The organism is Stenotrophomonas sp. P5_A8 (assembly GCF_056400545.1).
In genome coordinates, this window is the sequence record NZ_JBFULB010000001.1 from 1 (window position 1) to 54,925 (window position 54,925).

The 54,925-nt window shown below is 68.4% G+C and carries 30 protein-coding genes; 13 read left to right on the forward strand and 17 right to left on the reverse strand.

The features are described 5' to 3' along the window. Positions 1-97 precede the first annotated feature (97 nt). Together AC1DQP_RS00005 and AC1DQP_RS00010 are read right to left on the reverse strand one after the other, a co-directional pair. Positions 98-1,753 carry an MFS transporter gene (locus AC1DQP_RS00005; RefSeq protein ID WP_457317801.1) on the reverse strand — a complete coding sequence of 552 codons (1,656 nt, stop codon included), beginning with the start codon at positions 1,751-1,753 and terminating at the stop codon, positions 98-100. A 99-nt stretch (positions 1,754-1,852) separates the two neighbouring features. After that, a complete protein-coding gene (locus tag AC1DQP_RS00010; RefSeq protein WP_256776317.1) occupies positions 1,853-3,280 on the reverse strand; it encodes a DcaP family trimeric outer membrane transporter in 1,428 nt (475 codons plus the stop codon). Between the two features lie 437 nt (positions 3,281-3,717). Between AC1DQP_RS00010 and acs the strand changes: the two genes are divergently transcribed. The 3 genes from acs (at position 3,718) to mntP (ending at position 7,565) form a co-directional block, all read left to right on the forward strand. After that, positions 3,718-5,661: an acetate--CoA ligase gene (gene acs / locus AC1DQP_RS00015; protein WP_478050902.1), complete on the forward strand. Its 1,944-nt coding sequence runs from the start codon at positions 3,718-3,720 to the stop codon at positions 5,659-5,661. Positions 5,662-5,859: 198 nt separating this feature from the next. Then, on the forward strand, positions 5,860-6,525 hold the full coding sequence (locus AC1DQP_RS00020; protein WP_478050903.1) for a response regulator transcription factor: 666 nt from the start codon (positions 5,860-5,862) through the stop codon (positions 6,523-6,525). Positions 6,526-6,980: 455 nt separating this feature from the next. Continuing rightward, the gene (gene mntP, locus AC1DQP_RS00025; protein ID WP_256776320.1) at positions 6,981-7,565 is read left to right on the forward strand and encodes a manganese efflux pump MntP; all 585 of its coding nucleotides are present in this window, start codon (positions 6,981-6,983) and stop codon (positions 7,563-7,565) included. Between the two features lie 24 nt (positions 7,566-7,589). Here mntP and AC1DQP_RS00030 read toward each other — a convergent pair whose 3' ends face one another. Both AC1DQP_RS00030 and AC1DQP_RS00035 read right to left on the reverse strand, forming a co-directional pair. After that, positions 7,590-11,039, reverse strand: a complete 3,450-nt coding sequence (locus AC1DQP_RS00030; protein WP_457317803.1) for a hybrid sensor histidine kinase/response regulator — start codon at positions 11,037-11,039, stop codon at positions 7,590-7,592. 68 nt (positions 11,040-11,107) lie between these two features. Further along, positions 11,108-12,442, reverse strand: a complete 1,335-nt coding sequence (locus AC1DQP_RS00035) for a sensor histidine kinase (RefSeq protein ID WP_457317804.1) — start codon at positions 12,440-12,442, stop codon at positions 11,108-11,110. A 180-nt stretch (positions 12,443-12,622) separates the two neighbouring features. Here AC1DQP_RS00035 and AC1DQP_RS00040 point away from each other — a divergent pair, with 180 nt between their 5' ends. Further along, positions 12,623-14,554 carry a GGDEF domain-containing protein gene (locus AC1DQP_RS00040; RefSeq protein ID WP_457317805.1) on the forward strand — a complete coding sequence of 644 codons (1,932 nt, stop codon included), beginning with the start codon at positions 12,623-12,625 and terminating at the stop codon, positions 14,552-14,554. Between the two features lie 12 nt (positions 14,555-14,566). Here AC1DQP_RS00040 and AC1DQP_RS00045 read toward each other — a convergent pair whose 3' ends face one another. The 5 genes from AC1DQP_RS00045 to AC1DQP_RS00065 form a co-directional block, all read right to left on the reverse strand. Further along, entirely contained in the window at positions 14,567-15,577 is a 1,011-nt protein-coding gene (locus tag AC1DQP_RS00045; RefSeq protein ID WP_457317806.1) for an OmpA family protein, read from the reverse strand. A 10-nt stretch (positions 15,578-15,587) separates the two neighbouring features. After that, a complete protein-coding gene (locus AC1DQP_RS00050) occupies positions 15,588-18,944 on the reverse strand; it encodes a hypothetical protein (protein WP_478050904.1) in 3,357 nt (1,118 codons plus the stop codon). Further along, the gene (locus tag AC1DQP_RS00055; protein WP_478050905.1) at positions 18,941-26,827 is read right to left on the reverse strand and encodes an SdrD B-like domain-containing protein; all 7,887 of its coding nucleotides are present in this window, start codon (positions 26,825-26,827) and stop codon (positions 18,941-18,943) included. The genes AC1DQP_RS00050 and AC1DQP_RS00055 overlap by 4 nt, the downstream gene beginning before the upstream one ends. Before the next feature lie 208 nt (positions 26,828-27,035). Beyond that, on the reverse strand, positions 27,036-27,782 hold the full coding sequence (locus tag AC1DQP_RS00060; protein WP_457317809.1) for a response regulator transcription factor: 747 nt from the start codon (positions 27,780-27,782) through the stop codon (positions 27,036-27,038). 78 nt (positions 27,783-27,860) lie between these two features. Next, the gene (locus tag AC1DQP_RS00065) at positions 27,861-30,008 is read right to left on the reverse strand and encodes a S46 family peptidase (protein WP_457317810.1); all 2,148 of its coding nucleotides are present in this window, start codon (positions 30,006-30,008) and stop codon (positions 27,861-27,863) included. Positions 30,009-30,134: 126 nt separating this feature from the next. Here AC1DQP_RS00065 and AC1DQP_RS00070 point away from each other — a divergent pair, with 126 nt between their 5' ends. From AC1DQP_RS00070 to AC1DQP_RS00080, 3 genes are all read left to right on the forward strand, one after another. Beyond that, positions 30,135-31,823 carry an Hsp70 family protein gene (locus tag AC1DQP_RS00070; protein WP_457317811.1) on the forward strand — a complete coding sequence of 563 codons (1,689 nt, stop codon included), beginning with the start codon at positions 30,135-30,137 and terminating at the stop codon, positions 31,821-31,823. Next, positions 31,820-33,388, forward strand: a complete 1,569-nt coding sequence (locus tag AC1DQP_RS00075) for a hypothetical protein (RefSeq protein WP_478050906.1) — start codon at positions 31,820-31,822, stop codon at positions 33,386-33,388. The genes AC1DQP_RS00070 and AC1DQP_RS00075 overlap by 4 nt, the downstream gene beginning before the upstream one ends. Positions 33,389-33,458: 70 nt before the next feature. Continuing rightward, positions 33,459-34,733, forward strand: coding sequence for a hypothetical protein (locus AC1DQP_RS00080; protein WP_457317813.1), 1,275 nt, complete (start codon positions 33,459-33,461; stop codon positions 34,731-34,733). A gap of 168 nt (positions 34,734-34,901) precedes the next feature. Here the strand turns inward: AC1DQP_RS00080 and AC1DQP_RS00085 are convergent, their stop codons facing one another. From AC1DQP_RS00085 to glyQ, 4 genes are all read right to left on the reverse strand, one after another. Next, on the reverse strand, positions 34,902-38,747 hold the full coding sequence (locus AC1DQP_RS00085; RefSeq protein WP_478050907.1) for a translocation/assembly module TamB domain-containing protein: 3,846 nt from the start codon (positions 38,745-38,747) through the stop codon (positions 34,902-34,904). After that, positions 38,744-40,549, reverse strand: coding sequence for an autotransporter assembly complex protein TamA (locus AC1DQP_RS00090; RefSeq protein WP_256776335.1), 1,806 nt, complete (start codon positions 40,547-40,549; stop codon positions 38,744-38,746). The genes AC1DQP_RS00085 and AC1DQP_RS00090 overlap by 4 nt, the downstream gene beginning before the upstream one ends. 247 nt (positions 40,550-40,796) lie before the next feature. Continuing rightward, on the reverse strand, positions 40,797-42,893 hold the full coding sequence (gene glyS, locus AC1DQP_RS00095) for a glycine--tRNA ligase subunit beta (protein WP_478050908.1): 2,097 nt from the start codon (positions 42,891-42,893) through the stop codon (positions 40,797-40,799). Then, positions 42,890-43,801 (reverse strand): glycine--tRNA ligase subunit alpha, encoded by a 912-nt coding sequence (gene glyQ / locus AC1DQP_RS00100; protein ID WP_256776337.1) that lies wholly within the window; start codon positions 43,799-43,801, stop codon positions 42,890-42,892. The genes glyS and glyQ overlap by 4 nt, the downstream gene beginning before the upstream one ends. 116 nt (positions 43,802-43,917) lie before the next feature. On the opposite strand from glyQ, the gene AC1DQP_RS00105 reads away from it, so the two are divergent. The 3 genes from AC1DQP_RS00105 (at position 43,918) to AC1DQP_RS00115 (ending at position 47,489) form a co-directional block, all read left to right on the forward strand. Next, a complete protein-coding gene (locus tag AC1DQP_RS00105; protein ID WP_256776338.1) occupies positions 43,918-45,768 on the forward strand; it encodes a GspE/PulE family protein in 1,851 nt (616 codons plus the stop codon). Further along, entirely contained in the window at positions 45,740-46,459 is a 720-nt protein-coding gene (locus tag AC1DQP_RS00110) for a glutamine amidotransferase (RefSeq protein ID WP_478050909.1), read from the forward strand. The genes AC1DQP_RS00105 and AC1DQP_RS00110 overlap by 29 nt, the downstream gene beginning before the upstream one ends. Positions 46,460-46,586: 127 nt before the next feature. Continuing rightward, the gene (locus AC1DQP_RS00115) at positions 46,587-47,489 is read left to right on the forward strand and encodes a BPSS1780 family membrane protein (RefSeq protein ID WP_256776340.1); all 903 of its coding nucleotides are present in this window, start codon (positions 46,587-46,589) and stop codon (positions 47,487-47,489) included. A gap of 145 nt (positions 47,490-47,634) precedes the next feature. On the opposite strand, the gene tatC is transcribed toward AC1DQP_RS00115, so the two are convergent. The 4 genes from tatC to AC1DQP_RS00135 all read right to left on the reverse strand — a co-directional run bounded on the left by tatC (position 47,635) and on the right by AC1DQP_RS00135 (position 50,169). Further along, positions 47,635-48,381, reverse strand: coding sequence for a twin-arginine translocase subunit TatC (gene tatC, locus AC1DQP_RS00120; protein ID WP_478050910.1), 747 nt, complete (start codon positions 48,379-48,381; stop codon positions 47,635-47,637). Continuing rightward, the gene (tatB, locus tag AC1DQP_RS00125; protein ID WP_457321441.1) at positions 48,378-48,950 is read right to left on the reverse strand and encodes a Sec-independent protein translocase protein TatB; all 573 of its coding nucleotides are present in this window, start codon (positions 48,948-48,950) and stop codon (positions 48,378-48,380) included. Before tatB ends, tatC begins: the two co-directional genes overlap by 4 nt. Positions 48,951-48,965: 15 nt before the next feature. Then, positions 48,966-49,193, reverse strand: coding sequence for a Sec-independent protein translocase subunit TatA (gene tatA, locus AC1DQP_RS00130; RefSeq protein WP_256776343.1), 228 nt, complete (start codon positions 49,191-49,193; stop codon positions 48,966-48,968). Positions 49,194-49,266: 73 nt separating this feature from the next. Continuing rightward, the gene (locus tag AC1DQP_RS00135) at positions 49,267-50,169 is read right to left on the reverse strand and encodes a lipid-binding SYLF domain-containing protein (RefSeq protein WP_457321438.1); all 903 of its coding nucleotides are present in this window, start codon (positions 50,167-50,169) and stop codon (positions 49,267-49,269) included. 165 nt (positions 50,170-50,334) lie between these two features. On the opposite strand from AC1DQP_RS00135, the gene hemH reads away from it, so the two are divergent. From hemH to AC1DQP_RS00150, 3 genes are all read left to right on the forward strand, one after another. Then, entirely contained in the window at positions 50,335-51,297 is a 963-nt protein-coding gene (gene hemH, locus AC1DQP_RS00140) for a ferrochelatase (protein ID WP_478050911.1), read from the forward strand. Next, on the forward strand, positions 51,294-52,142 hold the full coding sequence (locus AC1DQP_RS00145; protein ID WP_478050912.1) for an alpha/beta fold hydrolase: 849 nt from the start codon (positions 51,294-51,296) through the stop codon (positions 52,140-52,142). The genes hemH and AC1DQP_RS00145 overlap by 4 nt, the downstream gene beginning before the upstream one ends. Positions 52,143-52,826: 684 nt before the next feature. Next, positions 52,827-54,596, forward strand: coding sequence for a methyl-accepting chemotaxis protein (locus AC1DQP_RS00150; RefSeq protein WP_457320574.1), 1,770 nt, complete (start codon positions 52,827-52,829; stop codon positions 54,594-54,596). Positions 54,597-54,925 lie beyond the last annotated feature (329 nt).

Consider the following 54,925-nt stretch of genomic DNA (forward strand, 5'->3'; position numbering starts at 1 on the left):
GGGTATGCGTGGTTGCCGGCCAGCGGCCGGCACTACCGGGAACGAAAAGGGCCGCGATCTGCATCGCGGCCCCGTCTTCATTCTGTGCGGCTCACCGTTATTTGGTGATGTCCACCCCGCGGGTTTCCTTCAGGAACAAGCCACCGACCACGACCGTCATCAACGCGATGATGATCGGGTACCACAGGCCGTAGTAGAGGTTGCCGGTGCCGGCCACCAGCGCGAAGGAGATCGCCGGCAGGAAGCCACCGAACCAGCCGTTGCCGATGTGGTACGGCAGCGACATCGAGGTGTAGCGGATGCGGGTCGGGAACAGCTCGACCAGGTAGGCGGCGATCGGGCCGTAGACCATGGTCACGTACAGCACCAGCAGCCACAGCATGAAGATCGTGCCGGGGATGTTGATGCGCGCGTTGTCGGCCTTGGCCGGATAGCCGGCGGCGGTCAGCGCGGTCTTCAACTCGGCACCGAACGCATCGGCCTTGGCCTTGCCGTCTTCCTTGGTCAGCCCGGCCGACTCGTAGGAGGCGACGCTGGCGCTGCCCACGTTGACGATCGCCAGGGTACCGGCGGCGGCCGGCTTGACCTCATACGGCACGCCGGCCTTGGTCAGTGCCGCGGTGGCCACGTCGCAGGAGCTGGTGAACTTGCGCATGCCGACCGGATCGAACTGGAACGAGCAGGTGTTCGGATCGGCCACGACCAGGGCCGGCGAATTGGTGCGCGCTTCTTCGATGGCCGGGTTGGCGAAGTGGGTCAGGCCCTTGAAGATCGGGATGTAGGTGATGGCGGCCAACAGGCAGCCGGCCAGGATGATCTTCTTGCGGCCGATGCGATCGGACAGCCAGCCGAAGAAGATGAAGAACGGCACGCCCAGCGCGAGCGCACCGGCGATCAGCAGGTAGGAGGTGGTGGCATCGACCTTGAGCATGCTGCTCAGGAAGAACAGCGCGTAGAACTGACCGCCGTACCAGACCACGGCCTGGCCGGCGGCGGCACCCAGCAGCACCAGCAGCATCAGCTTGAGGTTACCGTCCTTGAGGCTGTCACGGAACGGGGTCTTGGAGCCCTTGCCTTCGGCCTTCATCTGCTGGAACAGCGGCGATTCGCTCAGCTGCAGGCGGATCCACACCGACACGCCCAGCAGCACGATGGAGACCAGGAACGGGATGCGCCAGCCCCAGGCTTCGAAGGCCTCGTTGCCGAGGAAGTAGCGGCAGGCCAGGATGATCAGCAGCGACATGAACAGGCCCAGCGTCGCGGTGCACTGGATGAAGCTGGTGTACAGGCCACGCTTGTCGGCCGGCGCATGCTCGGCGACATAGGTGGCCGCGCCACCGTACTCACCGCCCATCGCCAGGCCTTGGGCCAGGCGCAGGATGATCAGGATCACCGGGGCGGCGAAGCCGATCGACGCATAGTTGGGCAGCACGCCGACCAGGAAGGTCGAGATGCCCATGATCAGGATGGTGACCAGGAAGGTGTACTTGCGGCCGATGCGGTCGCCGAGGCTGCCGAAGAACGCCGCGCCGAACGGACGCACGAAGAAGCCGGCGGCAAAGGCCAGCAGGGCGAAGATCATGCCCGTGGTTTCGTTGACGCCACTGAAGAACTGCTTGGCGATGATCGCCGCCAGCGAGCCGTACAGGAAGAAGTCGTACCACTCGAAGACAGTGCCCAGGCTGGACGCGAAGATGACCTTCTTGTGTCCCTGGGTAAGTTGCGGTTTTGCGGGTACGGGTGTGGATGACATGGGATGCTTCCCCTCGGTAGTGCCGACCGTAGGTCGGCAATCGCAGTGTTGGTCAGGTGGTTTCTAGTTTTGGAGTGCCGACCGTGGGTCGGCACGCATTCAAAAACTGTATTTGGTGGTGAACTGCAGGCGGTTGATATCGCCCTTGCGACCGTCCTCGATCTCGCGCACGCCGTACATGTATTCCGCGCCGATATCGACCTTGGGCATCGGCGTGTAGAAGATGTTGCCGCGGATGCTCTGCACGCTCTTGGTGACCAGCGGGCCAAGGCTGCCATCGTTGTCGTAGTCGCTGCGCGCGTAGATCAGGTTGGTACGCAGTTTCGGGGTGAAGGCGTGGCGCCAGCCGACGTAGCCGGCCAGCACGCCGGTCGGGTTGAGTTCGTCGCGGGCGATGTCGTAGGCGGTATCGGCGGTGACGCCAAGGCCGACGTAACGGGCGATGCCCTCGCCGCCACTGATCTGGTAATGCAGGGTGTCGGTGCTGCCCATCACCCACTTGCCGCCCAGGGTCAGGCCGCCGCCGATCTTGTCCGCATCGGCATTGGTGGTCTGGTTGTCCACCTTGAGCTGGCGCACGACCGCGCCCACGCCAAAGGTGCCCCAGTCGCCCTTCCAGCCATAGCGCAGGGTCAGATCCGGCAGGGCGCCGCGATCGGAGTTGCTGGCCACGTTGGTCCACGCGCCGGTAATCGGGTTGCGGGTGCCGGTGAGCACGGTGGTTTCCGGGTTTTCCAGCGCGACGCTGAAGCCGCCCTGGGTGTAGCGGATCTGCGCCTGGCGCACGAACAGCACGCCATCGGTGGGACCGACGAAATCGGCCGCTTCCGGCAGCGAGGCCGCATCCATGAAGTTGGACCAGGTCTGGCCGGCCAGCCAGTTGTTCCAGTACATGTAGGCATGCCGCAGGGTGACGCCATAGGTGTTGGTGGCGGTCTGGTTGCCCAGTGAATTGCCGAAGAAGTCCATTTCGAAGAACGCACCGGCCTTGTTGCCGGCGTCACTGACGTTGTCGATGCCCAGGTTGAAGCGCGAGAACTTGGCGTGGGCGTTGTAGTCCACGTCCGAGCGCTTGCCGCTGCCGCCGGCACCGGCGACCGGGGTCTGACCGGGCAGGTACAGCGCGCGCCCGGTGGCATCGTCGGCAAGCTGGCCGTCGCTGGTCTGGGTGGCCAGGAAGTCGGCCTTGATGAAGCCACCGATCTTGACCGTGGTGCCCGGCGCCGCGCCCGGGGTGATGGTGGTGACCTGGATCGGCTGCTTGCCGGCGGGCACCTGCGCGGCCAGCGGCTGCTGGGCCTGCACGGTCTTCACCGCGGTGACCTCGGTCTGGGTCTGGCTGATCTGGCTCTGTTGCTGCTGGCTGGTGTTGACCAGCATCTGCACCTGGCGCTCCAGTTCGGCGATGCGTGCTTCCAGCGCCTTCTCTTTGGCGGTATCGGCGAATGCGACGCCTGGTGCGATCAATGCGACGAACAGGGCGGCCGCCAACGGCCGGCGTGTCGTCTTCAATAAACGGTGGCTCATGTTGCCCTCTCTCCCGGGTGGCAATGCGAACGCCGCGCTGTGCACGGTCCAGCCGACAGTGGGGCCGCCCCGCCCGCAACGGCTATTGGCCATTAGTCGTACTCGCCCGCCGGGCGGGCACGACCCGGACGCCAACGGCGACCGGCAGGTGCCACAGGCACTTGGGTAGGTACCGACCGTTGGTCGGTACGCTCTTCCTCACAGATAGCGCCACGCCCCCTTGCCACGGGCCCAAACGCACCCGGCACCCACCGACAGCCGCTTGCTGCCCACACCGCACGCTCCAACCTGACCCGTTCCCGGCGTTCCTGCCGCGTTCGACCATGGTCTAACCACCCAGCCACCGCGAAGCAGGGTGGATGCGGCAAACTGAGGGGGAGAGGTCGCACCTTATGTTGCGACCGCACAACCCAAGTCCTGTTGCAAGTGAGGGTGCCATGGCTGATCTTTACCCCGTCAAGGCGGATTTTTCCGCCAAGGCGCGCATTGACAAGAACACTTACGAACAGCTGTATCGGGAGTCGCTGGAAAACCCCGATGCGTTCTGGGGCAAGGCCGCCGAGCGCCTGCAGTGGTTCAAGAAACCGACCACGATCAAGAACGTCAGCTACGATCTCGACGATTTCCGCATCCGGTGGTTCGAAGATGGCGAGCTCAACGCCAGCGTCAACTGCCTGGACCGCCAGCTTGATCAGCGTGGCGACAAAGTCGCCCTGCTGTTCGAACCGGACAGCCCCGATGCACCTGCGCAGGGCGTCACCTATCGCGAGCYGTATGAGCGCGTGTGCCGGCTCGGCAATGCGCTGCGCAACCTGGGCGTCAAGAAGGGCGACCGGGTCACCATCTACCTGCCGATGATCGTCGATGCGGCCGTGGCCATGCTCGCCTGCGCGCGCATCGGTGCGGTGCATTCGGTGGTGTTCGGCGGCTTTGCGCCCAACTCGATCGCCGACCGGGTGATCGACTGCGCCAGCAAGCTGATCATCACCGCCGACGAAGGCCTGCGTGGCGGCCGTCGGATCCCGCTCAAGGCCAACGTCGACGCCGCGCTGAAGTTGCCGGGCACCACCACCGTGGAAACCGTGCTGGTGGTGCGCCACACCGGCGGCGCGGTGGACATGCAGGCCCCGCGCGACCGTTGGTTCCATGACGTGGTCGATCCGCAGCCGGCGCAGTGCGAGCCGGAACGGATGAACGCCGAGGACCCGCTGTTCATCCTCTACACCTCCGGTTCCACCGGCAAGCCCAAGGGCGTGCTGCATACCACCGGCGGCTATCTGCTGTACGCCGCCTACACCCATGAAGCGGTGTTCGACCTGCGTGAGGATGACATCTACTGGTGCACCGCCGACGTCGGCTGGGTCACCGGCCACAGCTACATCGTGTACGGTCCGCTGGCCAACGGCGCAACCTCGCTGATGTTCGAAGGCGTGCCCAACTTCCCGACCACCTCGCGGTTCTGGGAGGTGATCGACAAGCACAAGGTGAGCATCTTCTACACCGCCCCGACCGCCATCCGCGCGTTGATGCGCGAGGGCGATGCACCGGTCAAGCGTACGTCGCGCGCTTCGCTGCGCCTGCTCGGCAGCGTCGGTGAGCCGATCAATCCCGAGGCCTGGCGCTGGTACTACGAGGTCGTCGGCGACAGCCGCTGCCCGATCGTGGATACCTGGTGGCAGACCGAGACCGGCGGCATCCTGATTTCGCCGCTGCCCGGTGCGGTCGACCTCAAGCCGGGCTCGGCCACGCTGCCCTTCTTCGGCGTGCAGCCGGCGCTGGTCAATGCCGAGGGCGAGATCCAGGACGGCCCCACCGAGGGCAACCTGATCATCCGTGATTCGTGGCCGGGCCAGATGCGCAGCGTCTACGGCGACCACCAGCGTTTCATCGACACCTACTTCCGCACCTACCCGGGCAGCTATTTCACCGGCGATGGCTGCCGTCGCGACGAGGACGGCTACTACTGGATCACCGGCCGCGTGGATGATGTGATCAACGTGTCCGGCCACCGTATCGGCACCGCCGAGGTGGAAAGCGCGCTGGTGTCGCATCCGAAGGTGGCCGAAGCGGCCGTGGTCGGCTTCCCGCACGACATCAAGGGCCAGGGCATCTACGCCTATGTGACCCTGATCGCCGACGAGACGCCCAGCGATGAACTGCACAAGGAACTGATCGCCTGGGTACGCAAGGAGATCGGTCCCATCGCCGCGCCCGACCACCTGCAGTGGGCGCCGGGCCTGCCCAAGACGCGTTCGGGCAAGATCATGCGCCGCATTCTGCGCAAGATCGCCGAGAACGCACCGGACCAGCTTGGCGACACCTCGACCCTGGCCGATCCGTCGGTCGTGGCCTCGCTGGTGGAAGAACGCAAGGTGAGGTAGTTCCGCGGCACCAGGCGCAGGATGGGACCGCGGCATCGCGTGTGCGCTGCCGCTCCCACGATCCGCAAACGGATCGTGGGCCTGGTCTCCCCAGCACCCACGCCCCGCCGCTTCGCGGCCGCCCCCTGACTCAGGGGGCTGTCATCTCGATACACTTTTCGTTGCGTCGCTGCACGCCTCCGCAACATGGCCCCCACCATGACAACGCTCCTGATTGCCGATGACCACCCGCTGTTCCGCGAAGCCCTTCGCGGTGCCGTGCAACGCGTCATCCCTGGCGTGCAGCTGTTCGAGGCTGACAGCGTGGAAGCGCTGTACCAGCTGGCCGACCAGCACACCGACGCCGACCTGGTCCTGATGGACCTCAACATGCCCGGTGCGCAGGGATTCAACGCGCTCGTGCACATGCGGGCACTGCACCCGCAGCTGCCGGTGGTGGTGGTGTCGGCACGCGAAGAGCCGACGGTGATGCGCCGCGCGCTTGACCACGGCGCGTTCGGGTTCATCCCCAAATCCGCCGACTCGGACACCATCGGCCACGCGCTGGGGACGATCCTGGACGGGGAAACCTGGGCCCCGCCGGAAGCGCACAACGTGCCGCAGACCGGGCGCGAGGAGCGCGAGATCGGCCAGCGCCYGCGCGAGCTCACCCCGCAGCAGTTCCGCGTGCTGCAGATGCTCGGCGCCGGCCGCCTCAACAAGCAGATCGCCTACGATCTCAACGTGTCCGAGGCGACGATCAAGGCGCATGTCACCGCGATCCTGCGCAAGCTCGGGGTCACCAACCGCACCCAGGCGGTGCTGATGGCCGGCAAGCTGGCCATCGATGAAGAACAGATCGTGTTGCCGCCGGAAGAGGAATAGAGCCACGACGTGCGTGGAGGGCGTGGTGCCGGAACGAAGAGCAGCCGAGCGTGGCTCGGCTCTACCCCGCCCCGGCTATGACATCTGCGGCGTTGGAGCAGCCGAGCATGGCTCGGCTCTACCCCGGCCCGGCTATGACATCTGCGGCTTCGGAGCAGCCGAGCATGGCTCGGCTCTACCCGCCCCGGCTTATAGCCGGGGCTATGAAATCCAGCGTTACCTGCGCAATTGCCGGTGAACGCTCCAATCCGCTGGCCCGGTGCTAAGCTTCGCGTCCCCTTGGGGAGTAGCCGGTTTCCTGCGATGAGGAAACGCCCGTATCAACATACTCGGCCAGTGCGCCGTGGTGCGGGCAACCATGATGGTTGGCGAGACCAGCGGTCCGCGTGCGCAACGTCAGGTTGGGCGCGAGCGCGGTCCGTTGCCTGACATCGCCCAACCTGCTGTGACCCTCAATGTCCCCCCTTTCGATCCTGCTGATCGGCTTTGCCATGTCCACCGATGCCTTCGCTGCGGCGATCGGCAAAGGCGCGGCCATGCGCAAGCCCCGCTTCCCCGATGCGCTGCGCGCCGGCCTCATCTTCGGCGTCATCGAAGGCATCACCCCGGTGATCGGCTGGCTGCTCGGCCGCGCGGCCCTGCAGTACGTGGAAGCCTTCGACCACTGGATCGCCTTCGGCCTGCTGGGCGCGCTGGGCGTGCACATGATCATCAACGGCATCCGCCCCGATGAGGGTGGCGAGGGCGACGACGAGGACACCCGCAAGCACCACGGCTTCTGGCGGCTGGCCGTCACCGGCTTTGCCACCAGCATCGATGCGATGGCCGTCGGCATCGGCCTGGCCTTCATCGACGTCAACATCGGCGTCATGGCACTGGTCATCGGCCTGTGCACCCTGACCATGGTCACCGCCGGCATCATGCTTGGCCGCGTGCTGGGCAACCTGGTCGGCAAGCGCGCGGAAATCGTCGGTGGCGTGATCCTGATCATCATCGGCGCCACCATCCTGTACGAACACCTCAGCGGCGCCATGGCCTGAGGCAGGACGCCACGCACCGCGCCGCTACATATCGCTGCGCGGTGCGTGGAACGCAGCCAGGAACGCCCGCAACGACGCCGGCTTGATCGGCTTGGTCAACAACCGGTAGCCGCGCTCGCGCGCCATCCGCTTCAACTCGTCGCGCCCGTCGGCAGTCAACAGCGCACCGGGAATCGCCCGCCCGGCCTTGTCGCGCAGCGCCACCAGCGTATCCAGTCCATCCAGGCGATCGTGCAGGTGGTAATCCACCAGCATCACGTCCGGCTGCAGGTCCACCTTCTCCAGCGCCTGGTCCACGGTGCTGGCGGTGATCACCTCCACCCCCCAACGTCCCAGCAGCGCGCGCATGCCGTCCAGGATTTCCTGGTCGTTGTCCACGCACAGCACGCGCATGCCCGCCAGCGAATGGGTGCGGGCCGGCGGCGCAGTGGGGGCGCTGGCGGCGGCGAACGGCAGCACCAGGGCCTCCACCCGCGGCAGCATGATCGAAAACATGCTGCCGCTGCCCACCCGGCTGCGCGCGTTGAGGCGGTGGTCGAGCAGGCGCGAGATGCGCTGGCAGATCGACAGGCCCAGCCCCAGCCCCTGCTCGCCCCAGTCGAACGGCTGCTGGTAGCGGTGGAACTCGTCGAAGATCTGCTGCATGTGGTGTTCGGGGATGCCCGGCCCGGTATCCCAGACCTGCAGTTCCACTTCATCGCCACGATGGCGTACCGCCAGCACGATGCGACCTTGCCGGGTATAGCGCAATGCGTTGGCCAGGAAATTCTGCAGCACCCGGCGCAGCAGCCGGCGGTCGCTGCGGATCCACGCCGGCCGCGCGAACAGATCCATGCGCAGCCCGCGTCCGGCCGCGACCGGCGAGTACTGCGCGGCGAGTTCGCGCATGAGCACGCTCACGTCGAAATCGCCGATGACCGGATGCAACCCACCGGCGTCCAGTCGCGATACATCGAGCAGGCCGTCCAGCAGCTCTTCGGCCGCACGCAGCGAGGCATCCACGCGCTCGGCCAGGTGCCGTTGCTCTTCGTTGTGGTGGTGGCTCTCGCGCAGCGCCGAGGCGAACAGCCGCGCCGCGTTCAACGGCTGCAGCACGTCATGGCTGATCGCAGCCAGGAAGCGGGTCTTGGACTGCTGGGCCACCTCGGCCTCGTGCGAGCGCTCGGCCACGCGCTGCTCCAGGGTTTCGTTGGCCTCCAGAAGTGCGCGTTCGGCGTGCTTGTAGTCGGTGATGTCGTTGTAGCTGGTCACGTAGCCGCCGCCGGGCAAGGCCTGGCCGCGCATTTCGATCACTTTGCCGTCGCTGCGGGTGCGCTCGAAGATGTGCGGTGAGCCGGCGCGCATGTAGCCGATGCGCCGGTTGATCTGCACCTCGATGTCACCCTCGCCCAGCTCGCCACGTTCGGCGTTGTAGCGGATCAGATCCGCCACCGGGCGTCCCACGTACAGCATCCCGTCGGGGTAGCCGAACATCTGCTGGTAGCGACGGTTCCAAGCGGTCAGGCGCATGTCCGGGTCGACCACACTCACCCCGGCGCTGATGTTCTCCAGCGTGGTGGACAGGATCTCGCGGTTGAAGCGCAGCTCCTGCCCGGCCTCATCCAGCACCGCCACCACTTCGCCCAGGTCCATGCCCGAGCCCCGCAGCAGGCTGGTCAGCAGCAGGCGCGCCGACGCTGCGCCGATGGAGGCGGCCAGCAGGCGTTCGGTGAACTGCACCCAGGCGCGGTCGGCCGGCGCGGAGGCCTGCAGCTCCCGGCCCATCGACTGGGCCTGCTCGAAGAACGAGCGCCGTGCATGGCGGTCACCGACCACGCGCGAGGCCAGCGCGAGCAGATCGCCGACATGCACGTTGCCGGGCCACGCACCGGCCACCGACGGCCGTTGCGCATACGGGTCCAGGAACGGTGCCGCGCGCAGCCGCTCGTCGACGCCCGGGCGCCAGCGCACCGAGACCAGCACCATCGCCGCCACGTTGACCAGCAACGACCAGAACGTGCCGTGGGTCAGCGGATCCCAGCCGCTCATGCCGAACAGATGCTGCGGCTGCAGCCAGCCCAGGCCGAACGGACCGCGCACCAGCCAGGCCGCTTCCATCCAGCCGGCATGGGTGAGCGCGGGCAGCAGCAGCGTGTAGACCCACGTACCAAAGCCCAGCAGCATGCCCACTTCCACGCCGCGACGGCTGGCCCCGCGCCAGTACAGGCCGCCGATCAGGCCCGGCGCGAACTGCGCCACCGCCGCGAACGCCATCAGCCCGTACGAGGCCAGCGTGCTGTCATTGCTGCTGCCGCGGTAGTAGCTGTAGGCCACCAGCGCCAGCAGCAGGATCGCGGTGCGGCGGATCCACAGCACGCGCGAGGCGACGTCGGCCGCTTCCTGGTGATCGCCGCTGCGACGCAGCAGCACCGGCATCACCAGGTCGTTGCTGACCATCGTGGCCAGCGCGATCGAGGCCACGATGACCATGCCGGTGGCGGCCGAGAAGCCGCCGACATAGGCCACCAGCGCCAGGAACTTGCGTCCTTCGGCCAGCGGCAGGGCCAGCACCATGCTGTCGTCGGCAACGCTGCCGCCGGTGCCGAACAGGGTCACCCCGGCCGTGGCGATGGGGATCACCATCGCCGAAATCACGATCAAATAGGCGCCAAACATCCAGCGCGCGCGGCGGATGTCGCGCACGTCGCCGCACTCGACCACCGCCACGTGGAACTGGCGCGGCAGGCAGATGATCGCCAGGAAGCTGAGCAGCGTCTGCGAGATGAAGCCGACCGGTGGCAGTCCGGCGAACAGCGTATGCGCCGACTGCAGTACCGCATCGGTGCGGTCGTTGAGCCACAGATAGGCAAACAACCCCAGCGCGACCATCGCGATCAGCTTGATCAGCGACTCCAGCGCGATGGCCAGCATCATGCCGTGGTGGTGTTCGGTGGCATCCACCTGGCGGGTGCCGAACAGGGTGGCGAACAGCGCCATCAGCAACGCCACGTACAGCGCCGGATCGGTGAAAAAGCCGGTCGGCCCGACGTTACCGGTCAGCACCTGCAGGCTCATCGCCACCGCTTTGTACTGCAGCGCCAGGTACGGCACGATGCCGATCAGCGCGATCACCGCCACCAGCGCGGCCAGCCGCCGCGACCGGCCGAAGCGGGAAGAGATGAAGTCGGCGATGGACACCACGTTCTGGCTGCGGGCGATCAGCGCCAGCCGCTCGATGATGCGCCAGCCGAACAACCACAGCAGCAGCGGGCCCAGGTAGATCGGCAGGTAGCCGATGCCGTTGCGCACCGCCGTGCCGACCGCCCCGTAGAACGTCCACGACGAGCAGTACACCGCCAGTGCCAGGCTGTAGACCACCGGGCGCAGCCACGGCCGGTCCGGGTACATCGGGCGACGGTCGCCCCACCACGCCACGCCGAACAACAGCGCGGCATAGGCCACCGATACCAACAGCAGGATCCAACTGGAGACCACGGGGTGATTCCGTCAGGGCAGGGGCCAGTGTAGCCGGTGGCGCAGGTGCCGCCGGCTACACGGGTTGCTCACGACCGTTGCACCGTCGGGGCAGCGCGCGCCGGCAGGCGGATGTCCACGCAGGTGCCGTGGCCCAGGCGGCTTTGCACGTGGATGCGGCCACCGGCGGCGGCCACCAGGCTGGCACTGACGGCCAGCCCCAGCCCGGTGCCCTGCCCGACCGGCTTGGTGGTGAAGAACGGTTGCAGGCAACGCGCACGGACCTCATCGCTCATGCCCAGGCCGGTGTCGCTTGCCTGTATCGACACCTCGCCGACGCTGGGCAGCCACGCCAGCACCAACGCGAATCGACCGCCGTCGGGCATGGCCTGCCCGGCGTTGACCGCCAGGCTGAGCAGGATCGATTCCAGCTGCGCTGGATCGAAATGGATGCAGCATTGCCCCTGCCCGGTAACGACGTCGCAGTGGATGCCCGCGCCGAAGACTTGCCGCAGCGTCGGCGCCATCGCCTCCAGGGTCGCAGCAACATCGAGCAGCTGTGGCCGGCTCGCCTCCAGCCGGCTGAAATCCAGCAGCCGCCGGCTGACTGCGCTCGCGCGTCGGGCGGCCGAGTCGATACCCTGCAATGCCTCGGCCACCGCCGCCGGATCCTGCGCGCGGCGGGCCTTGCCTACATAGCCGTGCACCAGCGCCAACAGGTGATTGAAGTCGTGGGCGATGCCGCTGGCCAGTCGGCCCACGTTGTCCATTTTCATGGCATGCACCAGCTGGTCGCGCGAGCGTTCCTTCTCCTGCATTTCCAGCTGCAGCTCATCGCGCTTGCGCGCCAGCGCCACACCGTGCTGCCGCGCCACCTGCAGGCTTTCGCGCAGGCCGGTGACGCTGTGGTGCAGCAGCCAGGCCACCAGCACGCAGCCGAACACGCAGACGCCCAGGTCGGTGACCACGTGGGCGACGCGGTCGGCGCGGAACAGGATGCCCGCCAGGTCGATCCAGGCGCCCAGCAACATCGCCAGGCACGCCCACAGCGTGGCCCAGCGCAACGCCGCTGCGCCCAGCAGCGCCGCTACGAGCAGCACGGGCACCAGTTGCACCAGTTGCACCCGCGACAACGCCGCCAAGCCCCAATACCCTTCGGTGACCGCCAGCAACAGCAACTGGCCCGCCACGAACAGCGTCGCCGCACGTACCCCATGCCCGCGCCGCTGCTCGACCAGGCAGGCCACGCATACCACCAGGTGTGCGCTGGCCAGGGCCAGCACCAGCGTGTCCACCCCGTCGCCCAGGCGCAGCAGCAACCAGCTGGCGATCAGCAGGTGGAAGGCGGCCACGAGCAGCCATAGGCCGCGCAACATGGCATCGGTGCGTGCGCCCAGGCCGGCGGCGACGGCGTCGGGAGCCATGACGGGGCGGTCAGATACGGGGGGAAGCGGCATGTACGACGGGTCCGAACGGGCCAAAGGCGTCAATTTTTGTCGACAACGCCGGTATATTAGCCTTCTACGATCCGGCACCCCGATTCGCTGCAGCATCCTCGCAGCCACGCCCGCCCCCGCCGGATCACCGCCAGGATGTTGTGGACCATGAACTGCTTGTCGCTTGTCCGGCGCAGTCTGCCTGCGCTGCTGTGCGTTGCCGTTGCCCTTTCCACCCCGCCTGCGCAGGCACAGCGCGCCGGCGCTGGCATGCCGTTGGTCGCCCAGGTGGAGCAGTGCAACGCGCTGCTGGCCAGCACCCCGGAGACATCGCTGCAGATCGCCAAGGCGTTGCTGGCACGACCGACACTGCCTACCTCGGTGGAGATCGGCGCGATCGCGTGCCTGGGGATGGGGCTGCGTTCGCAGGGCCGCCTGGAGGAGACCGCGGGCCTGCCCGAGCGCCTGCTGGCCGCCGTAAAACACACCGATGCCACCGCCGAGGACACCCTGCGTGCGCGTTCGATGGCCGCGCACCTGCTGTTGTGGCGCGGCGACCAGGCCCAGGCGCTGGAGCTGACCCGCACCTTCCTTGACGAGTCAGTGCGCACCCGCGATGTGCACGGACAGATCAGTGCGCTGATGCAGATCGCCATGATCCGCGGCGATGCCATGGGCGATGCGCAGGGCGCGTTGACCTACCTGCAGAAGGCCGCCGCGCTGAGCGAGCACCTGCGCCGGCCGCCGAACCCGGGCGACATGCTGATCCACTACAACGTCGGCTATGCGCTGCTGTCGATGCAGCGCTACGAGGAGGCGCAGACGGCCTTCGATCGTGCTGCCGCGATCGGCGCGCGCCTCAGTGGCCAGGACCTGCTGATGCACCGCATCACCAGCCACCGGGCCGAGATCCGGCGCGTGCGCGGTGAGCTGGACCAGGCCCAGAAGGGCCTGGACCAGGCCCTGGCCTGGCAGACCACGCAGGATGCACAGGGTCGGATCATCACCCTGCAGCGCCTGGCCCGGTTGGCGCTCGACCGCGACCAGGCAGCCAAGGGCCTGGCCCTCGCCGAACAGGCGCAGACGCTGGCCGACAGCGGCAACTTCACGGATGAGATCCGCCATGGCCTGGACGTGCTCGGCGATGCCCATACCCTGCTTGGCCAGCGTCAGCAGGCATTGCAGGTGGCCCGCCAGGCGCGCGAACTGGATCAGGCACGCAGCAAGGGCGACACCCTCAACCGCCTGGCCAAGCTGCAGGCCAGCGCGGAGCGCCGCATCGCACCGGCCGAGGTCAATGCCGAACAGGACCTGGGCCGCGTACGGGTGGTCCGCAACAGCGCGGTCGCCGCGCTGCTGGCCGTACTGGCGATCGCCGCGTTCCTGATCCTGCGCCTGCGCCGGCAGCGACGCGAACTGGCGGCGCTGAGCCGGACCGATGCGGTCACCGACCTGCCCAACCGGCACGAAGCCGAACGCCTGCTGGGCGATGCCCGCGCGTCGGGCCAGCGGCGCAGCGCGCTGCTGCTGCTGGAAATCGACGACTTCAAGGCACTCAACGACCGCCACGGCCAGGCCGGTGGCGATGCCCTGCTGCGTGCGGTGGCGCGCTGCCTGCACAGCGCCGTGGACCGCGGCGACCTGGTGGCCCGCTGGGGCGGCGCCCGGTTCCTGGTGGCACGCCACGATACCTCCGACGCCGCCGCGCAGGCGCTGGCCAACCACCTGCGTACCCGCATCGAGCGCCTGCTGGTGGAGATCCGGCCCGGGCAGCCGATCACCCTCAGCGCCAGCCTTGGCGTGGCCCCGCTGCCGCTGTTCGCCGATCAATCCGGGCAACTGGACGACAGCCTGCGCGCGGCCGACCGCGCCCTGCAGACTGCGCACCGCAGCGGCCACAATGCCTGGGCCAGCCTCTGGGGCGCGGCCATCGGCATGGAGGTCGATCTACACAACCTGCTGCACGACCCGACCGAAGCGCAGGTGCTGGGCTGGGTGACGCTGGCAGGCAGCCGGCCGATGCCGTGGATGCCGCCACGACCCGAGCCCGTGCGGCCCAGCGCGGCCGCCACCGAGGCGACGACCGGGCAGCGCGGCTGAGGCCCTGTGACGTCAGCGCGTCACGTCCAGACGCACTTCCACCCGGCGATTGGGCAACAGGCATTCCAGTAGCGCCGCGCGCGGGCGCACGCCATCGCACTGCTGCACCTGCTGGGTATCGCCGCGGTACTCGTAGTGGATCAACGCCGGATCGATGCCGCGGCCAACCAGCAGATCGCGCACGGTGCGGGCCCGCCGCTCGGACAACGCCTGGTTGGCATCGAAGCCACGGCCCTGCAGGCGGTCAGCGTGCCCGACCAGCGCGATGCCGCGCAGCTGCAGCGCTTCACTGCGTACGCTGGCCAGGGCGCGGTCCACGCTTTCCAGCGAGTAGGTGCGGATGTCGCGGTAGCCGTCGCGGTCGAATTCGAACAGCACGTTGGCCACCAGCGGAATCGGCGCCGACGCAGCCGCCGTGCCCGCGTTGCATTGGCGTGCCGCCGCTTCGGCATCGTTGACCAGCTCCTCGGCGATCTGGATGTACGGCTTGGAATGACGCCACTGCTGCTGGTTGAACTCGTTGCCGGCATGCACCAGCTCGACCTCGCCACAGGCCACCTGTTGCTGCGCGCAACTGAACCCCGGCGCGCCATGCAGCACGCGCAGGCGCTGCCACAGGTCATCGCGCAGGTACTTGGCGCCATTGACCAGCGGGGTGTCGGTCGGCAACGGCGCGGCGCCCTGCTCCATGCCCACGATCAGCTTTTCCGACTCGCTCAGCGCCTGCTGCGGGAAATCGCTGCGGTCATTGCGGCTGTACTCGTGGAAGGACACGTCCAACCAGCACTGCGCCTTGGACAGGTGGTAGTCGCGGATTGGGCGGCCGCCGTCGTTGAGCGCCTGGATGCGGCCCTGGGTGGCCTCGTAGGCCTGGTGGTCGGCATGGATGGCCGCGTCGGTGATGCGCTGCTGCTCAGGCAGCAGCCGGGTCTGCTGGGCATTAGCGGTACCGGCCAGCGCGGTGGCGATGGCCGCCACCAGCAGCGCGGGGACAACTCGGGAAATCGGGGAAAGCGTGGTCATCGGGGCATCCTCAGCGTGCCGGGTCGCGGTAGCGGACAGGGTCCGGCCGGAAAAGGTCTTCATCGAACTTGAAGCGAAGGCGCACGAACACGCCCTGCTGGGTGTACTCGTAGCCGTTGAGATCGCGGTCGCCGGTAAAACCGCTCCAGTTGTAACCGGCCGACAGCCACAGGTTCTGGCGCAGCAGGCGCCCCACTTCCATGCCCCAGGCGTACTGATTGGCGCCGGTCTGGCCGCGGAAGGTGGCGCCGAGCACGCCGATGTCCCAGTTCTCGGTGATGTCATACACCACCCGCCCGGACAGCAGCACCGCGTGGAAGCGGCTGTCGACGCGCACGCCATCGCTGTAGGCGAACTGGTCCTGCTGCCACTTGCCGGCGACGCGACCGGTCAGCCACCACGGCCGCGACGGATGCCAGTCGGCGTGGGTGGAGACGATGTGTGCTCGCGTGCGCACGTCCTGGCTGCTGCCATCCACGGCCGCGCCATCGGACAGGGTCAGCCCGCTCTCGTCGCGCTCGAGCTTGTACTCATAGCGGGCCAGCGCGTTGATCCGGTTGCGATCGGTATCGCGGTAGGCCAGGCCGAGCTGGAAGCGGTCCTGCAGCACGTCGCCACGGGCGTCGTAGCGGGTGCTGAGCAGGTAGTTGCGGGCCAACAGCGTCCAGTCGCGGCTGAGCTTGCGGGCCAGCATGGCCTGCAGCAGCGTGGTGTTGAACGCCTCGTTGGTCGCCGTGTCCGGCACGTCTTCGGAGATCCGGTGCTCGGCGCGGATCGCACCGCGCCACAGCGGGTTGGCGCTGTAGTCCAGCGCCAGCGCCAGGCCGGTGGTGTCGCCCGCGCTTCCGTCGATCACCTTGACGTGTTCGGCCGAGCTGCCCAGGCGCAGGCCTTCGGCGATATCCCACGTATTGCGGATGCCCGATGCGGCCTGGACGTCACGGCCACTGATCGAATCCCGCAAGCGGTACTCGCTGAAGGTCTGGGTATCGCGCAGGTAGCTGCTGTCGATGCCGAACACCAGCGCGTCGGCCTCGCGGTCGGTGGTGGTGATGCCATAGGCGCTGGTCAGTCCGGTCTGCTTTTCATATCGCCCGTAGACGCGGCTGCGTTCGAATACCTGGTAATCCAGGCCAGCCGCCAGGCGCTTGCGGTCTTCGCCGCTGACGCTCTGCTCCACCTCGGCGCCGGCGCTGAGGCGATCGCTGATGCGATACCCCAGACCGATGCGGGCACTGTCCGATTCCAGCTCGGTGCCTACTGGCAGATCACTGGTGATCGGGCTGCCGCTGCTGTTGCCGTTGATGACCATCAGCCCGGTGAGCGGATCGAGCGCCTGCTGGCCGTAGCCGAGTGCGCCGCCGCCGCTGCCGGTGGCAAACCCACCGGTGAGCCCGCCCGCATCGCCGAAGGGGACGCCCGACGACCACGGCGAGGTCACGCCGATCGTCTCGCGGATGCTGCGCACGCCCAGGTCCACGGTAAGCCGCTCGCTGGCGCCGATGCGCACGCCGGCACCGCCGGCATCGCGCTTGCCGCCGTCCGGGTTGCGATCTTCGCTGCGCAGGCCTTCGGCGTAGAGTTCCAGCCGCGGACCGACCCGGTAGCCGAGCCTTGCATTGTATTCGCCACGGCCGCCGTACAACGGCGCCGCCGGATTGTTGAAGGCCGGATCGGTGCGGGCGGCGAACAGACGCGCGTCGAAGCGCGCCCCGTCATGCGCGAACTCGACCCGCCACGCATCGCCCTCGACCTCGCCGGTGACGTCCTTGAGCCCCTGCGAGGTGACCTGGTTGATGGTGTTGGTGTTGACCTCGCTGCGGGTCCGCGCGAACTCGGCTACCAGCAGCGTGCTGTCGCCGAAGCGGTAGCTGGCATTGGCGCTGCCCATGCTGAACTCGGCGTACGGGTTGCGATCATCGACCACCGCCGCGCCCACTTCCATGCGCTCGCTTAGTTTCACCTGGGCATCGGCGCCGACTACCCAGAACTTCTCGGTGTCCTGGTCCAGCTCGTAGGTGATGCGGAGCGAGACCGTGTTGAGGTCGCTGTCGAACGCCGGCAGGAACTGGTTGAGCAGGATGCGCCCGGAGAACGGCTCGAAGCTGTAGTCGACCAGCCGCGCCAGCGCACGCACCGAGACGATGCGGGTGGGCTGGTTGCGGTCGCGCACGATCACTTCCACCCGCTCGCTGCCTTCGAGCACGGCGTTGTTGCGCAGCGCGTACGGGCCGCTGCCCTGGCTGCGGAACTCCTCGATCACCTGGCGCAGCGAGTCCTGCATCGCAAATACGTTGCTGCGCACGCGCTCGCTTTCGAAATGCCAACCCAGGCCGGTGGCGGTGCGGTTATAGGTGCCCAGGCTGCGCTGCGGCAGCGCCCCACTGCCGCCGATGCCGGTGGCCGTGGCCAGCCCGTCGCCGGTCTGGAAATCGCCGTACAGCAGGTAGCTGCGGCGGTTGTCCACGCGCACATACAGGCGCTCGGCCGAGCGCGCATCGAAGCCGCGCAGCGATGCGTCGCCGTAGACCGGATAGAACTCCTCCGGCTGGATGTCACGCAGCAGCCGGCCGCGGGTGTCCTTGTCCGAGTCGTAGGCGGCGGTGAGCAGGTACTCGCCCTTGATCCGGCCTTTGACGAAGAACGCGGTGCGCGCGGCGGCATTGGCCTTGCCGTTGTTGAACTGGCGCTCCCAGCGGCGGATATCGCGGTCGAACGCGTCGTCATGGTCCACCGCCGCGACCAGCCCGGCCGTGTTGCGGCGACGGAAGTTGACCACGCCCTCGATCAGGCCGGTGGCCAGCATCTCGCGCATTTCCGGCAGGAAGGCGATGCTGCCCTGCGCGGTCTCGGCGCCGGCGGTGATCCGCAGCAGCACGTCCTGCGGGTCATGCGGGGCCAGCAGGTCGAACTCGGCCAGGCCATCAACCACCTGCAGCTGAACGCCGGGGGTGATCCTGTCGGCATCCAGCGCGCCGGGGCCCAGCTCATCGGTGCGCGAGCCCGGCAGGCGGATGCGACCGCCGCTGTTTTCGATCGTGGCGTAGGTGCTGCCGGTCAGCGCGCGACCCTGTGCATCCAGCAGCTGCACGCGCACGTGCACGGCGCTCTGGCCGTCGGCCGGCACACCGTCGCGGTCCAGCTCGACCACGATGCGGTCCAACGTGCCCGCCGCGGCAACGTCCAGCGCGCGCGGCGCGGCGTCGGTGCTGGTGGCACTGCGCGGATACAGGCTGGAGGCCTCGCCCAGCACCGGGGTGAAGCGGCCCGGCGTGCCCACGCTCTGCGCCATGGCCGGCACGGCAGCCAGCGCACAGGCCAGCAGGCTCAGCCGCGGCAGGCGGGTCAGCGGATGCAGCCGGCTCATGGCGTGGCCTCCGCGGCGGCGCCTGCGGCAGGCGGGGAGGTTCTGGGATGCACGATCGGTCTCTGGTTGGCCGAGTCGGTCGCCTGCTGCGGCGCCCGCGCGGGTTTGCTGTCGAAGCGCAGCGGCGGCTGCCCGGTTTCGGTTTCCGGCGCGCACACCTCGCCCTGGGTGCGGCGCGCCTTGACCTGCTCGAGCACCGGGTTGGCGCAGCTGCCCTCGATGAAATCGGCGCGGTGCAGCTCACCGTTCTTGAGGTCCAGGAACAGGCTGTCGGCATCGCCCAGGTTGCGGTTGCTGCTGGTGGTCAGGCGCGCACCCAGCGGCAGCGTGGCAGCGTCCACTTTGAGGGTGTGGCTCTGCGGCGGCAGGCCGCAGTAGCTGTACTTGCCTTCCGAATCGCTGATCACCCAGGTGCCGTCGGAGAAGTACAGGCGCACCCCCGGGATGCCCAGTTCCTCGCGGTCCTGCACGTGGTTGTTGTTGCAGTCCACGAACACCTTGCCGAGCACGCAGGTCTGGTCGGTGAACACGCCGCCGGTGACCCGCACGCGGTATTCGGCGCGGTTGGAGGGCAGCGCGCCCGGCAGCGGGGTGAGGCTGTCGGTGTTGATGCAGCCGCCGTCGAAGGCGCAGCCGAATGCCTGTGCGCGGTTGATGCCATCGCCTTGCTGTGCACCCACGCCGACCCGCACGCGGTAGGTCAGCACGATCTGGCCACCGACGCTGATCGGCCCCAGGCGGAAGCCCAGCAGCGGGCCCGGCTTGCCGTTCGGGTCGACCACGGCGCGGCCATCGGCACGCGCCGTGCCGTCGATGTAGGTGAAGCCACGCGGCAGCCGGTCGACCACGTTGACGGTGCGCAGCGCGCTGCCGGCGGTCTGGCGCACGGTGATGGTGTACTGCACGGTGTCGCCGATCTCCGCGGTCTGGCGGTCGCCGCTCTTGCTGATCGCCAGCCCGGTGGCCACCGCCGTGTCCAGCGGCAGGTGGTTATGCACGATCGCAGCGGTGGCCGAGCCGCCGAACAGGCCCAGGTAGTACTGGGTAGCCGTGCCTACCGCGCCGGTGGGCGCTGCGGTGTTGGGCTGGACCACGTGGTTGGCGCCGCCGCCGCCCAGCGGCGACAGCGTGCCGTCCTGCGGCGGGATCAGGCTGGATACGAACGCATAGCCGCCCGGCGGGGTCACGCTGAGCTGGAACTCGCAGCGTGCCGGCGCAGCGGGGCCGAACGCGAACTGGTAGAAGCCCTCGCTGCCCACGGTCATCGAGATCGCGTTGCCTTCGATGCGATAGCCACCCTGGGCCGCGTTGAGCACGGCAGTGCGCGGGTCGTAACCGCTGCACAGGCCGACCGGCGACAGGGTCACGATCGAACCCGGGACCGGATCACGCGACACGGCGTCGTAGACCACGCCGGACGGATCCACCGGCAGGCTCTGCTGCGGCAGGTACTGGCCGGGTGCCAACACCACCTCGAGCACGCTGCTGGCGTTGTCGTTGACCTGGCAGGCGCTGGTACCGGCACGCGCGATGGCGCCGGCGGCGTCGCAGGTGGCCTGCACGCCGGCCACGGTCTCGCGGGTGACCGGGTGCGGCCAGACGATGTTCGAGCGCGGGTCGCGGAAGCGGATGTTCCACTTCACCCCCGGCAGCACATCGTTGAACCGATAGCTGCCGTCGGCCGCGGTGACCTGGCTGGCCACCACCTCCCCCGTGGCCGGGTCGACCAGTTCGACGATCCAGGCCGGCAGGCGCTGGTCGCCGCCATCGAGCAGCTGGTCATCGCCGCCCACGTCGTACCACACCGTGCCGCCCACCGAGGCGCTGAGCTGCACCTTGTTGGGCACGCGGCAGACGTTCTGGGTGATCGCCGGATCGCACTCGGGCAACGCGGTGACATCGCCCTCGAACGCGGCGCGCTCGGCCGGGCTGGGGCCATGCGGTGCATCTTCGCCACCGCCCTGGACCAGCACCGCGTTGTGCACGGTGCTGCCATTGGCCGCGTCGGCGCCGACCTTCACCTTGACCGTGATCGCATCGGGCAGGGTCGCACCGGCAGCGATCAGCGTGCTGCTGCGGCACACGAAGCGCTGTGCACCGACCGCGCCCTCGCACAGCCAGCCGTTGCCGGTCGGCGTGTCGAGCAGGGTCAGGCCGACCGGCAGGCGGTCATGCACTTCGTAGCCGGCCAAGGTCTGGCGTGGGCCGATGTTGCGCACCTGGATCTGGTACTCGGCGGCATGGTTGACGGTGAACACCGCCGTGGTGGCGTGCTTGCTGACCACCAGGTCCGGGGTGTCGGCCACTTCGCCGAAGTTGTTCTGCACCGACTGCATGCCCGCGCCCAGCACGACCTGGCTGATCGCCGACGGTACCGTCGTGCGGTCGGTGGCCACGCCGACCACGCTGCCCTGCACGGTGCCCGGGCTGGTGATGCCGTTGGTGGTGTAGGCCGGCTGGTCCGGTTCGGTCAGCACGTAGCTGCCCGGGCGCAGGTTGGGGAAGCTGTAATTGCCCTGCGCATCGGTGCGGGTGGTGAGGTTGACCGGCTGCCCGGCGTCATCGGTGCCGGTCAGCACGATCTGCACGTCGGCGATGCCGGTTTCGTCGGCGTCGATGCTGCCGTTGTCGTTGTTGTCGTAGTACACGCGGCCGGCGATCGAGGCGATCGGAATCTCGCCGAAGTTGTAGGCCGCGGCCGCCTCGTTGCTACCCAGCGCGATCGCGTTGATCGCCGACGGCACGGTGTCCGGCGAGGTCGCGGTGCCGCCCTTGTCGCCGGGCACGGTGATGCCGTTGAGGGTGTTGGTCGGCTGGGTCGGTTCAGTCACCACGTAGGTGCCCGGCAGCAGGCCGACGAAGGCGTAACTGCCATCGGCGGCGGTGGTGGTGGTCAACTGCACAGGCTGGCCGTTGCGGTCGGTGCCGGTGAGCACGATCTCCACGCCCCCCAGGCCGGTTTCGGTCGGGTCGATGACGCCGTCATTGTCCACGTCCAGCCAGACCCGCCCGGCGATCGAGCTGCCGTTGGGGTTCTCGCCGAAGTTGAAATTCTCGCCATCGGCCCCGCGGCCCAGGTCGATCCCGGCGATGCGGTCGGTGTTGGCCGCGTCCGGTCCGCCCGGACTGGCCACGCCGGTGCCCGCCACGCAGGTACCCATGGCGCAGGTCGCGCCACCGATGGTGCCGGCGTTCACGGCGCTAGGACGGTTGGTATAGGGGCCGTTGGGCAACGGCTCGCGCACGCTGTACAGCACGTGCGGGTCCAGGTCGTCGAAACGGTAGTGGCCGTTGGCGTCGGTCTGCACGGTGGCCAGCACCGCGCCGGTGCTGGCGTCCAGCAGCTCCACGCTGGCACCGACGATGGCGCTGTCGGTGCCCACCGTGCGCTGGTTGTTGAAGTCCAGGTCCACATACACGTAGCCGGACAGGCTCGGGCGACGCACTTCGGGGAAGTTGTAGTTCACCGCCACCGCGCCGACGCTGCCGATCGTGCCACCGGGCACGGCCACGTCGGCACCCAGCAGCACCACGTAGCGGCTGTCCGGGCGGCCGGCCTGGTAGCTGTCCGGGTTGAAGGTCGCCGCCTGCGCGCCACTGGTGGGCGGGTCGATGCGGCCATTGGCATAGCCGGTCGGCTGCACTTCCAGCACGGTGTAACCGGCCGCGTCGGACGGGGCCAGGTTGTCGAAGCGGTACTGGCCGTTGGCGTCGGTGGTGACGGTCAGGTTGACCGCCTGGCCGTAGGCATCGGTGCCGCTCAGGCGGATCGACACACCGGCGATGCCGGCTTCACCGGGTTGCACGGTGCCGCCGTTGCCGGCGGCCTGGTCGCTGTCCACGAACACCTTGCCGGCCAGCGACAGGTTGACCACGTCCAGCGGCACATCGACGATGTCGTTGGCCGGGTTCTCGTCGACCTGCTCGGTGCTGATCTGCGCATGGTTGCTGGAACTGCCACGCGGTGCGGTGCTGCCGGCCGGCAGCTGCGGCCACATGGCCGGCACCAGAATGCGGACCTGGCCGGGGTTGCCGGTGGCGAAGGTGGTGTCGCCCACTTCGCAGGTCACCACCCGGTCGAGCACGCTGCACGTGCCGCTGCCATCGGGGGTGGACCCGGCGTAGGCCGGACCCTGCTTCTGCCAGGTGACCGGCCCGGTCACCTGCACACCGGCCGGCAGCGTATCGGTCACCACCGTGCCGGTACCGCGCAGCTGCGCGGTGGCGCTGCGGTCACGCGAGAGGCTCTGGCCTGGGCCATTGTTGACGCCGGTGATGACGTACCAGAACGGCTGGCGCACGGTGACGCCGGCCACGCTGGCCGGCAGTGCCACGCTCGGGGAGGCCCCCGGCGACACGGTCACCATGGTCTTGCGCACGGTCATGTCCGAGCGCATGAACACGCTGGTGGTTTCGGTGGTGCTGTTGTCGGCGCGGTTGGCATCGCCGGCGGTCAGGTCGGCGCCCTGTCGGGTTTCAGCCGAGTGTGTCAGCGCGGTGTTGCTCAAGGTGTCGCCGCCGCCGCCCGGGGCGCTGTCGTAGCGGTAGCGCAGGAACAGCGCGCTCTCCGCGCCGGCGGCCACGGTGCCCTCTTCATTGCTGCCGGCAAAGCCGGCGCCCGGCATCAGGCAGTCCAGCACCATCGCGCTGCTGCCGTTGCCGGTGAACGGGTTGCTGCCTTCCACCACGCTGCAGCCGGCAACGTTGAAGCTGCCACCGGCCGTCGTCGATGCACCGATGAAGGTCACCGTGCGGCCATCCGGCGGCACCAGACTGTCGCGGATGCGGGTATCGCTGGCCAGCGACGGGCCCTGGTTGCCCACCGTCACCCGGTAGGTGAGGTAGTTGTTGGCCGGCACCTGGGGGTCGAAGCCCAGCGGGTCGATGCCACCGGCAAAGCCCTGGTCGTTCTTCTGCACCAGCAGGTCGACCCGGCCTTCGCCGAAGGTCAGCCGCGCTTGCTTGGTGTCATCGGCCGCGGTGCTGACCAGGTTGTAGTTCCAGCTGCCGTTGGCATCGCTGCCGGTGGCGCCATCGGGGAAGCTGAAACCGGCCACGTTGTCGAACACACGCCCGGTGTTGCTGGCGTTGACGTTCGGGCGGATGCCCAGATTGACCGTGTCCACTGCGCCATTGGCCAGCGCCACGGCCGGGCAGGTCAGGGTCAGCGTGCGCGGGCTCGCGGTATCGGTATTGCGGTAGGAAATGCCGCCGGCGGTGTTGCTGGCGGTAATGCCCGTCTCCATCGCGGTGATGGTGCAGGCCTGGTTGTTGGAGGCAAGACGCGCGTTGACCAGCACGAAGCCGCTGTCACCGGCCGGCAGGGTGAAGGTATCGGTGAAGGCGACCCGCGGAATCGCCGACGGGCCCTGGTTGCGGTACTGGATGCGATAGTCGGCGACCACGCCGGCGCGGCCGCTGTTGTCGCCGCTGGTGATCACCTTCTCGACAGTCTGCATGTTGGCCACGCGCTCCACGCGCAGCCAGTCGGTGGCGTAGTTGTCGCTCCAGTCCGATTCGCCCACCGAGCCGGTGATGCGGCCATCCACGCCGACGCCGGCGCGATTGCAATGGAAGTGGCCCGACGCCGGCACCGTGCCGGCCGCCACGCAGGCAGCGTTGGCACCGCTGGCGGCGGTCTTGCCCACGCTGTCGAAGAGGATGCCCGGGGTGTTGCCGGCCGTGCGCAGGCGCAGGCGGATCACCGCGGTGGCGTTGCGTGCCAGCACCGCGTTGCCCGATTCGCAGATCAGGCTGCCGTTGTTGATGCGGCAGTTGGCCGCCGGCCAACCGGCCGGCGCGGTGATGTCCACCACGGTGCGGTTGTTGTCCAGGAAGCCCGGCAGCGGGTCGTTGACCACCACGCCGGCGGTATCGGCACCGCTGTTGCGCACGGTCAGCAGGTACTCGGCCCAGGTTTCGGTGACGCCCACCACCTTGTCGCCGCCGGCTTCGGTGCTGGCGACCTTGGTGATCGACAGGTTGGCCGCATCGTCGGTGGCGCGGATGCCGCTGCCGGCGCAGTCGTTGCTGGTGATCTTGTCCAGGTTGACGCCGCTGTCGGTGGTCGGCTCCAGCGCGGCCGGGCCACCGCCGGGTGCCGAACCGCCGGTGCAGGCATTGTTGGTCAACAGACCGGCCGCGCGCGCACGGGTGGTCATCACCAGCGTGGCAAATGCATTGCCGTTGCCGGTACCGGTAGCGACGGCCACCGGATAGGGGCCGGTGAAATCGCAGGTCACCACCTGACGCGTGCCCGGGGTGTACGCGGCGGGCACCGCCGAACAGGTGAACGGCCCGGTGGTGGCGATGAATTCCTCGCCATCGGCCAGCACGTCCACGATCTGCGCACCGGCGGTGATACGGGCCGGACCGTTGTTCCACAGGCGCAGGGTGGAGGTCATGTTGCTGGCCGAGGTGGTACCGACCGGCACCACTTCGCCGTTTTCGTTGCTGCCCAGCTTGCTCTTGGCCAGGCGCAGGTCGGCGCCATCGGCGAGCACGGTCAGCGCGGTGGTGGCGATGTTGTTGTTGGTGCCGTGGGTGGCATCGTTCGGATCAGGAGTGAGCGCCGACTGGATCTGCACGGTGGCGGTGACATTGCCGGGCGTGGCCGGGGCCGTCGCCTGGATCTGCAGGATGTCCTTGCTGCCGGCCGGCATCGCACCCGTGCGCGTACAGGAGAAGGTGGTCGGGGTCGGGCTGGTGCAGGTCCAGTTGGACGGCAGCGAACCGGTGCCGGTGAAGCTGAAGCCGGCCGGCAGCTGGCCCGTCACGCTCACGCCGCTGGAGGCTTCCGGGCCAAGGTTCTCTGCGGTAACGGTGAACACCACCGGCCCGTCGGTGGCGGCCGGGGCCGGTGAGGCGACCATTGCCACGGTCACGTCGGCACCGGTGGTCACCACGGTGTTGGCAGTGGCCACGTCGTTGTCCGGACGCGGGTCCGGGGTGCCGATGGCGGCCACGCGCGCGGAATTGGTGACCGCACCGCTGGACACGTTGGCCTTGGCGCGGAAGGTGAACGTCCGGGTCATCCCGTTGGCGAGGCTGCCGGCGTGGGTGGCCGTGGTGGTGCCGTAATTGAAGGTCCAGCCGGTGCCGCTGAAGCTGCCCGGGACCACCGCGAAGCCGGCCGGCAGCGTGTCGATCACCTGGAAGTTGGTGGACGGGCTGGGGCCGGCGTTGCGCACGGTGAGGGTGTAGGTCACCTCGCCACCGGCGATCACCGAGGCCGGGCTGCCGCTTTTGGTCAGCGCCAGATCGGCGCCGGCGGTCAGCGTGGTGTTCTGTTCGAGGCGGTTGTTGGCCGGGTTGCTGTCACCGGCGAAGAACGGATCGGCGTTGGTCAGGCTGGCGACCGGCGCGGTCGGGGCCGGCAGGGCGGACGCGTTGCCGATCGCCGCCACCACCTTGGTGGTGCCCGGCTGTGCGTTCTGGGTATCGACCTTGAGCTGGAAACTGATGCCACCGGCGGCCTGGCCGGGGAAACTGGCGTAGCGGCAGACGATGCGGGTATCGGTCTGCGCAGTACAGGCGGCAGGCAACTGGTAGGCGCGGGTATCGGCCGGCAGATCGAAGATCGCCGCCACGCCGCTGGCGGCGGCGGTATCGCTGTTGGACAGGGTGACGTCGTACACCACGATCGCCCCGACCGGGGCCGGATCGCTGCTCGCCGTGCCCGACGCGGTACCGTCGCCGCGCAGCCAGCCGCTGGTCGAGTCCGACAGCTGCGACACGCTGAGGTTGGCCGCCCACGCGGCCGGTACCAGCAGTCCGCCCAGCAGGCATGCGCACAGCAGCTGCCAGCCACGTACGCGCCACGACGAACCCCACGACGATGCGATGCCTGCGACGGCATCCGTCCGAACCTGCTGCTTGTGCACGACTGTTCCCCTGCTGGCGACAAAGCCAGGGCCGCAGCCGCGATTGCAGACCGGCCTCCCTGGCATTCATGGCGCGCCGTCGACGACGGACGCGCGGCCTCGGCCGGTTGGCCGGAGGCGGCAGGGATTCTGGTGAGGACGGCGTGCAAAAGCAGTGCCAGCACCTCACGATTGCTCTCACTTGCTCACACGCACCCATGCGTCGGGCTCAGGACACCTCGTCGGTCCACAGGTAGCCGGCCCCGCGCAACGCGCGCACCGGCAGGGTCAGGCCGATGCCGCCGCGCACCCGCGCACGCAGTCGATGCACCAGCACCTCAAGCCGATGTGGATCGAAGTCCCAAGGCTCATCGGTGACCGCTGCGATCAGGGCTTCGCGTTCGATCGGGCGACCCGGCTCGGCCATCAGTGCGCGCAGGAAGCCACGCTCGGCCCGGGTGATGGCCAATACCGCGCCGTTGGGCGCCCGCAGGTCCCAGCCGTCGGCCTGCATTCGCCAGCTACCGGCGGCAGGTGCGGCATGGGCGATCGGTGCCGCCGTGGGCAAGCGGCGACGCAGGCTGGTGAGTGCGGCGGCCAGCAGGTCGCCATCCAGCGGTTTGACCAGGTAGACATCGGCACCGAGCGAGAGGCCGTGCGCCATCTCATGGGTGCTGCCACGCCCGGTAAGCATCACGATGCCGATATCGGCGATCCGGCGCAGATGCCGGGCCACCGCATAGCCGTCTTCGCCGGGCAGGCCGACGTCGAGCACCACGATGTCGCAGCGGCCCACCGCCAAGGCCCGGTACAGCGCCTCGGCACTGTCCAGTCCCGTCACCTCGGCGCCACGCCAGCGCAGGTCGTCCACGCTGAGCGCCAGCAGCTCCGGATCATCCTCGACCACCCAGACCCGGAGCCCGTGCAGATCCCCCCGTGTCGCCGCCGGCGTCGTGCCGTCGTCCTCGTCCTGCATTGCCACCACGTGTGTGTCCGCTCCCCAGCGCCAGCACCCAGTGTAGGCCACGACCGGCGGTCGTGGCCTACCTGCGGCTCATTCGGCCGGAACGCCCATTTCCTTCAGCAGCTCGGGCGCCGGGTAGACCTTGGCCAGCAGCCAGCGCAGGTAGCGCATGTCCACGTGCACGGCACGCTTGTAGCGCGGGTCGAACCACCAGCTGGCGCTGACCGACTCCCAGTTGCTGTCGAAGTTCAGCCCGATCAGCTCGCCCTTGGCATTGAGCACCGGCGAGCCGGAGTTGCCGCCGGTGGTGTCCAGGTTGGTCAGGAAGTTGACCGTCTGGGTCTTCAGCACCGGGTCGGCGGTGGAGCCGAAATCGCCCTTGGCGATGGCCGCCAGCAGCGGCTTGGGGGCATCGAACGGGTAGGCGTTGGTGTTCTTCTCGACGATCCCGGCCACGGTGGTGACCGGGTCGAAATGCACCGCATCGCGCGGCGACAGCGCCTCGACCTTGCCGTAGCTGATGCGCAGGGTGCGGTTGGCATCGGGGTACACCGCGCGGCCCTGCTTGGCCCGCCACGCGAACAGCGCCTGCATGTAGGCCGGGCGCAGGCGCAGCTGCTCGCCGGCGCGGGTCTTGCTCTCATCGTCCAGGCGCAACTGCGCGGCCACCAGCGGCCCGGCCAAGTCGATCAGCGGATCGCGGGCCAACGGCTTGCCGTCCCGTGCCGCAGCCAGGCGCGACAGACGCTCGGACTCATCGCCCAGGCGGGTGCCGGCGTACAGGCTGTCCAGCGCCTTGGCCAGCGCGGCCGGGGTACGGCCAAAGGCGGCGTCGTACTCGGGCACGCGCTGCGCGTCGGGCAGCTGCTGGTAGCGGGTCAGCAGGGTGGTCAGCAACGCCTTCTCCACTGCCGGCGCGTAGCGGCGCTGCACCTGCTTCAAGGTGCCTTCAATCAACGCCAGATCGCGCTGCTGGTAGCCGCTCTCGCGCTCGGCATCGGGCTTGGCCGACTCGATGCGCAGCCGCTCAAGCATGAGCGCCGAACGCAGCAGCTGGCTCTGCGCCGACAGCAGGTCCAGCAGCAGGTCGCGTTCGCCCACCGATGCGCCCTGCGACAACGACCCGAGCAGGGCCTGGATGTCGCCCTGGTAGCTGGCATCGGTGGCCTTGAGCATCGCCGCTTCGTCGCTGGCGCGCTGGGCCTTGGCATCGCTGCGCACCAGGCCCTCCAGCTCGCCGGCGGCACGCTTGCGGTTGTTCTTCAGTGACTGCAGCTGCGAGGCATAACGCGTGCGCGCCTGTGCATCCTTGGCGCTGGCCGCCTCGATGGTGTCGATCATCTGCTGGAACACCGCCACCCGCCGCGGCAGCACCGCATCGATCTGCCCGGCGAATTCGGCGGCGGTGCGATGGCGGTAGGTGATGCCGGGGTAGCCGGCCAGCATCGCGTAGTCACCGGTCCTGGGCCCATCGATGGCCATCTTCAGGTGTGCCGGCGGCTGGTACGGCACGTTGTCCGGGCTGTACGGCGCCGGCTTGCCGTCCTTGCCGACATACGCGCGCAGCAGGGTGAAATCGCCGGTGTGGCGTGGCCACATGAAGTTGTCGATCTCATCGCCGTAGTTGCCGATCGCGCGCGGCGGCGCGTACACCAGCCGCACATCGCTCAGTTCCAGCTGGCGGATGCGGTAGAAATCGGTGCCGTAGTACATGTCGGCCACGCTGCAGCGCACGTTGCCCTCCTTTTCGCACTCGGCCACCAGCTGCTTGCTGGCGCGGTCGACCGCATCGAAATAGGCACGACCGGTCTGGCCGCGCGCACCGGCCAGCACTTGATCGGTGACCTTGTCAAAGCCGGTGGTGACCAGCACGCGGAAGTCCGGGTTGGCCGCGCGCTCATCGCTGCGGCCCTGGGCGATGAAGCCGTCGTTGATCAGGTCGTGCTCGGGCGAGCTGTTGTACTGGATCACACCCATCGCGACATGGTGGTTGGTCAGCAGCAGCCCGTCGCCGGACACGAACGAGCCGGTGCCGCCACCAGCGCGTACCACCGCGCTCAGCGGCGGCGCGGTGACGTTGGCCAGGTCGGCCGGGTCGCCCTTGAAGCCGGCCGCCTTGAGCGGTTTGGCCAGTTCCGGCAGCTGGGTCGGCATCCACATGCCTTCATCGGCGTGGGCGCCGGCGGCGAGGGTGAGGCCCAGGGCCAAGGCGGTGGGCAGGGCTTTACGTGGCGACATGGGCACATCCGGTACGTCAGAACAGTCGGGAACCTTAGCCTCGGGGACGCTGTGGGGCAACGCCCGATGGTCAGGGGTGCGCGACGCTCCTACAATCGCGTTTTTCTGCACAACGGACGTCCGCAGATGATCGTCGGTATCGACCTGGGCACCACCCATTCCCTCATCGGTGTCCATTCCACAGAAGGCCCCCGGCTGTTCCCCAACGCGCATGGCGAGCTGCTCACCCCTTCGGTGGTCAGCCTGGCCGACGACGCGGTGCTGGTCGGGCAGCCGGCCCGCGACCGCCTGGTCAGCCACCCGCAGCACAGCGTGGCCAACTTCAAGCGCTGGATGGGGAGCGACCGCGAAGTGCGCCTCGGCAGCCGCACGTTCCGTCCCGAAGAACTGTCCGCGCTGGTGCTGCGCTCGCTGCTGGCCGATGCCGAGGCCGCGCTCGGGCACCCGGTGGAAGAGGCGGTGATCAGCGTGCCGGCCTACTTCTCCGATGCCCAGCGCAAGGCCACGCGCGCGGCCGGCGAGCTGGCCGGCATCCGCGTGGAACGGCTGATCAACGAGCCCACTGCCGCAGCGCTGGCCTACGGCCTGCAGCAGCGTGACGAGGAAGGCCGGGTGCTGGTGTTGGACCTGGGCGGCGGCACCTTCGACGTATCGATCCTGGAGCTGTTCGACGGGGTGATCGAGGTCCACGCCAGCGCCGGCGACAACTTCCTCGGCGGCGAGGATTTCCTGCAGGTGCTGGCCCAGGCCTTCCATGCCGAGAACGGCCTGGACCCGGCCAGCCTGTCCAGCGCCGAGCAGGCCCAACTGCTGCGCCGGCTGGAGCTGTTCAAGCGCGAGTTGAGCCAGCAGGGCGACGGTCGCCTGGAGATCGCGCTGGGCAGCCGGCAGCTGTCCTGGCAGCTCGACGAAGCCCGCTACGCCCAACTGTGCGAGCCGCTGCTGCAACGCATGCGTGCGCCGATCGAGCGCGCCATCCGCGACGCCCGGCTCAAGCCCGAAGCGCTGGATGACATCGTGCTGGTCGGTGGCGCGGTGCGCATGCCGATGATCAGCCGCCTGGTCACGCGCATGTTCGGCCGCCTGCCGTTGCGCCACATCCACCCCGACCAGGCCATCGCGCTGGGCGCCACGGTGGCCGCCGGCCTCAAGAGTCGCGACCTGAGCCTGCAGGAGATCGTGCTCACCGATGTGTGCCCGTACACGCTGGGCACCCAGGTCTCGCGACGCGGGCCCGATGGCAGCGAACGCAGCGGCTATTTCCACCCGATCATCCAGCGCAACAGCGTGGTGCCGGTCAGCCGCGAGGACCGCTTCTTCCCGGTCCGCGACGACCAGCGCGAAGTGGTGATCGACATCTACCAGGGCGAGAGCCCCACGGTGGACAAGAACATCAAACTGGGTGAGTTGCGGGTGCCGTTGCCGCGGCTGGGCACGGCCGCCGAAAAAGCCGTCACCACCCGCTTCACCTACGACGTCAACGGCCTGCTGCAGGTGGAAGTCACCCAGGACGCGACCGGCACCCGCCACGAGCTGATCCTGGAACAGAACCCCGGGCTGCTCTCCGCGCAGGACATCCGTGACCGCCTGCTGGCCCTGCAGGGCCTGAAGATCCATCCGCGCGACCAGCAGCAGAACCTGGCCACGGTGGCGCGCGCCGAGCGCCTGTACGAGGAATACCTCGACCAGCGCGACCTGCTGCAGTCGTGGCTGGAGCAGTTCCGGCATGCGCTGGACAGCCAGGACATCAAGCGCATCGACCAGCACCGCGGTGAGCTGTCCGCGGCCATGGACGCACTGGAACGCGACGCATGAGCTGGGGCCACGCGGCCCTCGACCTGGCGGAGGACGCGGACGAGCGCGCGGTGAAACGCGCCTACGCCAAGCGTCTGCGCACCACGCGGCCGGATGACGACCCGGTGGGCTTCCAGCAGTTGCACGAGGCCTACCAGGCCGCGCTGAGCTGGGCGCAGTACCGTGCGCAGTGGCAGGATCAGGAAGACGACGAAGGCCGGCACGACCTGTCGCCGGTGCCGGTCGCCGACATCGCGCAGGGGCTGCAGCGGGACCAGGCAATGGCGAGCGCCGCCGAACCCGGGACCACGCCGGCGCCGGTCGAGGAAGTCATGGCCGCGGCCGACGCACCGGGAGCACACGACCCGGTGCTCACCCTGGACGATGGTGACACCACCTACCCTGCTGCCGCCCATGCGGATCCTTCCGCACCGGATCGGGTACCGGTTCCGCTCCCACAGCCAGCGGCCCCGCCGGTCGATCCCGACGTCGTCGCGCGGCGGATCATCAACGAGGCCCAACAGTCCGAGCCACCCGCGTTCGAGCGCTGGCTGCAGCTGCGTCCGGAACTGTGGTCGCTGCGCGACAAGCCGCTGATCGGCGACGCCGTGCTGGCCGCGCTGCTGTCCAGGGAAGTGCCGATCCACATCGGCAATTTCGAGCTGCTCTCGCAGTGTTTCTGCTGGAACGAGGTGGGCAGCGGACTGGACCCCTACGATGCCGACGCGTGTCGGCTGCGCCTGCATCGTCTGTGGGTATTGCAGCCGCGCAACCACGCTGCGCTGGGGCGGTTCCTGCATCGCGATGGCGTACCGCTGGACCCGGAAAAAGCCCGCATCCGCCTGGATCGCCTGACGCGTCCGTGGGCGCGGTGGCAGTCGCTGTGGAGCGCCTGCTGGCCGGAACGGGTGAGCGCAATGCGTGACACCCTCGCCCGCCTGGACATCCACGATGCCAGCGACGCGCCGCCGCCGCTACGGCGCGAGCAGGTCGCCTTCTGGCTGGCCCTTGCCGATCGCAGCACGCTGGGGTGGGTCCGCATGCAGGTCGCACTCCTGCGCAGTGCCCTGTTGGCCGTGATCGTCATGGCCGTCGTGCCGCTGCTGGGCATGCTCGTCAACCTGACCCCTACCCGTCGCAGCGGCGGCTTCATCCCGCCGTTGGGCATGGCCGAGTTCGTGCAGATCGGCCTGGTCGCCGCGGCCGCGGTGCTGGCGTTGGGTGCGGTGTTGCCGGCGCTGCGCGCCATCGCGCAGTGGCAGATTGCCGACGAGGACCCCGCCGTGCGCTGGCCGCACCTGAAGCTGTGGCTGATCCCGCTGCTGGCGATTACGGCGCTGCTGGTGATCCACGTCGCCGACGCCCGCGTTGCCGGCAGTGCGCTGGCGTGGCTGACGCTGGGCCTGTCGATCCGGCGCTGGTGGCATCGCGCCGGCTACGTTTTCCAGTTCAACGGCTGGCTGCTGCTCGGGATCTGGCCGTTCCTGAAACTGGGTGGGCTGGCGCTGATGTTCGGCGAGATCGCCGTGGCCGGCGCACTGCTGGCCTGGACGGTGGATGCGATGACCAAGGTCGTGCATCGATGAGGCGCCGCGCAGCTCGCCCCGGGCCGGCGCGTCCGGGCGCCGCGCGCGCGCTGCGCCTTGAACAGCGCGCATGAGCTGGGATCTGACCTGGCTGGGCTTGGATGACGGCACACCGGTCGACGTGCGCGCGGTCAAGCGCGCGTACGCGCAACGGCTGCGGGTTAGCCGGCCGGACGACGATCCGGAGGCGTTCCAGCACCTGCACGCGGCCTACCAGGATGCGCTGGCGTGGGTGCAGGCGCAGGACGATGGCCCTCCCCCTTCCGGCGGGCGCGCCCATGCCCGTGCCCGTGCCGACGCGCCTGCAGCGGCCCCGGCCCGGCCATCGGCACCGGCAGTGTATGTCGACGCGGTAGGCAGCCGCATCGCCGCCTTCGCCAGGGAGCACGACGCAGCCACGCTCGAGGCCTGGCTGCAGCAGCAACCGGAACTGTGGTCGCTCGGCGACAAGCCGGCCATCGGCGAGGCCGTGTTGCAGGCCCTCCAGGCCGGCGACCCACCGCTGCCGCCGCCGGTGGTCGCCTGCCTCACCGCATGCTTCGCCTGGGACGACCTGGGCGGGGACATCGATCGCTGGGACCTGGAGGCCGCCGTGCGCCGTTGGCACCAGGCCTGGCTGCTGTCGCCGCAGGGCGCCGCCAGCCTGGCCCAGCGCTACCTGGACGTCACCGACAGCCTGCTGCTGCCCGACAGCAGCGTGCTGCGCAGCCTGCGCCAGGACCGCCCGTTGTGGCGCAACCTGCTGACCACGCTGGTGCCCCCGCGCGTCAACGAAGCCATCGGCGTGCTGAGCGCCCTGGACTTCTGGACGACCCGGGAGACACCGCCTGGCCTGGCCCCCGCCCAGGTCGCGTTCTGGGCGCGCTTCGGCAACGAGGGCGATCGCATCCACCTGCTCAGCGGCGCGCTGCGCGCCGGCACGCTTGCCGCCTTCTGCGGGCTGGTCTGCCTGTGGGGCGTGCTGGGCAGCTGGCCGTTGCCGCCGTCCGGCGATGGCCAGTTCAGCGGCACCCAGCGCGCCATCCTGATCATGCTGATCGGAACGCTGTTCGTGCCGACGCTGTGGTTGTCCGGCGTGGCCCTGCGCGCACTGGTGCGTTGGCAGCGCGCGCCGGAACAGATACCCACCGCCCTGCCCGGGTTGCGCATCCTGACCATTCCGCTGCTGGTCGCCAGCGCCATGGGCAGCCTGTGGCTGGCCCTGAGCCTGACCCCCGGCATCCCGGTGGCCGCGCTGGCGGGGCTGCTGGTGGCCAACGCGATCATCCTGCACGTAGCGTGGCAGCGGCTGCTGGCCCGCTGCGGCCCCTTCACTCCCAACGCCGATGATTTCCGGGGACTCTAGCGCGTATTGGCGCTGCTGACCATCGTGCCCGCCTGGGGGATGGCGCTGGTGTGGTGGGCGCAGGACCTGCACCAGCACCGCGACCGGCTGCGCTGGTCCAATCGCACGGCTCACGACCCCCGGTCATGAGCTGCCGATGACGCGCCGACGCAGGTGCGCCGTCGCCCGTTACTTCTCCCGCCGCCAGTTCAACGACCCACGGTTTTCCACCGTGCTCGATTCCACTTCCAGATCGAAGCCGCGACGCAGCAGGTACTTCAGCGTCAGCACCGAGCCGCTGCCCACCAGCGACACGCCGTAGCCGACGTACAGCTTGGGCGAGATGTACTTGCCCACGCCGATCACCGACCCGCCCAGCGCGCGCGACTGGCTCACCCCTGCATCGTCCAGGCCAAGCTTGGCGCCCAGCTGCGCGGCCAGCAGGCCGCTGCCGGCCGACAGCGCCGCCGAGGCGGCGTTGACCTGCTGGGCCTGGTCGCTGCTGGCACCGGTCAGGCTGCGTCCCAGCACGAGGAAGGCCAGCGCTTCGGACTGCGACATCGCCGGGTCCGACCACACATCCACGCGCGGCGACTGCGCGCGGCCGGTGACGTCGATACCGGCGGTGACATCGCCGATCTTGCGCTCGGCGCGGATGTTGATGCGCGGGTCGGAGACCGCGTTGTAGTTCCAGTTGAGGTTGCCGCGGGTGATGGTCAGGTCCTGCCCGTAGGCCTTGTAGCGGCCACTGACTTCCAGCCCGCCATTGGCGGTCATCTCGCGGCCCGGCCGCGCCCACACCTGCATCTTGCCGCCGAGCGCGCCCTTCAGGCCGAAGCCGCTCATCTTGACCTTGTCGCCCAGGCTCACGGTCAGGTCCATGTCCAGCGGCGAGGTCGGGGTTTCTTCCGGATCGACCGGATCGAGCACCACCACGTCCTCGGACACCGACGTGCCGCGATCCAGGCGCTCCAGGTCGAGGTCGGCCTCGGGCACGTGCACGGTGCCGCGCAGCTCCATGGTCTTGCCGGCCAGGCCGAAGTCCAGGTCCGGATTGGCGATCACACGCAGTTCGCTGGTGTTGGCCAGCAGCACGTTTTCGCCATGGATGTGCAGCTTGAGCGGCTGCGCATCGCCAAACCACGACAGCCCGCCATCCACATACAGCGTGCCCTTGCCCGAATTGGCCTGCGCGCTGATCTTGGCCGAGCCGTCGGGCTGTGCGGTGAAGCTGCCCTTGCCTTCATCGAAGGTCAGGCCCAGCGCCGGGAACTCACCCTTGAACCTGCTCAACGTGGCCTCGCCGCCCAGCGACGGCGTGCCCCGCGTGCCGCGCAGGCTCACGTGGCCTTCGATCAGCCCGGTGGGGCGCACGATGTCCGGCGAGAACAGTTCCAGCCAGTACAGCCGCGCGATGTTCATGTACAGCTCGCCATTGAGCGGCGCGCTGGCATCCCAACCGGTCTGCACCTTGGCATCGACGAAGCCATCGCCCTGGAAACCGACGCCGAGCTTGCCGTTGATCTGCGCCTGGGTCATTTCCACGTCCACCGAGAAGTGGTCGTAACGCACCAGTTCGCCGCGTGCGTTGTCGCCCAGGCGGATGCCGCCTTCCGCCGAGGCGATCTTGGCGCTGCCTTCCCACGCATTGCCGCGCGGACGGATGCGACCATCCAGGGTCAGCTCGCCACGCAGGTACATGCGGCGACCGGATTGCGGCGGCAGCCACGGCTGCACCAGTGCCAGCGGCAACGCATCGCCGCGCACCACCAGGCCGTCGCGCGGCCAGTTCGCACTGGCGCACAGCGCACCGCCGGTGGCCGCGCCCAGGCAGGCATCGCTGAGGGTGAAGGTGCTGCCCTGCACGCTGAAGGTGGCCGGCGTGCGCAGGCTCCACGCATCGCCCTTGACCGGTGCGATGCGCAGCGCGCCCAGCTCGCCACGCCATGCCTGGCCCTGCTGGCGCACGCTGCCGCTGAGCGCGACCGCGCCCAGTTCGTTCCGGGTCTGCGCATCCAGGCGCAGGTTGGACACGCTGCCGCGCGCATCCACGTTGAGCGTGTCCAGCAGCATCCCGACCTGCACCTTGCTGCCCTGCACCGCCAGCGTGCCGCTGTCACCCTGCCATGGCAGGCGGCCCTTGATGCTGATCGCCTCGGCGCTCCAGTCGTCCCAGCGCAACCCGCTGCCGACCAGGTCGGCGGTGATGTCCGGCGCGCTGCGCGGTCCCTTCACCAGCACGTGGCCACGCAGGCTGCCGCTGCTGCCGGGCAGCAGGTCGTCCAGCTGCACCGGTTGCAGCTGTGCATCGATATCCAGGCGGTCGCCGACCGACCCCTTCGCGGTCAGGCGGCTGTTGCCCAGTGCCAGGCTGAGGTTGCCCTCGCCCTGTTCGCCGCGCAGCGCGAACTTGCCCTGCGCATCCAGCGTGCGCTTGCGCAGCGTGCCCTTGATCCCGGGCACGTCGACGGTGGCTTCATAGCTGCCGGCGGTGCCGGCCGGGCTGCCCGTCGGCGGCGGCAGCTGGCGGCCCTTGGAGGCCAGCGCGCCGGACAGCTTGCCGTCCCAACCCGGGGCGAAATAGCCCGGATCGAATCCGGCCAGCTTGATCGCCACGTCCCAGTCCAGCTGCGGCGCCCAGGCCACCTGGCCGGTCACATCCAGCGACCCGCCCGGGGTACTGGCCTGCACCTGTTTGATCGAGGCGGCCTGGTCGTTGCCGCGCACATCGAACTGCAGGTCGGCGGTCTGCTTCTCGCGCTCCACCGACGCATTGCCCACGGCCGCCCAGTTCTTCAGCGTACCGGCCAGGCCTAGCCGTGCTTCCTTCAACGTCACCGGTACCGGCGCAGCCGCGCCGGCGGTGGTGGTGTCGGCCGCAGGCACGAAGGTCAGGTCGTTGGCGACGATGGAGAAGCGCAGGCTGGCGTTTTCCTTGTCGGTGAAATCCGCCTTGCCCTGCAGCCGCGCCTGACCACCAAAGGCCTTGATCTGCAGCGGCGCCACGGTCAGCACCTRGTCGGCCAGGCCGACCTTGGAGGGCGCCAGTTCCACCGCGATGTCGCCCTGCTTGAAGCTACCCTGCAGGTTGGCCTGACCGCCCTTGCCATCGGCCTGCACGTCCAGCGCCATCGGCGTGCTGGTGGTCGCGTCCATGCCCGGCACCAGCAGCGCCAGGTCCAGCTCCTTGCTGCGGGCACTGGCCTTCCACACCGGATCGGTGCGGCCATCGAACACCAGGCTGGCCTGCAGCGGTGCCGGCGCATTGCCGGCCAGCGCGACTTCCATATGCCCCAGGTCGCCGCGCGCCACCAGCCCCAACCGCGCCGGGGTGCGCCCGCGCGGGGCCGGCAGCAGCGCGCCGATGGTGATGTCGGTGTCGTAATCGCTGCGCGGCAGGTAACGCCCGTCCACGCGGAAATCGCCCATGTCACTGTCGATCTTCAGCTGGGTCGCGCGGAATTCGCCGTTGGCGATTTCCACGCCACCACGCACCTTGGTGATGTCGATCAGCGGCTGCTGCGCCTGGGTAATGCGGAACCCGTCGATCGTGATCGTGTCGGCCTGGATCGCCAGCGGCATCTCGATCTGCGGCAGCGAATCGGGCCAGGACGGCAGCTCGAACGGCTCATCGCTCTTGGCCAGGTTCAACGTGGCGTTCTTGAGCTGCAACGCATCCAGTTGCAGCTTGCGCCCGAGCAGCGGACGGATGTCCGGATCGAGGTAGGCGCGCTCGGCGGTGAAGTGGATATCGTCGTAGCGGAAATCCACGTCGTGCAGCACCAGCGGACCGGCGACGGGGCCCTCGACCTTGCTCCAGGTCAACGTGGCGCCCACCGGCAACCGCGCCACGACCTGGGCCAGCAGCACATCGCGACCGGCCACCGTCTGCAGCAGCCAGTACAGCAACAGCAGGGCCAGCAGCACCAGGCCAAGCACGGTGAACCCGGACCACGCCCAGAAGCGCCGTTTGCGGTAGAAGCGCACGCGATGCGGCGGGGGGGCGGCAGGCGGCGTTGGCGTCGGCGTGCTCACAGGTCCGCTCCGATGTTCAGGTACAGCTGGAACTGCGAATCGGGGTCGTTCAAGCCGTGCGCGATATCCACGCGGACCGGACCCACCGGCGATTTCCAGCGCACGCCGAAGCCCACGCCGGTATGCAGGTCGATGGTGTTGTCGAACGCGCTGCCGGTGTCGACGAACACCGCCGCGCCCCACGGCCCGCCCTTGAAGTAATGCTCGTATTCGGCCGAGCCGATCACCAGGTTCTTCGCGCCCAGCGCGTACTTGTCCGGTGCCGGTGTGCGTGGGCCCACTTCACGGTAGGCATAACCGCGGATGCTGCGATCGCCACCGGCGAAGAAGCGCAGGCTTGGCGGCATCGCCACCAGGTCGCTGGTCCAGGTGGTGCCGCCTTCACCGCGCAGGATCAGGCGGTCGGTATCGCCGATGGGCACGTACCAGCGCAACACCATGTTGGCCTGCACGAAGCTGGTGTCCGAGCCCACCCCTTCCACGCCGCCGCGCAGCGTCGCGCTGCCGCTGATGCCTTTGCGCGGGAACAGGTCATCGTCGACATTGACGTAGTCGGCCACCAGCTGCGGGTACACCAGCGTGGACGTGTTGTAGACCGCATCGGTGAACTCGGTGCCCGAGGCGTAGCGCCAGCGCTCACGCAGCGCGTTGATCGAGGCGATCGCGGTCCAGTGTTCGTTGATCTCGCCACTGCGGCTGGCCGACAGCTTGAAGTTGCGCAGGTCGATGTAATCGGTCTGCTCGTCGTAGGCGCTGGCGGTGAACGCATACCAGCCATCGAGCCAAGCGAAGGCCGGGATGCGGTAGCTGGTGACCAGACTCTTGCGCTTCTGCGCGTAGTCCAGCTGGGTGTTCATCTTGTGGCCGCGGCTGTTGAGGAACCGCCGCTCCAGCCCGCCGCGCACACCGGCGCCGCTCTCGCTGCCGTAGCTCAGGCCGGCGGTGTAGATCGAGCGCTTGGCGCGGGTCAGGTTGACGTCCACCGGCACGTCGCCGTTCGCATCGGCCTGGTCCGGACGCGGCTGGATGTCGATCACGCTGAAGTAGTCCAGCTTGGTCAGCGATTCACGCAGGCGGTCCAGCTTGCCTTCGTGGAAGTAGCTGCCCTTGTCCCAGTACACCAGCGGGTCGAACAGCGTGTCGACGAAGTAATCCTGGTGGAAGCGGATGTCGCCCATGTTGTAACGGCGGCCGCTGTCCCAGGTCAGGTCGATGTCGGCGGCGTTCTCGGCACGGGTGATCTGCACCTGGCGCTGGGTGTAGTCGGCATCGAAGTAACCGCGCTCGGCCAGCCGCCGGGTCACGGTGATTTTGCTGGCTTCGTAGGTGGTGTGCTCGAAACGCTGGCCCTTGCGCGGCTTGAACTTCTCCAGGTCTTCCTGCAGGTACTGGTCCAGCTGCGCCGGCCCGGTGATGTCGATGTGCTCGCGGCGCACCAGCGTCGGCGGGCCCTTGTCGACATGGATCACCACGCGCAGGTTTTCGCCCTCGCGCGGGCTCTCGACCTTGATCACCGGATTGTAGTAACCGAACGGCTCCAGCGCCTCGCGGGTCTGGCGTTCGGCCTGGGACAACAGATACTCCAGCCGCGACTCGCCCTGCGGCTTGCCGATGGTGTCGTACAGCGACAGCGAGACCTCGATGTTCTCGATCATCTCGGCGTCGTCGCCCTTGTCCAGTCCTTTGATTTCCACCTTGTCGATCGTTCCGCGGGCGTGTGCCACCGAAGCGGTGACCAGCGACAGGAACATCAGGGGAAGGGCGTAATTCTTTGGCTGCATGGACACAGCATAACGGGCCATCGCGAGCATGCGAAATCGGCGTGGCTGTTTCAGAACGGTAGTGAAGGACCCGTTAAAATCGGGCAGCAGGTGGCTTCTGACGTTAACCGCCTCATCGATGGCAGCAGGTTGTCGGACAGAACCGTCCGCAACCGGCCGCGGCACATCACAGCGCGCGCCACGCGAGGCTGGAAATGCAGAAGGCGCGACGGCGGTGACCGTTCGCGCCTTCGGTGTTGTCAGCGGGGGCCACGCGGCCCCCGCCACCTCAGTTGGACAGGTGCTCGATCGCCGCCACGCTGCCCAGGCGGTCGCCCAGGCGCTTGAGCAGGGCCAGGCGGTTGCCGCGCAGCGCCGGATCCTCGGCGTTGACCATCACCCCGTCGAAGAACGCATCCACCTGCGGACGCAGCCGCGCCAGACGCGCCAGCACGCTGACGTAATCCTTCTGGTGCAGGCTGGCATTGCTGTCGTCGATGGCCGCTTCCACCGCTTCGGCCAGCTCGCTTTCCGCCGGCTCGGCCAACAGCGCCGGATCGACCATGCCCGGGATGTCGCCCTCGGCCTTGCGCAGGATGTTGCGGATGCGCTTGTTGGCCGCAGCCAGCGCCTCCGCTTCGGGCAGCGCGGCGAAGATGCCGATCGCATCGACACGGCGGTCGAAGTCATACAACGAGGCCGGCTTCAGCTCGGCCACCGCGTTGAAGTGCGTGGCGGGCACGCCCTTGTCGGCGTAATAGCCACGCAGGCGGTCGAGGATGAACTCGTACAGTTCCTGCGGCAACGCCTCGGTCTTGCGCTCAGCGCTGGGCTGCACGCCCGCCGGCAGGCCGGCGATGGCCGTGCCGATCAGCGCGCGCAGGTCCAGGTCGAACCCGCTCTCGATGATCGTGCGCGCCAGCCCCAACGCATTGCGGCGCAGCGCGAACGGGTCCTTGTTGCCGGTCGGCTTGAGGCCGGCGGCAAAGCCACCGACCAGCGTATCCAGGCGCTCGGCGATGGCCAGTACCTTGCCCAGCGGCGAGAGCGCGATGTCATCGCCGCCGAAGCGCGGCTGGTAAGCCTCGTCGATGGCCAGCGCCACCTCCGGCGATTGGCCACCGGTCAGCGCGTAATGACGGCCGGCGATGCCCTGCAGCTCCGGGAACTCGTTGACCATGCGCGACTGCAGGTCGTTCTTGGCCAGCACCGCGGCGCGCCTGGCCAGCACCGGATCGGCGTCCACCTGCGGCGCGATCACCTCGGCCAGCGCGACCACGCGGGCGACCTTGTCGGCCACCGAGCCCAGCTTGGCCTGGTAGGTGACGGTCTTGAGGCCGTCGCCCATCGCGTCCAGACCCTGCTTGAGGTCTTCGTCGAAGAAGAACTTGGCATCGGAGAAACGCGGACGGATCACCCGCTCGTAGCCCTTGGCCACCTCGGCCACGTCCCTGGATTCGATGTTGGCAATGCCGATGAACTTCTCGGTCAGCTTGCCGCCGGCATCCAGCACCGGGAAGAACTTCTGGTTGATCTCCATCGTCTCGATCAGCGCTTCCTGCGGCACGGCCAGGAACTCGCGCTCGAAACTGCACAGCACCGGCGCCGGCCATTCCACCAGGTTGACCACCTGCTCCAGGTTGTCATCGGTGATCCGCGCCTGGCCACCGGCCCGGGCGGCCTCGGCATTGACCTGCTCGACGATGCGCGCGCGGCGCACGTCGGCATCCACCAGCACGAAGGCGGCCTGCAGCGAGCTGACGTAGTCCTCCGGCGAAGACAGCCACACGGTCTTGTCGTGCATGAAGCGATGGCCGCGGCTCATGCGGTCGGCTTTCAGGCCCAGCAGCTCGGCCTCGATGATCTCGGTGCCGTGCAGCAGCACCAGCCAATGCACCGGGCGGGCGAAGCCATAGGCGTGGCTGCCCCAGCGCATCGGCTTGGGGATCGGCATCGCCGCGATCGCCTCGCGCAGGATCTCAGGCAGCAGTGACGCGGTGCGCGCGCCCGGCGTGGTGGAGCGGTGCACGAAGCGTTCGCCCTTGGCATCGCTGGTGCGCTCCAGCGCGGTCCAGTCGATCCCGGCCTTGGCCGCGAAACCCTGCAGCGCCTTGGTCGGCTGGCCGTCGGCATCCAGTGCGATGTTCAGGTACGGACCGAGCACTTCGCTGTGCTGTTCGGGCTGTTCCACGGCCACGCCGGGCAGCAGCACGGCCAGACGGCGCGGGGTCGACAACGGCTTGGCATGGCCACGATCGATGGTCACGCCGCGCTTGCTCAGGCCATCCACGACGCCATCGAAGAAGGCCTGGGCAAGGCCCGGCAGCGCCTTCACCGGCAATTCTTCGGTGCCCAGTTCGATCAGCAGCGGCAGCATCGTGCTCATGCCTGCACCTCCTTGGCGGCGACGGCTTCGAGGCGCTTGGCCTCGTACAGCTTGGCCACCGCCTGGGCCAGCGCGCGCACGCGCAGGATGTAGCGCTGGCGCTCGGTCACACTGATCGCACGGCGCGCATCCAGCAGGTTGAAGGCGTGACTGGCCTTGCAGACCTGCTCGTAGGCCGGCAGCGGCAGGCCGACATCGACCAGCTTCTGCGCTTCCTTTTCGCAGGCATCGAAGCGATGGAACATTTCGTCCACGTCGGCGTATTCGAAGTTGTAGGTGCTCTGCTCGATCTCGTTCTGCAGGTACACATCGCCATAGGTGACCGGGGTGCCGTCCGGACCATAGGTCCAGACCAGGTCATAGACGTTGTCGCAGTTCTGCAGGTACATGCACAGGCGCTCCAGACCGTAGGTGATCTCGCCGAGCACCGGCTTGCACTCCAGGCCACCGGCCTGCTGGAAATAGGTGAACTGGGTGACTTCCATCCCGTTCAACCACACTTCCCAGCCCAGGCCCCAGGCACCAAGGGTCGGCGATTCCCAGTTGTCCTCGACAAAGCGCAGGTCGTGCACCAGCGGATCGATGCCCAGCGCCTTGAGCGAATCCAGGTACAGCTGCTGGATATTGTCCGGGCTCGGCTTCATCGCCACCTGGTACTGGTAGTAGCGCTGCAGGCGGTTGGGGTTTTCGCCGTAGCGGCCGTCGGTGGGGCGGCGCGAAGGCTGCACGTACGCGGCATTCCAGCTTTCCGGACCGATCGAGCGCAGGAACGTGGCCGGGTGGAAGGTACCGGCACCCACCTCCAGGTCCAGCGGCTGGATCAGCACGCAGCCCTGCTGCGCCCAATACTGGTTGAGGGTCTGGATCAGGCCCTGGAAAGTGATCGGAACGCTCTTGGTGACGGACATGCGGCGGATTCTTGCCTGCAGAAGGGGTGCGCTAGTATAGCGAGCGACCGCGTTGCCGCCTTCTGGACGGCCCACCCCATTACCGCGCGCCTGGCGCGCTTTGAGGAAATTGGCGGATGGAACAGCGCCCTCCCGTAGTTTTCGCCGCCCCCGCCGATCCCGGTGCCGGGATGGCGGTGCCGTTGCCGCCGGGCCGGCTCGGCTTCGAACAGGTGGTCGCCGCGCTGGTCGCCGATGGCCAGGTCGCCGCCTCCGACCTGGAGCGCATCCGCTTCTCCGCCCAAGGCGCGCGCAACGCCAGCGAAGTGCATCCGCTGGTGCTGCTGGCCAACCTGAAGCTGGCCGCCACCGGTGGCGGCGAACTCGGTCTGGAACGGCTGACCGAATGGCTGGCCGCGCGCACCGGCACCCGCTACCTGCGCATCGACCCGACCCGGGTCGACGTGGCCTCGGTCACCGCCGTAGTCTCCCACGCCTATGCGCGCCGCCACCGCTTCCTGCCACTGGCGGTGGATGGTGAACGGCTGCTGGTGGCCACCAGCGAGCCACTGGTACAGGAATGGCTGCGCGACCTGCAGCACCTGACCCGGCGCCGGATCGAACTGGCGATGGTCAACCCGCTGGACCTGCACCGCTACACCATGGAGTTCTTCGGGGTCACCCGCTCGGTGCGGGGTGCGCGCGGCGACGTGCGCGGCGAGGCCAACGCCACCCTGCCCAGCTTCGAGCAGCTGGTCGAACTGGGCCGCGCCGGCGACGTCAACGCCGACGACCAGCACATCGTGCACATCGTCGACTGGCTGCTGCAGTACGCCTACGAGCAGCGCGCCTCGGACATCCACCTGGAGCCGCGCCGCGACATGGGCCGCATGCGCTTCCGCATTGATGGGGTGCTGCACAAGGTGTTCGAAGTGCCGCCGGCGGTGATGACCGCCGTGGTCAGCCGCATCAAGGTGCTCGGGCGCATGGACTTGGCCGAGCGCCGGCGCCCGCAGGACGGCCGCATCAAGACCCGGTCGCCGGGCGGGCGTGAGGTGGAAATGCGCCTGTCGACCATGCCCACCGCGTTCGGCGAGAAGTGCGTGATGCGCATCTTCGACCCGGATGCGGCCTTCAAGAGCATCGACCAGCTCGGTTTCAGCCCGCAGGAAGCGGCCGGCTGGACCGCCCTGGTCGAACGTCCGCACGGCATCGTGCTGGTGACCGGCCCGACCGGCTCGGGCAAGACCACCACCCTGTATTCCACGCTGAAACGGCTGGCCACCCCGGACGTCAATGTCTGCACGGTGGAAGACCCGATCGAGATGATCGCCCCGGAATTCAACCAGATGCAGGTGCAGACCAACATCGACCTGGACTTCGCCAGCGGCGTGCGCACCCTGCTGCGGCAGGACCCGGACATCATCATGATCGGCGAAATCCGCGACCTGGAAACCGCGCAGATGGCGGTGCAGGCCTCGCTCACCGGGCACCTGGTGCTGTCCACCCTGCACACCAACGACGCGCCCTCGGCGATCACCCGCCTGCTCGACCTGGGCGTGCCGCACTACCTGCTGGCCTCCACCCTCAACGGCATCCTGGCCCAGCGCCTGGTCCGCACCCTGTGCCCGAACTGCAAGGTGCCGCGCCCGCTCAGTGCGGCCCAATGGGCGGTGCTGGCTGATGGCGAAGAGGCATTACCTCAGGCGCCCACGCCATATGCGCCGGCCGGCTGCATCGACTGCCGGCGCACCGGTTTCCTCGGCCGGGTCGGGCTGTATGAGCTGCTGCCATTGGGTTCGCGGCTGCGCGCCCTGATCCGCGCGGACATGGATCTGGCCGCCTTCAACCGCGCCGCACGTGCTGAAGGGGTGCGAACCCTGCGCCGCGCGGGACTTGAAAAGGTGGCCGCAGGGCTGACTACAATCGAGGAAGTCCTGTCAGTGCTGCCGCCCCCGGATGAATTCCGCCCCGTTCCTGATTCTTGAAACCRGCCAACCCGTCGCCTCGCTGCGTCGCTACGGGCGGTTTCCGCATTGGATCCGCGTCGCCGCCGGCCTGGATGCCGACGAAACGGTTGTGGTCGATGTCGAACACGGCGGGGCCCTGCCCGACCACCGCAACTTCGCCGGGGTGATCGTCACCGGCTCGGCCGCCTACGTTACCGACCGCGCCGACTGGAGCGAACGCAGCGCGCAGTGGCTACGCGGCGCCGTCCACGACGACCGGCCGGTGTTCGGCATCTGCTACGGCCACCAGTTGCTGGCGCATGCCCTCGGTGGCGAGGTGGCCTACAACCCGGCCGGGCGTGAGTCGGGCACCATCGAACTGGCGCTGGATCCGTCGGCCAGCACAGACCCGTTGTTCGCCGGGCTGCCCGAGCGCTTCCCGGCCCACGCCACCCACCTGCAGACGGTGCTGCGCGCCCCCGACGGTGCGGCGATCCTGGCGCGTTCGGCACAGGACAACTGCCATGCCTTCCGCTTCGGCCGCCAGGCCTGGGGCGTGCAGTTCCATCCCGAGTTCGCCACCCACCACATGCGCGGCTACGTCCGCGCCCGCGCCGAGTGCATCCGCAGCCATGGCGGGTGCGCGCGCAGCGTCGCCCGTGGGGTCAGTGCCGCGCCGCTGGCACGCCAGCTGCTGCGCCGTTTCGTACGCCAGGCACGCAACGCCTGAGCATCCTGCCGGGCCGCGCGATGCAGTGTCCCGGGCAACGCGTCCGGCCTTCAGGTGACGCGCACGGAAAACAGGGATAATCGATCGGATTCGGGGCGCGCGTGCCCCTCCCCTGTTCCGGAATGGTATGAGCGAGATTCGCAAGCTGCCCGCCTCGGCGGGCGCCCAATGGCTGCTGGACGCTTTCTCCCTGTATGGCCGCGCGCCGCTGCAACTGGCGGTGCTGGGCGTGATCGGCATGATCGTCAGCTCGCTGATCCTGGTGCTGGCGCAGCTGTTGCCCGGTTGGCTCGGGCTGCTGGTGCAGCTGTTGTCGCTGGCGGTGGGCCCGCTGGTGTTCGGCGGCATGCTGTGGGCGGTCAGCGAGATCGACCAGGGCCACCGGGCGCTGCCCACCCACCTGCTGCAACCCATCCGCGACCGTCGCGTCACCCACCTGCTGGTGCCGCTGGCCATCCAGCTCATCGCGGTGATCGCACTGGGCACCCTGCTGTTCGCCCTGATCGGTAGCGACGGCCTGACCGCCTCCAGCGACATGCTGCACAAGATGCAGCAGCTGCAGCAGTCCGGCACCCAGCCCAGCAACGAGCAGATCCTGGCGCTGATGGCCGACGCACCGGTCAAGCGCATCCTGCTGTGGATCCTGATCACCTTCGCCACCTTCGTGGCGCTGAGCATGGCCATGTTCACCCAGCCGGCGCTGGTGGTGTTCGACCGCCAAAGCGGCATGCATGCGCTGCGCATGAGCCTGCAGGGTTGCCTGGAAAACTTCGGCGCGATGGCGGTGTTCATGGTGCTCGGCCTGATCGCGGCGCTGTGCATCTATTTCCTGGTGTTCATCCTGATGCAGCTGGCGCTGTTGTTCGGCGGCATGGGCGCGGCGGCATTCGTGGTGCAGTTGTCGATGAGCACGGTGATCATGCCGCTGTATGTCGGCGCGGTGTATGCGGCCTGGAAGCAGATGTTCGCCCACCGTGGCCGTACCCCRCCGCCGCCGGTTCCCGGCCCAAGCAACGTGTTCGCGGCCTGATCGACAAACAAAAACCCCGGCAGRTGCCGGGGTTTTTATTTGCGCCCTCGCCGTAGAGCCGACCGTTGGTCGGCTGCCTTTGATCGACTGCCTTCAATCGGCCACAGCGACGATCAGCTGCCGTAACCCGACGCCCCATTACCCATCACCCGGCCGGCTTCACCACCGACGAGGGCACCAGCCACTTGGCCGCATGTATCCCCAGCTCGTAAAGCACGCACATGGGAATGGCCAGCAGCAGCTGCGACACCACGTCCGGCGGGGTCAGCACCGCGGCCACGATGAAAATGCCCACCACCGCATAGCCGCGGCTTTCCTTGAACTGCTGCGGCGACACCCAGCCCAGCAGCACCAGGATCACCATCGCCACCGGCAACTCGAAACTGGTGCCGAAGGCGAAGAAGATCGCCAGCACGAAGTCCAGGTAGGCATTCGCGTCGGGAGTGATCGCAATCACTTCCGGGCGGAAGGTGGTCAGGAAGTGGAATACCGCCGGCAGCACCAGGAAGTAGGCGAACGCGCAGCCCAGGTAAAACAGCAACACCGACGAGGCCAGCAGCGGCACGGCCAGGCGCTTTTCGCGCGCGTACAGCCCCGGCGCCACGAACGCCCACAACTGGTACAGCAGCCAGGGCACCGCCACGAACACGGCCACGAAGAAGGTCAGCTTGAGCGGTGCGAAAAACGCGCCAGCCGGATTGGTCGCAATCATCGTCTGCCCGTTGGGCAGCTGCGAAATCAGCKGCTCGGCCAGCCAGGTGTAGATCGTGCGCGAGAACGGCAGCAACAGCAGCAGCACCGCGAGCAGGCCGATGATCGCGCGCACCAGACGCGCGCGCAGCTCGATCAGATGCTCCACCAGCGAGCTTTCCGGATACTCGTGTTCGCTCATCGCGGCGCCTCGTTGCCCGGCAGTGGGGCCGTGCCTGGTGCGCCCTCGACGTGCGGCAGCGGGGCAGGGTCTGGGGCTACCGGTGACGGGGCCGGGGCCATCGCGCGCGGCGAGGTGCCATCGATACCCGGCGGGGCCATCGCATCGCGCGGCGCCTCGACCGAAACCGCATCCGGCGCCACCACGTGCTGGGCGACGCTGGCCGGCGAACCCGGTGCCGGACCGGTCATGACCGGCTCATCGCCGGCCGCGGCCGCGGCCGCTACCGCATCGCCATGGCGTGCCACGTCCTGGCGCATCATCTCCGCTTCGCGGCGGACGGCTTCACCGCTGGCACGCAGCTGCGCTTCGGTGTCCTGCACCGAGGACTGCACGTCGCGGAACTGGCGCTTGATCTCGTCGGCATGCAGCTCGCGCTCAAGCTCCTGCTTCACCGAGTCCCACTGGTTGCGCGCGCGGCGCACCCACAGCCCGGCAAAGCGGGCGGCCTTGGGCAGGCGCTCGGGACCGAGCACGACCAGAGCCACCACCGCGATGACCAGCAGTTCACTRAAACCGATATCGAACACGCTCGAACGTCCCGATCAGCGCGGGTCGCGGTCGTGCTCGGTCTGCGACGTCGTCGTCGAGTCCTGCGGACGCGAGTTGTCACTGAGCTGCGCGTTCGGCTTGTCCTCGTCGTGCATGCCCTTCTTGAATTCCTTGACGGCGCTGCCAAGGTCCTTGGCGCCGCTGGTCAGTTTCTTGGTGCCGAACACCAGCAGAACGATGACCAGCACGACCAACCAATGCCAGATGCTGAAACTGCCCATGAGCTGCTCGTTACGTAGTGATCAGACAGTTGAGCATAGCGCACCGGCCACAGGCCGGCGCGCGTGACGAAAGTCAGTTGCCGTCCAGCGATTCAGTTCGGACTTCACCTTCACCGACCGACTGGAAACCCTGCTGGGGCGCCGGCTGGGCCGGGGTGGGCTGCAGTGGCGCGGTGGTCGCGCCTGCCGCCGGTGCCTGTTCAGTTACCGGCGCCGCCGATGGCGCGGCAACCGGCGCGGTCGGGCGTGCGGCCGGGGCCGGCGCGCTGCCGGCGGTGCCGCGCTTCTCACGAGCGGAATAGGTGGCTTCTTCCAGGCGATCGCGGAAGGCCACCACGTCGATCGACGGTGGCTCGCCCATGCGGCCCTCGAACACCATGCGCGGCGTGGTGTTGCTGCCGTAGGCGTCCAGGTTGGCGGCATCGTCGATCTGCAGCACGGCACCGTCCAGGGCGACACCGGCAAACAGGCCACGGGCACGCGACCACGACCAGATTTCGGCCTTCAGCTGGCCATCGGTGGCGGCGGCGGCATTGCGCCCGACCGGACCGGCGGCCACGCCTGCATCGGCGCCCAGGGTGAACTTGCCGTTGACCAGGTTGTCCAGGCTGCGGTCATTGCGGAACACCAGCACCACGTCCGAGGACTGCACGCCGGCCTGGAAGCCGATGCTGCCACCGGTCAGCTTGACGAAGACCGGGTTGGACCAGCTGCCGTCGGCATTCTTGACCGACATCAGGCCGTGGCCACGCCGCCCGCCAATCACCAGACCCGCCTTGATCGTGTCGGGAATGACCACGATCGCGCGGCCTTCATCCAGCAACTTGTCCGGAATGCCCTGCTCGGGCATTTCCTGGATCTCGTTCAATACACGCACCGCATTGCGGGCGCGCTGGTCTTCCTGTGGCCCGGCCATCGCCTGGGTGGACAACAGCAGGCTGGCGGAGATCAGCAGTACAAGGCTGAGGCGGCGCATGGTGGGCTCCAGAAGTCGATGCAGACGAAGATAAAGCAAGATCCTGAACTTAGAAGGCTTGCGATGAATCCGCAATGAGTGATGCCGTCTATTGATATGCCGCATCACTCATCGCGATTCATCGATTCCATCCCGCAATCGCGAAGACCTGCGAGAATGCCCCCTATGCTCGACGCACCCGACACCGCCGTGCTGGCGGTCAATCTAGGCACCCCCGAGACGCCCACTGCCCCGGCGGTGCGTCGTTATCTGGCTGAATTCCTCACCGATCCACGCGTGGTCGCGATTCCGCCACTGCTGTGGAAACCCTTGCTGTACGGGCTTATCCTGCCGCTGCGCAGTGGCCGCTCGGCCGCAAAGTATGCCCAGGTGTGGCTGCCGGACGGCTCGCCGCTGATGGTCTACACACGGCGACTGGCCGAGGCCATGCAGGCGTTGATGCCCAACGTGCGGGTGCGCCACGCCATGCGCTACGGCGCCCCGGCACTGACCGCCGAGCTGGACCGGCTGGCGGCCGAAGGCATGCGCCGGATCGTGGTGCTGCCGCTGTATCCGCAGTATTCGACCACCACCACCGCCTCCATCGAGGACCAGGTGCGCGACTGGCAGCCACGGCATCCCGGCGTCACCGTCACCCTGGTGCGCGATTACGCGGTCGATCCGGACTGGGTCGAGGCGGTGGCCACCCGCATCCGCCAGTGGTGGGCCGAGCACGGTCGCGGCGAGCAGCTGGTGTTTTCCTTCCATGGCATCCCGCAGCGCCTGGCCGATGCCGGCGATCCGTATCCGCAGCGCTGCGAGGCCAGTGCCAAGGCGATCGCGCAGGCGCTGGATCTGCCCGATGACGCCTGGCGGCTCACCTACCAGTCGCGCTTCGGTCGCGAGAAATGGCTGCAGCCCTACGCCGAACCGACCCTGTGGGCGATGGCCGAAGGCGGCGTCCGCACCATCGACGTGGTCTGCCCGGGCTTTGCCACCGACTGCCTGGAAACCCTGGAAGAAGTCGCCCTGGGCTTCACCGAGACCGTGGCCGAGCGCGGCGCGCGGATGCGCTATATCCCCTGCCTCAACGATGCCCCCGAACACGCGCTGGCGTTGTCGCGGCTGAGCATCGCGGCCCTGGGATGAGCCTGCAGCCGTTTTCCCTGGCCGTCGGCGGCTTCATCGCCGCCGGTCTGCGCGCGGCACAGCCGGGTGGCCAGCGCGTACTGGCGCTGCACGGCTGGCTCGACAACGCGGCCAGTTTCGTCCCACTGGCCGCGCAGCTGCCCGACCTGGACTTGGTCTGCCTCGACCTGCCCGGGCATGGCCACAGCGCGCACCTGCCGGCCGGCACCCAATACAACACGCCCGGCGCGATCTGCCACGTACTCGATGTCGCCGATGCACTGGGTTGGGATCGCTTCACCCTGATCGGCCATTCGATGGGCGCCGGCATCGCCAGCCTGACCGCAGCGGCCGCACCCGAGCGCGTGGAGCGGCTGGTGGCGATCGAAGCCCTCGGCGGCCTGCGCGGCCCGGAGGATGAAACCGCCCAGCGCCTGCGCGACCACGTACGCGCCGCACGTGCGTTGCCCGGGAAAAACCTGCGCGTATTCCCCGACCTGTCCGCCCCGATCCGCGCACGCATGATGACCAACCAGCTCAGCGAGCCGTGCGCACGCCTGCTGGTCGAACGCGGCGTCAAACCGGTCGACGGTGGCTACAGCTGGTGCAGCGATCCACGCCTGATGCTGCCCACTGCGATGCGTCTGAGCGAAGCGCAGATCGACGACCTGCTCGCCGCGATCGAATGCCCTACCCAGGTGATCTACGCCACGCCGGCGCAGTCGTACTATCCCGAACCCCTCCGCAGCGAGCGCATCAAGCTGTTGCGCAACGGATGCCTGGCGGTGTTCCCCGGCACCCATCACCTGCATATGGAACACCCGCAGGTAGTCGGTGACGTGGTCCGCCGGTTCCTGGCCGGCTGACGCGCACACCCGGTAATCGCATGCGGCACCTGTATCCGCGGGTCGGGCAATCGCAATCAATACGTGTGTCCGCACGGACAGGGCAATCGCATGCAGCCCCCGTTTCCGCATGCGTTRGCCAATCGCATGCAACAACGCGTCCGCACGCGTCGGGCAATCGGATGCAGCACGGCGTCCGCACGCATGCGGTGATGCTGCCCGGGTTGGGTCGGTTCCCGAACGAGCGCCGACCTCAACTGCGATCTCATTGACGCACGGACCGGTGATCACGCGGCTGTGCAGCGGCAAGCGCCGCTGCAGCCAGCGCACCGCAGCCCCACCGGGGCCTGCGACAACCTGACGCACTCAACTTCCACGCAATTGGACCGATACCGATAAAGCAGGACGATGTCTTTGGCCTGCGCCGTCGCTTGCTCCGCCGTCGCGAAGCCGCGCACCACCCCAAGGCTTCAGGGAACGTCGTCGCAATGCCGTGTTGGCTGTGCCATCGCCCACAAGGACCGGGCCATGCCGGCGGTGCCCCGCACCGTCGCCGCGATTGCCGTGCCTGTCATCGCCTGCCGTCCGCCCCGCCGCTCACCTCTTTCGCAGCGCCCACCGCAACCACGGTGTCCGGCGCGCCTTTCGCCTGTCCGCCTCCGCGCGCGTCGGGCCATCCCGCCTGCTTCTGATCCTGGAGTTGCCATGTCTGCCCATCCGCTCGCCCCGTCCCGCCCGCCCGACCGCACTCATCCGCTCCACCCGTCCGCACTGACGGGCAGAACCAACACCCTCTACCTGCTGTCGGTCGCGGCACTTGTTGCCGCCGCGCTCGGCACCGCGCTCTGGCAGCGGCACTGGTGGCTGCTGCTCACGCTGGCCCTGGTCGCCACGTTGCTGTTCGTGCTGGCCGCGCGCGTACGTCGGCAGGCGCACCTCGTCCTACGCGACACACAGCAGTCCCACGCCACCGCGCTCGCGCTGGCCAGCGACCGTGAACGCGACGACGCCGGGCACCAGCACGATGCGCAGATCCGCCAGGCCTTGGATGTTTCGCGAACCGCGATGATGATCGCCGACAACGACCACGTGATCCGCTACGTCAACCACGCGGTCATCCGCCTGCTGCGCAACCAGCAGGACAGCCTGCGCGAAGCGTTCCCGGATTTCGATGTCGACGGCTTGGTCGGCAGCAGCATCCACCGCTTCCATGTCAATCCGGATCGCATCCGCGCCATCCTCAACACGCTGCAGCAGGTTCACCACGGCCGTATCCGCATCGGCCCGGTGCATTTCGCGCAGGTGGTGACGCCCGTATTCGACGCACAGGGCAGGCGCCTGGGCTTTGCGGTGGAGTGGCATGACCGCACCCAGGAACTGCAGCTGGAGAACGCCGTGGCCGACATCGTCGCCGCCGCCGCCAAGGGCGACCTTGATCGCCGGCTACCCGTCGGTAATGCCGGCACCAGCTTCCTCGATGGGCTGACCGGCGGCATCAATCAGTTGCTGGAAAGCGTCGGCGGCACCGTGGGCGAGATCCGCCGGGTGCTGTCCGCACTCGCCCGCGGCGACCTGGACCAACGCATGCAGGGCGACTTCGACGGCGCCTTCGCCGCCATGCAGCGCGATGCCAACGCCACCGCTTCGCAGCTGACCGCCATGGTCGAGCGCATCAAGCAGTGCACCGGCTCGATTTCGCTGGCGGCCAGCGAAATCGCCACCGGCAACAACGATCTGTCCGAGCGCACCGAGCGCCAGGCGGCACATCTGGAGGAGACGGCCGCGTCGATGGAAGAGCTCACCTCCACCGTGCGCCAGAACGCCGAGCACGCGCGCCAGGCCAGCGCGCTTGCCCAGGGCGCGCAGGATGTCGCCGGCCGCGGCAGCCAAGTGGTGGGCCGCGTGGTCACGACCATGGAGGCCATCCAGGTGGCCTCCAGGCGCATCGGTGACATCACCGGGGTAATCGACGGCATCGCCTTCCAGACCAACATCCTCGCGCTGAACGCGGCGGTCGAAGCCGCGCGTGCCGGCGACCAGGGCCGTGGTTTCGCCGTGGTGGCCAGCGAAGTACGTACGCTGGCCCATCGCTCCGCCGACGCCGCCAAGGAGATCAAGGGCCTGATCGAGGACTCCGTGCTGCAGGTCGCCGACGGCGCCCGTCTGGTGCAGGATGCCGGCAGGACCATGGCCGAGATCGTCGGCAGCGTGGCCGGGGTCAGCGGCATCATGGCCGAGATCTCCTCGGCCTCCCAGGAACAGGCCAGCGGCATCGACCAGGTCAACCAGACCGTTGCGCAGATGGACGACGCCACCCAACAGAACGCCGCCTTGGTGGAAGAAGCCAGCGCGGCCGCGCGCCTGCTCGAGGAGCAGGCGGCCGAGTTGACCGAAGCGGTGGCGGTGTTCCGGCATGGGCAGCGCGTGCAGCCACCGAGGACGTTGGCGCGTGAAGCGGAGGCCATGGAGGTCTGAGCCAGCGTTCGACAGCGACCCGCGCCATGCACCGATGATGCGGCGAGCGCAGCAGCGAGAAGGACAAACGGCGCCTGCGAGGGCGCCGTTTTTATTTATCGGGCTGCGCAGCAGGGTTGCATCATGCTGGACCGCCGGTGCGGTGCCCTCGCCGACAATGGCCTGGCAAGGATGGGCATGGCCCTGTGTACGGCGCCTCCGCATCACAGGGCCATGCGTCGATGCGGCCGCAGCATGAAACGTGGTCGATGGGGAAACGACCGTGCCGGGACASGTATGTGCATTCCCCGCMGYCRGGTAGTGCCGAGCCATGCTCGGCACCGCGCCGG

Excerpts from the sequence above, each read along its gene's own strand:
- AC1DQP_RS00065 (WP_457317810.1), bottom strand. The coding sequence starts at position 30,008 with ATGTCGCCACGTAAAGCCCTGCCCACCGCCTTGGCCCTGGGCCTCACC.
- glyS (WP_478050908.1), bottom strand. The coding sequence starts at position 42,893 with ATGAGCACGATGCTGCCGCTGCTGATCGAACTGGGCACCGAAGAATTG.
- tatA (WP_256776343.1), bottom strand. The coding sequence starts at position 49,193 with ATGGGCAGTTTCAGCATCTGGCATTGGTTGGTCGTGCTGGTCATCGTT.
- glyQ (WP_256776337.1), bottom strand. The coding sequence starts at position 43,801 with ATGTCCGTCACCAAGAGCGTTCCGATCACTTTCCAGGGCCTGATCCAG.
- AC1DQP_RS00050 (WP_478050904.1), bottom strand. The coding sequence starts at position 18,944 with ATGAGCCGGCTGCATCCGCTGACCCGCCTGCCGCGGCTGAGCCTGCTG.
- AC1DQP_RS00090 (WP_256776335.1), bottom strand. The coding sequence starts at position 40,549 with ATGGCCCGTTATGCTGTGTCCATGCAGCCAAAGAATTACGCCCTTCCC.
- AC1DQP_RS00150 (WP_457320574.1), top strand. The coding sequence starts at position 52,827 with ATGTCTGCCCATCCGCTCGCCCCGTCCCGCCCGCCCGACCGCACTCAT.
- AC1DQP_RS00070 (WP_457317811.1), top strand. The coding sequence starts at position 30,135 with ATGATCGTCGGTATCGACCTGGGCACCACCCATTCCCTCATCGGTGTC.
- AC1DQP_RS00035 (WP_457317804.1), bottom strand. The coding sequence starts at position 12,442 with ATGGCTCCCGACGCCGTCGCCGCCGGCCTGGGCGCACGCACCGATGCC.
- AC1DQP_RS00075 (WP_478050906.1), top strand. The coding sequence starts at position 31,820 with ATGAGCTGGGGCCACGCGGCCCTCGACCTGGCGGAGGACGCGGACGAG.
- AC1DQP_RS00040 (WP_457317805.1), top strand. The coding sequence starts at position 12,623 with ATGAACTGCTTGTCGCTTGTCCGGCGCAGTCTGCCTGCGCTGCTGTGC.
- AC1DQP_RS00005 (WP_457317801.1), bottom strand. The coding sequence starts at position 1,753 with ATGTCATCCACACCCGTACCCGCAAAACCGCAACTTACCCAGGGACAC.
- AC1DQP_RS00105 (WP_256776338.1), top strand. The coding sequence starts at position 43,918 with ATGGAACAGCGCCCTCCCGTAGTTTTCGCCGCCCCCGCCGATCCCGGT.
- AC1DQP_RS00010 (WP_256776317.1), bottom strand. The coding sequence starts at position 3,280 with ATGAGCCACCGTTTATTGAAGACGACACGCCGGCCGTTGGCGGCCGCC.
- hemH (WP_478050911.1), top strand. The coding sequence starts at position 50,335 with ATGCTCGACGCACCCGACACCGCCGTGCTGGCGGTCAATCTAGGCACC.
- mntP (WP_256776320.1), top strand. The coding sequence starts at position 6,981 with ATGTCCCCCCTTTCGATCCTGCTGATCGGCTTTGCCATGTCCACCGAT.
- AC1DQP_RS00135 (WP_457321438.1), bottom strand. The coding sequence starts at position 50,169 with ATGCGCCGCCTCAGCCTTGTACTGCTGATCTCCGCCAGCCTGCTGTTG.
- AC1DQP_RS00080 (WP_457317813.1), top strand. The coding sequence starts at position 33,459 with ATGAGCTGGGATCTGACCTGGCTGGGCTTGGATGACGGCACACCGGTC.
- AC1DQP_RS00045 (WP_457317806.1), bottom strand. The coding sequence starts at position 15,577 with ATGACCACGCTTTCCCCGATTTCCCGAGTTGTCCCCGCGCTGCTGGTG.
- AC1DQP_RS00145 (WP_478050912.1), top strand. The coding sequence starts at position 51,294 with ATGAGCCTGCAGCCGTTTTCCCTGGCCGTCGGCGGCTTCATCGCCGCC.
- AC1DQP_RS00060 (WP_457317809.1), bottom strand. The coding sequence starts at position 27,782 with ATGCAGGACGAGGACGACGGCACGACGCCGGCGGCGACACGGGGGGAT.